The organism is Polyangium spumosum (genome assembly GCF_009649845.1).
In the GTDB taxonomy this organism is placed as follows: domain Bacteria; phylum Myxococcota_A; class Polyangia; order Polyangiales; family Polyangiaceae; genus Polyangium; species Polyangium spumosum.
In genome coordinates this window covers 791,054-846,876 of record NZ_WJIE01000001.1, presented here as the reverse complement: position 1 = coordinate 846,876, position 55,823 = coordinate 791,054, and the positions used below count along the sequence as shown (strand labels likewise).

Annotated in this window: 53 protein-coding genes (1 of these 53 cut by a window edge); 28 read left to right on the top strand and 25 right to left on the bottom strand. The window is 69.5% G+C overall.

The features are described from left to right. The 3 genes from GF068_RS03635 to GF068_RS03625 form a co-directional block, all read left to right on the top strand. Positions 1-146: the final stretch of an ArsR/SmtB family transcription factor gene (locus GF068_RS03635; protein WP_153817861.1), read on the top strand. 202 nt of this gene lie to the left of the window's left edge; 146 of the gene's 348 nt are visible here — the last part of the coding sequence; the start codon falls outside the window, past its left edge; the stop codon is at positions 144-146. Positions 147-211: 65 nt separating this feature from the next. Beyond that, positions 212-1,327: an ACR3 family arsenite efflux transporter gene (gene arsB / locus GF068_RS03630; protein ID WP_153817860.1), complete on the top strand. Its 1,116-nt coding sequence runs from the start codon at positions 212-214 to the stop codon at positions 1,325-1,327. A gap of 5 nt (positions 1,328-1,332) precedes the next feature. Continuing rightward, a complete protein-coding gene (locus GF068_RS03625; RefSeq protein WP_153817859.1) occupies positions 1,333-1,758 on the top strand; it encodes an arsenate reductase ArsC in 426 nt (141 codons plus the stop codon). Between the two features lie 15 nt (positions 1,759-1,773). Here the strand turns inward: GF068_RS03625 and GF068_RS03620 are convergent, their stop codons facing one another. Both GF068_RS03620 and GF068_RS03615 read right to left on the bottom strand, forming a co-directional pair. After that, a complete protein-coding gene (locus GF068_RS03620; protein WP_153817858.1) occupies positions 1,774-2,136 on the bottom strand; it encodes a response regulator in 363 nt (120 codons plus the stop codon). Between the two features lie 59 nt (positions 2,137-2,195). After that, complete coding sequence (locus GF068_RS03615) at positions 2,196-3,743, bottom strand: sensor histidine kinase (protein ID WP_153817857.1); 1,548 nt, start codon at positions 3,741-3,743, stop codon at positions 2,196-2,198. Positions 3,744-3,969: 226 nt separating this feature from the next. On the opposite strand from GF068_RS03615, the gene GF068_RS03610 reads away from it, so the two are divergent. Further along, entirely contained in the window at positions 3,970-4,551 is a 582-nt protein-coding gene (locus tag GF068_RS03610; protein WP_153817856.1) for a hypothetical protein, read from the top strand. Positions 4,552-4,979: 428 nt separating this feature from the next. Here the strand turns inward: GF068_RS03610 and GF068_RS03605 are convergent, their stop codons facing one another. The 4 genes from GF068_RS03605 to GF068_RS03590 all read right to left on the bottom strand — a co-directional run bounded on the left by GF068_RS03605 (position 4,980) and on the right by GF068_RS03590 (position 8,473). After that, positions 4,980-6,032, bottom strand: a complete 1,053-nt coding sequence (locus GF068_RS03605; protein WP_338046204.1) for an MBL fold metallo-hydrolase — start codon at positions 6,030-6,032, stop codon at positions 4,980-4,982. Continuing rightward, positions 6,029-6,718 carry a TVP38/TMEM64 family protein gene (locus tag GF068_RS03600; protein WP_338046203.1) on the bottom strand — a complete coding sequence of 230 codons (690 nt, stop codon included), beginning with the start codon at positions 6,716-6,718 and terminating at the stop codon, positions 6,029-6,031. Before GF068_RS03600 ends, GF068_RS03605 begins: the two co-directional genes overlap by 4 nt. A 31-nt stretch (positions 6,719-6,749) precedes the next feature. Then, a complete protein-coding gene (locus tag GF068_RS03595; protein ID WP_153817853.1) occupies positions 6,750-7,745 on the bottom strand; it encodes a hypothetical protein in 996 nt (331 codons plus the stop codon). 134 nt (positions 7,746-7,879) lie between these two features. Beyond that, positions 7,880-8,473, bottom strand: a complete 594-nt coding sequence (locus GF068_RS03590) for a hypothetical protein (RefSeq protein WP_153817852.1) — start codon at positions 8,471-8,473, stop codon at positions 7,880-7,882. A gap of 348 nt (positions 8,474-8,821) precedes the next feature. Here GF068_RS03590 and GF068_RS03585 point away from each other — a divergent pair, with 348 nt between their 5' ends. From GF068_RS03585 to GF068_RS03570, 4 genes are all read left to right on the top strand, one after another. Continuing rightward, positions 8,822-10,240 (top strand): tetratricopeptide repeat protein, encoded by a 1,419-nt coding sequence (locus GF068_RS03585; RefSeq protein ID WP_153817851.1) that lies wholly within the window; start codon positions 8,822-8,824, stop codon positions 10,238-10,240. Positions 10,241-10,383: 143 nt separating this feature from the next. Beyond that, entirely contained in the window at positions 10,384-11,043 is a 660-nt protein-coding gene (locus GF068_RS03580) for a hypothetical protein (protein WP_240806585.1), read from the top strand. A 14-nt stretch (positions 11,044-11,057) separates the two neighbouring features. Next, complete coding sequence (locus tag GF068_RS03575) at positions 11,058-12,329, top strand: c-type cytochrome (RefSeq protein WP_338046202.1); 1,272 nt, start codon at positions 11,058-11,060, stop codon at positions 12,327-12,329. A gap of 70 nt (positions 12,330-12,399) precedes the next feature. Next, on the top strand, positions 12,400-12,963 hold the full coding sequence (locus GF068_RS03570; protein ID WP_153817850.1) for a c-type cytochrome: 564 nt from the start codon (positions 12,400-12,402) through the stop codon (positions 12,961-12,963). A gap of 3 nt (positions 12,964-12,966) precedes the next feature. On the opposite strand, the gene GF068_RS03565 is transcribed toward GF068_RS03570, so the two are convergent. The 6 genes from GF068_RS03565 to GF068_RS03540 all read right to left on the bottom strand — a co-directional run bounded on the left by GF068_RS03565 (position 12,967) and on the right by GF068_RS03540 (position 21,061). Further along, the gene (locus GF068_RS03565; RefSeq protein ID WP_153817849.1) at positions 12,967-13,731 is read right to left on the bottom strand and encodes a hypothetical protein; all 765 of its coding nucleotides are present in this window, start codon (positions 13,729-13,731) and stop codon (positions 12,967-12,969) included. 8 nt (positions 13,732-13,739) lie between these two features. After that, the gene (locus tag GF068_RS03560) at positions 13,740-14,621 is read right to left on the bottom strand and encodes a phytanoyl-CoA dioxygenase family protein (RefSeq protein ID WP_153817848.1); all 882 of its coding nucleotides are present in this window, start codon (positions 14,619-14,621) and stop codon (positions 13,740-13,742) included. 68 nt (positions 14,622-14,689) lie between these two features. Further along, positions 14,690-15,751, bottom strand: coding sequence for an Ig-like domain-containing domain (locus GF068_RS03555; RefSeq protein WP_153817847.1), 1,062 nt, complete (start codon positions 15,749-15,751; stop codon positions 14,690-14,692). Positions 15,752-15,771: 20 nt separating this feature from the next. After that, the gene (locus GF068_RS03550; RefSeq protein WP_153817846.1) at positions 15,772-17,436 is read right to left on the bottom strand and encodes an alginate export family protein; all 1,665 of its coding nucleotides are present in this window, start codon (positions 17,434-17,436) and stop codon (positions 15,772-15,774) included. Between the two features lie 63 nt (positions 17,437-17,499). Next, on the bottom strand, positions 17,500-20,208 hold the full coding sequence (locus tag GF068_RS03545; RefSeq protein ID WP_153817845.1) for a bifunctional serine/threonine-protein kinase/ABC transporter substrate-binding protein: 2,709 nt from the start codon (positions 20,206-20,208) through the stop codon (positions 17,500-17,502). A 91-nt stretch (positions 20,209-20,299) separates the two neighbouring features. Beyond that, complete coding sequence (locus GF068_RS03540; RefSeq protein ID WP_153817844.1) at positions 20,300-21,061, bottom strand: glutathione S-transferase family protein; 762 nt, start codon at positions 21,059-21,061, stop codon at positions 20,300-20,302. Between the two features lie 114 nt (positions 21,062-21,175). On the opposite strand from GF068_RS03540, the gene GF068_RS03535 reads away from it, so the two are divergent. From GF068_RS03535 to GF068_RS03520, 4 genes are all read left to right on the top strand, one after another. After that, positions 21,176-22,729, top strand: a complete 1,554-nt coding sequence (locus tag GF068_RS03535) for a sugar ABC transporter ATP-binding protein (RefSeq protein ID WP_170319287.1) — start codon at positions 21,176-21,178, stop codon at positions 22,727-22,729. Beyond that, a complete protein-coding gene (locus GF068_RS03530) occupies positions 22,726-23,751 on the top strand; it encodes an ABC transporter permease subunit (protein WP_170319218.1) in 1,026 nt (341 codons plus the stop codon). Before GF068_RS03535 ends, GF068_RS03530 begins: the two co-directional genes overlap by 4 nt. A gap of 35 nt (positions 23,752-23,786) precedes the next feature. Then, complete coding sequence (locus GF068_RS03525) at positions 23,787-24,758, top strand: substrate-binding domain-containing protein (protein ID WP_153817841.1); 972 nt, start codon at positions 23,787-23,789, stop codon at positions 24,756-24,758. 95 nt (positions 24,759-24,853) lie between these two features. Beyond that, entirely contained in the window at positions 24,854-25,942 is a 1,089-nt protein-coding gene (locus GF068_RS03520; RefSeq protein ID WP_153817840.1) for a peroxidase, FMP-type, read from the top strand. A 321-nt stretch (positions 25,943-26,263) separates the two neighbouring features. On the opposite strand, the gene GF068_RS03515 is transcribed toward GF068_RS03520, so the two are convergent. Continuing rightward, positions 26,264-26,935, bottom strand: coding sequence for a hypothetical protein (locus GF068_RS03515; protein WP_153817839.1), 672 nt, complete (start codon positions 26,933-26,935; stop codon positions 26,264-26,266). On the opposite strand from GF068_RS03515, the gene GF068_RS03510 reads away from it, so the two are divergent. Together GF068_RS03510 and GF068_RS03505 are read left to right on the top strand one after the other, a co-directional pair. Continuing rightward, complete coding sequence (locus GF068_RS03510) at positions 26,913-27,479, top strand: hypothetical protein (protein WP_153817838.1); 567 nt, start codon at positions 26,913-26,915, stop codon at positions 27,477-27,479. The two genes, GF068_RS03515 and GF068_RS03510, sit on opposite strands and share 23 nt — an antisense overlap. Before the next feature lie 15 nt (positions 27,480-27,494). Next, positions 27,495-28,322: a siderophore-interacting protein gene (locus GF068_RS03505; RefSeq protein WP_153817837.1), complete on the top strand. Its 828-nt coding sequence runs from the start codon at positions 27,495-27,497 to the stop codon at positions 28,320-28,322. Between the two features lie 109 nt (positions 28,323-28,431). Here GF068_RS03505 and GF068_RS03500 read toward each other — a convergent pair whose 3' ends face one another. The 3 genes from GF068_RS03500 to GF068_RS03490 form a co-directional block, all read right to left on the bottom strand. After that, positions 28,432-29,070 (bottom strand): RloB family protein, encoded by a 639-nt coding sequence (locus tag GF068_RS03500; RefSeq protein WP_240806671.1) that lies wholly within the window; start codon positions 29,068-29,070, stop codon positions 28,432-28,434. A 23-nt stretch (positions 29,071-29,093) separates the two neighbouring features. After that, positions 29,094-30,413, bottom strand: coding sequence for an AAA family ATPase (locus GF068_RS03495; RefSeq protein WP_170319286.1), 1,320 nt, complete (start codon positions 30,411-30,413; stop codon positions 29,094-29,096). Positions 30,414-30,542: 129 nt separating this feature from the next. Continuing rightward, positions 30,543-31,283, bottom strand: a complete 741-nt coding sequence (locus GF068_RS03490) for a class I SAM-dependent methyltransferase (protein WP_170319285.1) — start codon at positions 31,281-31,283, stop codon at positions 30,543-30,545. Between the two features lie 175 nt (positions 31,284-31,458). Between GF068_RS03490 and GF068_RS03485 the strand changes: the two genes are divergently transcribed. Then, a complete protein-coding gene (locus tag GF068_RS03485) occupies positions 31,459-31,980 on the top strand; it encodes a hypothetical protein (protein ID WP_170319284.1) in 522 nt (173 codons plus the stop codon). Positions 31,981-32,142: 162 nt separating this feature from the next. Here GF068_RS03485 and GF068_RS03480 read toward each other — a convergent pair whose 3' ends face one another. Then, positions 32,143-33,021 (bottom strand): alpha/beta hydrolase, encoded by an 879-nt coding sequence (locus tag GF068_RS03480; protein ID WP_170319283.1) that lies wholly within the window; start codon positions 33,019-33,021, stop codon positions 32,143-32,145. Positions 33,022-33,121: 100 nt separating this feature from the next. On the opposite strand from GF068_RS03480, the gene GF068_RS43320 reads away from it, so the two are divergent. Beyond that, the gene (locus GF068_RS43320) at positions 33,122-33,382 is read left to right on the top strand and encodes a hypothetical protein (protein ID WP_170319282.1); all 261 of its coding nucleotides are present in this window, start codon (positions 33,122-33,124) and stop codon (positions 33,380-33,382) included. A gap of 21 nt (positions 33,383-33,403) precedes the next feature. Here the strand turns inward: GF068_RS43320 and GF068_RS03475 are convergent, their stop codons facing one another. Continuing rightward, positions 33,404-34,279 carry a PAS domain S-box protein gene (locus GF068_RS03475; RefSeq protein WP_338046200.1) on the bottom strand — a complete coding sequence of 292 codons (876 nt, stop codon included), beginning with the start codon at positions 34,277-34,279 and terminating at the stop codon, positions 33,404-33,406. 203 nt (positions 34,280-34,482) lie between these two features. Between GF068_RS03475 and GF068_RS03470 the strand changes: the two genes are divergently transcribed. The 9 genes from GF068_RS03470 (at position 34,483) to GF068_RS03430 (ending at position 45,572) form a co-directional block, all read left to right on the top strand. Next, entirely contained in the window at positions 34,483-36,018 is a 1,536-nt protein-coding gene (locus GF068_RS03470) for a phytoene desaturase family protein (protein ID WP_170319281.1), read from the top strand. Positions 36,019-36,095: 77 nt separating this feature from the next. Beyond that, positions 36,096-36,911 (top strand): PAS domain-containing protein, encoded by an 816-nt coding sequence (locus GF068_RS03465; protein ID WP_153817830.1) that lies wholly within the window; start codon positions 36,096-36,098, stop codon positions 36,909-36,911. Positions 36,912-36,997: 86 nt separating this feature from the next. Then, positions 36,998-38,245 carry a TolC family protein gene (locus tag GF068_RS03460; protein WP_153817829.1) on the top strand — a complete coding sequence of 416 codons (1,248 nt, stop codon included), beginning with the start codon at positions 36,998-37,000 and terminating at the stop codon, positions 38,243-38,245. Continuing rightward, the gene (locus GF068_RS03455) at positions 38,242-39,315 is read left to right on the top strand and encodes an efflux RND transporter periplasmic adaptor subunit (protein ID WP_153817828.1); all 1,074 of its coding nucleotides are present in this window, start codon (positions 38,242-38,244) and stop codon (positions 39,313-39,315) included. The genes GF068_RS03460 and GF068_RS03455 overlap by 4 nt, the downstream gene beginning before the upstream one ends. Then, on the top strand, positions 39,312-42,446 hold the full coding sequence (locus tag GF068_RS03450) for an efflux RND transporter permease subunit (RefSeq protein WP_153817827.1): 3,135 nt from the start codon (positions 39,312-39,314) through the stop codon (positions 42,444-42,446). The genes GF068_RS03455 and GF068_RS03450 overlap by 4 nt, the downstream gene beginning before the upstream one ends. Further along, positions 42,443-43,135 (top strand): response regulator transcription factor, encoded by a 693-nt coding sequence (locus GF068_RS03445; RefSeq protein ID WP_338046199.1) that lies wholly within the window; start codon positions 42,443-42,445, stop codon positions 43,133-43,135. The genes GF068_RS03450 and GF068_RS03445 overlap by 4 nt, the downstream gene beginning before the upstream one ends. Beyond that, on the top strand, positions 43,132-44,502 hold the full coding sequence (locus GF068_RS46855; protein ID WP_153817826.1) for an ATP-binding protein: 1,371 nt from the start codon (positions 43,132-43,134) through the stop codon (positions 44,500-44,502). Before GF068_RS03445 ends, GF068_RS46855 begins: the two co-directional genes overlap by 4 nt. Before the next feature lie 71 nt (positions 44,503-44,573). Then, positions 44,574-44,792 carry a heavy-metal-associated domain-containing protein gene (locus tag GF068_RS03435; protein ID WP_153817825.1) on the top strand — a complete coding sequence of 73 codons (219 nt, stop codon included), beginning with the start codon at positions 44,574-44,576 and terminating at the stop codon, positions 44,790-44,792. A gap of 147 nt (positions 44,793-44,939) precedes the next feature. Next, positions 44,940-45,572, top strand: a complete 633-nt coding sequence (locus tag GF068_RS03430; RefSeq protein WP_170319280.1) for a VTT domain-containing protein — start codon at positions 44,940-44,942, stop codon at positions 45,570-45,572. Here the strand turns inward: GF068_RS03430 and GF068_RS03425 are convergent, their stop codons facing one another. From GF068_RS03425 to GF068_RS03410, 4 genes are read right to left on the bottom strand one after another with little or no spacing between them, the layout of a single operon-like run. Beyond that, positions 45,573-45,995 carry a hypothetical protein gene (locus GF068_RS03425; protein ID WP_153817823.1) on the bottom strand — a complete coding sequence of 141 codons (423 nt, stop codon included), beginning with the start codon at positions 45,993-45,995 and terminating at the stop codon, positions 45,573-45,575. It abuts the gene before it with no gap. 30 nt (positions 45,996-46,025) lie between these two features. Continuing rightward, the gene (locus GF068_RS03420) at positions 46,026-47,336 is read right to left on the bottom strand and encodes a multicopper oxidase family protein (protein WP_153817822.1); all 1,311 of its coding nucleotides are present in this window, start codon (positions 47,334-47,336) and stop codon (positions 46,026-46,028) included. An 18-nt stretch (positions 47,337-47,354) separates the two neighbouring features. After that, entirely contained in the window at positions 47,355-48,797 is a 1,443-nt protein-coding gene (locus GF068_RS03415) for a TolC family protein (RefSeq protein ID WP_153817821.1), read from the bottom strand. A 16-nt stretch (positions 48,798-48,813) separates the two neighbouring features. Then, positions 48,814-49,164, bottom strand: a complete 351-nt coding sequence (locus tag GF068_RS03410) for a hypothetical protein (RefSeq protein ID WP_153817820.1) — start codon at positions 49,162-49,164, stop codon at positions 48,814-48,816. Positions 49,165-49,349: 185 nt separating this feature from the next. On the opposite strand from GF068_RS03410, the gene GF068_RS03405 reads away from it, so the two are divergent. Then, a complete protein-coding gene (locus tag GF068_RS03405) occupies positions 49,350-50,231 on the top strand; it encodes an alpha/beta fold hydrolase (RefSeq protein ID WP_153817819.1) in 882 nt (293 codons plus the stop codon). On the opposite strand, the gene GF068_RS03400 is transcribed toward GF068_RS03405, so the two are convergent. Further along, on the bottom strand, positions 50,232-52,832 hold the full coding sequence (locus GF068_RS03400) for an ATP-binding protein (protein ID WP_153817818.1): 2,601 nt from the start codon (positions 52,830-52,832) through the stop codon (positions 50,232-50,234). Between the two features lie 235 nt (positions 52,833-53,067). Between GF068_RS03400 and GF068_RS03395 the strand changes: the two genes are divergently transcribed. Further along, positions 53,068-53,499 carry a YeeE/YedE family protein gene (locus tag GF068_RS03395; protein WP_153817817.1) on the top strand — a complete coding sequence of 144 codons (432 nt, stop codon included), beginning with the start codon at positions 53,068-53,070 and terminating at the stop codon, positions 53,497-53,499. Next, entirely contained in the window at positions 53,496-53,969 is a 474-nt protein-coding gene (locus GF068_RS03390) for a DUF6691 family protein (protein ID WP_153817816.1), read from the top strand. The genes GF068_RS03395 and GF068_RS03390 overlap by 4 nt, the downstream gene beginning before the upstream one ends. Here the strand turns inward: GF068_RS03390 and GF068_RS03385 are convergent. Together GF068_RS03385 and GF068_RS03380 are read right to left on the bottom strand one after the other, a co-directional pair. Next, positions 53,959-54,735 (bottom strand): tetratricopeptide repeat protein, encoded by a 777-nt coding sequence (locus GF068_RS03385; RefSeq protein WP_153817815.1) that lies wholly within the window; start codon positions 54,733-54,735, stop codon positions 53,959-53,961. The two genes, GF068_RS03390 and GF068_RS03385, sit on opposite strands and share 11 nt — an antisense overlap. Positions 54,736-54,822: 87 nt before the next feature. Next, positions 54,823-55,683, bottom strand: coding sequence for a hypothetical protein (locus tag GF068_RS03380; protein WP_153817814.1), 861 nt, complete (start codon positions 55,681-55,683; stop codon positions 54,823-54,825). Positions 55,684-55,823: the final 140 nt, after the last annotated feature.

Here is a 55,823-nt window from a genome sequence, read left to right as displayed (position 1 = left end):
CGCTCGCGCAGTCGACCGTCTCGCAACACCTGAAGATCCTGAAGGAAGCCGGGCTCGTCCGTGGCGAGGTCGACGGGCCGCGTGTCTGTTACTGCATCGAACCCGCCGCCCTCCGGCGCCTCAAGGCGCTCGTGGGTGGGCTCTGAGTTTTTTTTGCCTTCTTCATCGATCATCGACGATGAACGAACGGAAGCAAGGACGAGCTGACGACATGCAATCCGCGAACGCCGGCATCGCCGGCAAGCTCTCGTTCCTCGATCGTTACCTGACGTTGTGGATCTTCCTCGCCATGGGCCTCGGCGTGGCCCTCGGCTACGCGGCGCCCGGCTTCACGGCGTTCTTGAATCGCCTCAGCGTGGGCACGACCTCGATCCCGATCGCCATCGGGCTCATCGTGATGATGTATCCCCCGCTCGCGAAGGTCCGCTACGAGCAGCTCGGGCAGGTATTTCGCAACAATCGCGTGCTCGCGCTCTCGCTCGTGCAGAACTGGATCATCGGCCCGGCCTTGATGTTCGGCCTCGCCGTGCTCTTCCTGCACGACAAACCCGAATACATGCTGGGGCTCATCCTCATCGGGCTCGCGCGCTGCATCGCGATGGTCATCGTCTGGAACGACCTCGCGAAGGGCGACACCGAATACTGCGCCGGGCTCGTCGCCTTCAACTCGATCTTCCAGGTGCTGTTTTTCTCGGTGTACGCGTATTTCTTCGCGACACTCCTGCCCTCCTGGCTCGGGCTCGAGGGCGCGGTCGTGAACATCACCATCCTCGAGATCGCGAAGAGCGTCGCCATTTACCTGGGCGTCCCGTTCGCGGCCGGGTTCCTCACGCGCCGGGTGCTCGTGTCTTCCAGGGGGGTCGACTGGTATCAGCAGCGCTTCGTCCCGCGCATCGGGCCGATCACGCTCGTCGCGTTGCTCTTCACCATCGTGGTGATGTTCTCCCTGAAGGGCGAGACCATCGTCGAGCTCCCGCTCGACGTGCTCCGGATCGCGGCGCCGCTCCTGATTTACTTCGTCGTGATGTTCTTCGTCTCGTTTTTCCTGAGCAAGCGCGTCGGCTCGAATTACAAGCAGGCCGCCACGTTGTCTTTCACCGCGTCGTCGAACAACTTCGAGCTCGCCATCGCGGTCGCCATCGCGACGTTCGGGATCCATAGCGGAGCGGCGTTCGCGGCCGTCATCGGTCCGCTCGTCGAGGTGCCCGTCCTGATCGGGCTCGTCCACGTCGCGCTCTGGCTGGGCAAGCGGTTTTTCCCGGGCGGGGTCGATGTCGTACCGGCGCCCTGCGCGCAGACCCCCACGGAATCGGAGGCCCACGGATGACGCCCATGTCCACCCCCAGGAGCATTCTGTTTCTCTGCGTCGCGAACTCGGCCCGCAGCCAGATGGCGGAAGGCCTCGCGCGCAAGCTCTTTGGTGATCACGTCCGGGTCCAGAGCGCCGGCAGCCGCCCGTCCCGCGTCAACCCCTTCGCCATCGAAGTGACGCGCGAGCTCGGCATCGACTTGACCACGCACGCCTCGAAATCGGTGGACACGATCGAGCCAGTGTCGGTCGATCTCGTCATCACGCTCTGCGCCGAGGAGGTTTGTCCCGTCTTTCTGGGCAAGGTCCCGCGGCTCCACTGGCCCATCCCCGATCCCGCGAGTGACGACCCGACGTTATCACGCGAGCAGATGATCGAGCGTTTCCGCGCGGCCCGCGGGCAGATCCAGGCTCGCCTGGAGGAGCTCGCGAGACGCCTCGACGGATGAGCCTCGATCGCGCTTTCAGGGCGCGCCGCAGGCGTTGCGCACCTCCTCCAGGATCACCGTCGGGCCGACGGGTTTGGGCAAGAGCCGTGTCCCGGGGGGAGGATCCACCGTCGAGGCGGCCGAGATCGCTATCACGGGGACCGGGGCGAACCGCGCGCTCTCACGGAGCCGGCGGATCAACTCGACGCCGTCCATCACCGGCATCAGGAGATCCACCAGCATGAGGCAGGGGAGCTTGCCCGCCTCGAGCTGCTCGAGCCGCGAGAGCGCGTCCGCTCCGTTTTTCGCGGTCACGACGTGGTACCCCTCTTCCTCCAGGAAATCCCGCATCGTCTCGCGAATATCCTCGTTATCGTCCACGACGAGAACCTGGCACATTACGAGACTATAGCCCCCTCGAGCTCTCGCGCTCTACGGTTTTGAGGTGCCCTGCGTCGTCAGGCGGGAGAGCGCGGCGCGCGCGGCAGCTCCACGGTGAACGTCGCGCCTGCGCCGAGCTCGCTCTGCACGCGGACGGTCCCGCCGAGCGCCGTGACGAGCTCTCGGCTGAGCCATAACCCGAGGCCGAGGCCGCCATAGTGCCGCTCGGAGGCCGCGCGCTCGAACCGCTCGAAGATGCGCCCCTGATCCGCCTCCGCGATGCCGATCCCCCGGTCCTTCACCCGGAGGATCACGACGTCCTCGCGCGCCTCCACCTCCACCGTGATCGGCTTGCCTTGACCGTATTTCAGGGCGTTCGTGAAAAGATTCGTGACGATCTGATCGAGCCGCAGACGATCCCAGCGCCCGACGGCGCCCTCCGCGATGTGGAGCTCGAGCTCGGCGCCTTCGCTCCTCGCCGCCTGCTTGTGCCGCTGGACGACCTCGCGGACGACCTCGCCGAGGTCCACGTCGGCGAGGGCGAGTTCGAACTTTCCGCCTGCGATGCGGGCGACGTCGAGCAATACGCTGACGAGCTCCTCGAGCCGCCGGGTTTGCCGCTCGAGGACGGCGGCGCGTTTCTCCAGCCGCTCCGGCGTCAAGCGGTCGAGGCGCCGCTCCCGGGCCGACTCGAGCAGCAGCTCGGCCTCGAAGCGCAGCGGGGTGAGCGGGGTCTTCAGCTCGTGGGCGGCGACGGCGAGGAAGACGTCGCGGCTCCGGACGGCCTCCTGCGACCGCGCGAGCAGCCGCTCGCGTTCTTCGGCGATGCGTCTCTCCTCTTCGACGTCCGTGCACGTGCCGAACCATTTCACGATGCGGCCGTGTTTGTCCCTGAGCGGCAGCCCGCGAACGAGGAACCAGCGGTAGACGCCGTCGTGGCGCCGCAGCCGGCCGTCGACCCCGTACGCGTCACCCGTCCGGAGGCTCTCTCTCCAGCCCGCGAGCACGCTCTCCACGTCGTCGGGATGCACGATCGTGTGCCATTCCGTCTCGAGGTCCACCTCCGGCCCGGCATACTCGATGAACCGTCGATTGAAATAGTCCGGCGTGCCGTCCGGGGACGTGGTCCAGACGAGGTGCGGGATCGTCTCCGCGAGCGTCTCGCGCGTGTTCTCGTAGAGGGCCGCGAGCTCGACGTTGAGCTGCTCGACGCGGACGCCGCGCTCGTGCGCCAGGCGCGCCGCGCCGGCGAGCGCGATGGCCTTCGGCACGAGCGGAAAGAGCAGCACGGCCGTGCCCACCGACGCGACGGCCGTGACGGCGCGGATGGATCCGTCGAGCCAGTAGACGGGCGTCCATATCACCCAGACGTCCATGAAGTGGGTGAACCCGCACGTGATGATGAAGACCCCGAAACAAAGGTACATCCATTGAAAAGGTATGTCCCGGATGCGGCGGACGATGTACGCGAGGGTGAGCGAGATCGAGAGGTAAGCCGCGCCGATCGCGAGGTTCGAGAGCACCTGGAGCCATACGAGGCCCGGCTCCCAGAAATAACAATGTCCGTGCGGCATGAAATCCGCGGAGAACAGGCGCTTCAGCGTCTCCCACAGCGTCGGCTTCATCGGCGTGCTCGGTAATCTTCCGTGCTGCCGGCGCCGGCGCCAGCCCGCGCGTGTCGCATCGATCGGCGCCGGTCACGCTCGACCCGAACATTGCGAGCAGCCCGCAGCGTGACGAGCTCTCGTCAGGTCTCGTCCCTCGGGCCACGCGCCAAGATTTCGCGGAGCGGGGTCGGGTCGGCGGCTTGACATCTGAACCGCCCACGAGGACCCTGCCCGTGAGGCGAACATGCAAGCCCGCGTCCTCTCCCTCTCCGCCCTGCTGGCGCTCCTCCTTGCGCCTGCGGCTGGGCTTGCCGAGGAGCCCACCGCGCCGCCTGCCGCCAAGGTGTTCCCATCCCCTGCGCCTCGCGAGGTCTGGTATGGCTGGCAGACGTTGACCATTGCGGGCGCGTCGCTCGGCGTGGGGACGTTTCCTGCGGCGTTGTTCGGCGTGCATCCTTATGTCTGGCCGCTCGGGCTCGGGGGCGTCGTTTTGGGTGGGCCCATCGTCCACTGGAAGCACGGGCGGGTCGGGCGGGGTTTTGCGGTGCTCGGGATGAACGTGGGCGGGGCGGCGCTGGGGATGGGCCTCTCCATGCCGGTCGGCTGCGTCTTCGAGAAATGTGACGGGATCTATTTCCAGTACCTCTGGGCCGGGAGCTACCTGGGTGCGCTCATCGGGGTGGCCATCGACGCGGCCTTCCTCTCGAAGTACGAGCCGCCCGAGCCGCGAGAGGCCGCGTTGCTGCCGCGCGGGTTCGAATCGATCACGCCGATGATCGACGTCCGGCCGGATCGGACGGTGCTCGGGGTGCGGGGGTTGTTCTGAGGTCGAGGGGAGGGCGGTGAAGAGAGGTCCGGCCACCTGAAGTCACGTTTGGGGCTTGCCCAAAGAGAGGTCCGGCCACCTGAAGTCACGTTTGGGGCTTGCCCAAAGAGAGGTCCGCCCGCCCGGACCCCCGTATGGGGAGCCCCCAAAGACAACTCCGGCCGCCCGGACCTCCGTTTGGGGAGCCCCCAAAGACAACTCCGGCCGACCGGACCCCCGTTTGGGGACCCCCCAAAGACAACTCCGGCCGGCCGGACCTCCGTTTGGGGAGCCCCCAAAGACCACCCCGGCTCGCCGGACCTCCATTTGGGGCGCCCCCAAAGACCACCCCAGCTCTCCGGACCCCTGTTTGGGGTGCCCCCAAAGCCAGCTCCCGTCGCTCCGACCTCTGTTTGGGCTATTTTCTGTGAGCAGTCCAACGAGACGAGTCACCCGACCCGTTCGCGAGCGCCGTCCACGGCGCGCCACCACGGCGTCGGCGCGTCGACGTGCTCGGGCTCGAAGACCGCTCCGATCTGCGGCGTGACGATACGCAGGCGCCGCTCGGTGGCCAGCGAGAGCAGCGTCTCGGCCGGATCGTCCCAGTCGTGCAGGGCGAGGTTGAACGTGCCCCAGTGGACGGGCAGGAGCGTGCCGCCCCCGAGCATCTCGAACGCGGCGAGCGCATTCTCGGGGCCGAGGTGAATGGCGCCCCACGCCGGGTGATATGCGCCGACCTCGAGCATCACCAGGTCGAAGGGGCCGTGCGTCCGGCCCACGTCCGCAAAAGCGGGGGTCAGCCCGGTGTCGCCGGAGAAAAAGACCTTGCGCCGCTCGGTCTCGACGACCCACGAGGCCCACAAGGTCCTGTTGCGGCTCGTGAGCCCGCGGCCCGAGAAGTGCTGCGCGGGGGTGGCCGTGAAACGAACGCCGCCGACCTCGATATGCTCGTGCCAGTCGAGCTCGGTGATACGCTCGGGGTCCACGCCGAGCTCTTCGAGGTGCGCGCCTACGCCGAGGGCGGTGACGATGGGGACACGCGTGCGGGCCAGCGCCGCGACGGTGGGGGCGCAGAGGTGGTCGAAATGGTCGTGCGAGAGGAGGACGGCGTCGAGCGGCGGCAGCTCGTCGAGCCCGGCCGGCACGGGGTGGAAGCGCTTCGGGCCGGCAAACGAGACGGGCGAGACACGCTCGCCGAACACCGGATCGGTGAGGACGCGGCGGCCGTCGAGCTCGAGGAGGACGGTGCTATGGCCGAGCCAGGTGACACGCAGGCCGGTCTCGCTCGGGCGGGCCCAGGCCTCGTGAGGGCGCGAGACGGGCAGGGGGCCCTTCGGCGTGCGCCGGCCGCCACGAAAAAAAAACTCGCCGAGCAATGGCAAGCTCGAGCCCTCGAGATCGGGGGTCGCGCCCGAGGGATTGACGAACCTGCCGTCCTTGAACTGCGCGGAGGCGCGCGCCCGCTCGAGGCGAAGCCCTTTTTGACGCCGAGGATCGTTCACGAGGGGAGAGCCTTCTGCATGGAGCGGCGGGTGAAGAACCAGAAGAGACCCAAAACGACGACCAGCACGGCGCCCACGCCGATCCATGCAGAGGGAGGCGCGTCGCGCATGGCGTCGAAGACCTTCTCGCCAAAATAGGAGGTCGCCAAAAGGGGCAGGAAGTACCCGGCCAGAGAGCCCCAGAAATGCGTCTGGAACCGCACGCGGGAGACGCCGAAGAACACGTGCAGCATCGGCGGCATCCAGAAGAGGAAGCGCAGCAGGAACACGGTGAAAAACGCCCGCTTCGCGAGGGCCTCGTCGTAGGCGCGGAAGCGCGCCGGCACGAGCTTCGCGACCCAATCACGCGCGACGAAACGCGCGAACGAGAAGCCCACCACGCTCGCCGCCATCGTGCCGGCCATGGAGAGCACGAACGCCACAGGCCACGGCCAGATGAGCGGCGCCGCGAGGACGAAGATCGTGCCCGGCACGCCGAAGGGCTGGAGCGCGGCGTACGCCGCCACGAACGCGACATACCCCCACGGCCCGAGCTCCACGAGCGCCTGCTTGATCCGCGCGGGCTCACCGAAGACCTCGAACAGGCCGAGGCGCTGCGCCACGAAGAGCCCGAGGGCCACCGCGGCGACGGCGGCGATCTTCGCGTGGCGGAGCGAGCGGCTTGCCGTGGGCTCGGGTGGTCGCACGTGTCGAGGTTGACGATGCAAGACGAGGCTGTCAACGACGGCGTTCGAGGATCGCGTCGACGGTCGCGATGTCGATTTCGGGATTGAAGCTCGCTCTCGTCACGCGATCGGGGGGCAGGATCAGGAAGTCGGGGTGGTCCCAGCGCGAGTTCTCGGTCCACGCGCCTTCACGTACCAGGAAGCGGTCCCCCACCCACACGCCGCGGAGGTCGTAGGTGTATTCGCGCGTCGTCGCCTCCGTACCGACGTGATCGTAGGATTCCACGTCCGGGGAGGCCACGAACACGACGGTGCGGACATGGACGACGTCGCGCGCCGATGCGTCACGCTCGATCTTCGTGATCGCCTTGTAGACGGGCACGTTCCAGACCTCGTATCCCGCGTCCTTGTCCATGATGAACGGGCGCTGCTTCTGGAAGAGCTCCCTGACGAGAACGCGGTGGAACACGTGCGGCAAGATGTCCTCGTATTCGTCGTCCCATGCGCCGTCGTTGCGATCGCCGACGGTCGGCGGGTCCTTCACGGCCTCGTAGGTCTTGAGGAGCAGCGCCTTGAGATCACCGACCGCGAAGTGCAGCGAACCGTGGGTGACCTCCCCTTTTGGCTCCGGCTCCAGGATCGAGGCGAGCGCCCACGCGTAACACAGGCCCGACCACGAACTGGCGTGCCTGCCGTACAGGTTTTCACGCTCGTAAGCTGCTGCCGTCGTCGTCTTCCGCAGGACCGTGCTGCTGTAGCGATCGTACTTCTGGAGGGGCGAGAGCTCCCCGTCTCGCTCGGCGAAGAGGAAATCGTCCCAGGTCGGAAACCACCAGGACGACCAGGGCTTGATCGTGGCTTCCCCGGAGCGCTCGCCTGCCATTACCTCGAGCCTCTGTGCGCCCTCATCCGCGTCGCGCAGGCCCATTTCCTCCGCGGAGACCTCCACGGCGTCATCCTCGCTCGGTGCGCCGTCCTCGCCGCACCCCGCGAGCGCCACCGCGCCGATACACACCAGGACCAGGAAGGTACGAACATTCGATGCCATCCGTAGAGCTCCTCTGCTTGCGGGCTGGTTTCGGCGTCCCTGGACTGCGAGAGCCGCGGGGGGAAGTGCCGGAGAGGCCGATTGCTCGTGGCCTCCCCGGCGCGGTCCGTCATCTGGAGTGGCGGTTCGGCCTCCTACTCCTGCTCCAGTCCAGCACCTTCCTTGGAGCTGACGATCAGACTGTCTCTCGTCGCGCAGACCTGGAGGGCAGCACCTGTCGCCTGCTCATCCACGACGACCCATGCTTGACGGGCGCCCTTCATCGTCTCCCTGCAGAGAGCGGCGGCGCTCTCGGCATACAAGACCTGCTCGCAGGATGGGGTCACCTCACGGCTGCTCCTCCGCGTGATCTGGACAAATGTCGTGCAGCCTTGATCCGTGGTTTCGTGCACGAACTGCCCCCCGGAGACATTGCCCTTCGTGGATGTCAGCTCGGCCCGGAGCGAGGCGTATCCTTCCAGCGAGATGTCGACGTCCTCCGCCATCCACGCAAGCGTCGTTTGCTCACACCTGATTTTGATGTTCTCCGGTGCGATCTGGAAGCCCATGTCGCCCGGGCGCGCGCAGGCCACCTTGAACTGCTCGAACGTCATCTCCTTGTACCACGAGGGGATGGCACTTCGAGGGCCCTTCTCCGCGGCGAGCGCGTCCGAGCCGGCCGCGTCCATGAAAGCGAGCGAGCCAAAAGCGGACACGGCCAGACCGATTGCAAAAATACGTTTCAACATGTGGATCCTCCTGTTTCCGTTGCAGAGAGCGCCTCCCATCGAGGTGCCCACACCCCACGTCGCATAGCAATCGCTTGGCCCACGACGCATACAGCTGAGCGTTACGCCGTCGCCTCCGCTCCTTCGGATAGGCCAGGGTTCTCCACCTCGAGCGCGTGCATGGACTGCTGAGCGCGCAGCACAGGCGCATCCACGGGCGCGCCACTCCGCCTCCGCCCCCACTTCCCTTCCGTCGTCCCCCGTCCACCTTCCCCGGGTGACGGACTCCGGGAGAGCACCCCCCCACGGCGCGACCGCTCCTGCTTGTCGCTTCCGCTCCCGTCCCCCCTCGTTTACCTTCCCCCCGCGATGGAGCCCCTCACCCCCGACGCCCTCCGCGAGGCCCTGTTCAACGCCGTCGATGAAGGCGACCTCGACCACCTCTCCGCCCTCTGCGAATCCCACGAGCAAGCCATCTGCGACGCCTTCCCCGGCTGGCGCACCGTCCCCGAGCCTTTTCGCGCCGGCCCTCGGCTCCGCTGGTACATCCAGGGCTTGACCTCCGTGGCCCAGCACATGGCCGCCCTGCGAGGCCGCCCCGAGCTCTTCGCCGCGCTCACCACCGTCCCCGACGACACCCAGGAGCTCCTGAAGCGCCTCGAACAGGCCCTCGCCGACGTCGACGCATTCGCCGCCCAGGGCCGCTACGAGGACGCCGAGCTCGCCGCGCGCGCCGCCCTCCTCGAAGGCAAGGGCCACAAGGGGGGCCACCAGGCCATGCTCACCGGCCGCCTCGGCGAGTGCCTCTTCCACACCGGCCGCGTCGAAGGCGCCCGCGCTCCCTTCGAGGAGACCCTCGCCCTCTGCGAGGAGTCCGGCGACGATCAGGGCTCCCTCGCCGCGCTCTTCTCCCTCTTCGAGGTCCACCGCTACCTCGGCGAAACCGCCGAGGCCGCCGCCCGCGCCGAGCGTATCGCCGACATCCTCGAGCGCCTCGGCGACGCCGACGAGGCCCGCGCCTTCCGCCGCCGCGCCGCGCGTGTCCGGGCCGGCGAGCCTCGTTGCCGCGTCGTCGCCATCGTCAACGACAGGCCCGTCGAGCTCGACGAGCTCGCAGGCCTCCAGGGCTCCGTCCAGTTCATCTACGAGCGCAACCGCCCCGAGCTGCGCGTCTCCTCCATCGCCACCGAGGAGGGCGAGCGCCTCGGCGCCGCGCGCGAGTTCGTCCGCGCCCTCGAGGCCTTCCGCCGCGGCGCCGCCGCCGATCGCCACAACCCTTCGCCCGTCTACCAGGCCGGCGTCACCTGCCTCTTCATGGGCCGCCCGGCCGAGGCCGCCGAGCTCTTCCGCAAGACCGAAGAGCTCGCCCCGGGCTGGTTCCGCTGCCGCGCCTACCGCTTCCTCGCCGAGCGGATCGCCGCCGGCGCCGTTGATCCCGAGGTCTTCGCCCTGCTCTCCGAGCTCGACCGACCCGACCTCGACCCGACCGAAAAGGCCCGCCGCGCCGAGCAGGCCCTCGCCAAGGCCGACCTCGGCCTGCTCCACCTCGCCCTCGGCGACGCCCTCGCCGCGCAGCGAAAAAACCTCGAAGCCCGCGCGGCCTACCGCCGTGGCCTCGACATCGCCGAGGAGCCCGACGTCCGCACGCAGCTCCTCGTCAAGCTCGGCAACCTCGTCGACGACCCTGCCGAGCGGGTCCGCCTCTACCGGGACGCCGTCGCCCTGGGCGGAAACCTCCTCTTCGCCGCCGTCGCCCGCCTCTCGCTCGCGTCTCTGCCTTCGGCCTGAAAGATCCTCGCCTCGGCGTGCGTTTTTCCTCCGCACCCCGCCGCCGGAACTTCTCGCAAAACTTTTTCGCGCGAAGGCTGTCACAGAAGAACCACCTGCTCCGATACCCGGCTGAACCGCTCGTCACGCCAGAGGAGGTTTTAATGCTCACCATCAAGGGTCTCGCCGTTCGTTTTGCCCTCGGTCTCGCTGCTCTCGCCGCCATCCCGGCCGTCTCGAACGACGCGCGAGCGTGTGGCGACGTCTTCATCCCCGAGATCGACCATCGCATCCAGGGCCTCGCGAACGCCGAGAAGACCATGCGGGATGGGAAGATCGTGGCCTCGGCGCAGTCGATCGTGCGCATGTTCCCCGAGATCCGGAACATCAACCCCGGCAAAAACGGCATGCTCCAGCGCGCCCAGCGCACGCTCGCCGTCGCCCTCGTGCGCGCCGACGGCGGCATCGACCTCGACCCGACCTGGCGCGGCAAGACGCCCGAGCAACGCGCCAAGAACGTGGCCTGGGCCGTCTCCGCGCTCGAGCGGCTCCGCGCCGACCGCAAGAACGATCCGTCCGTCGACACGGATCTCGGCGAGGCGCTCGCCAAGGTCTCCGGCCGGAAGGAAGAGGCGCGTGGTTTGCTCCAGGGCCTCGCCGACCGCGATCTGATGGCCACGCCGCAAGGGTACGCCGCCCTCGGCCGCCTCCAGCACGAGGCGGGCAACGAGGCCGCCCGCGACGCCGCCGTGAAGCGCTGCAGCACGATGGCGAAGGACAGCTCGATCTGCGATGTGCCCACGTCGCAGGGCGGCCAGAGCTGATCCTCCTCGAAAAGGTGTCCTCCGTGCCCCGCGCGCTCGTCCTCGTCAGTCTGGTCCTCCTCCTCCTCGGCTGTCGCAAGGACGAGCGCGCGGAGGCACCTCCTACCGCTCCCTCCGCGAGCGGGACGACCCTCGCCCAGGCAAATGGGCCTCCCGAGCCCCCGCCCGGCGACCCCGAAAAAGGAAAAACCCTCGTCGCCAAGTTCCAGTGCAACCGCTGCCACGAGGGCACCGGCCTGGAGAACCCCGCGCTCGATCAGGATTGCGTCCGCTGCCACCAGGAGATTCACGCCGGCACGTACAAGGCCTCGCCGACGACGCTGGCGAAGTGGCAAAAGACCATCGTCCACTTCCGCGAGACCCCGTCACTCGCCAACATCGGCGGCCGATTGCGCCGCGGATTCCTCGAACAGTTCCTGCTCGAGCCCCGCGACCTGCGCCCGCACCTCGACACCACGATGCCGCGCCTCGAGATCACGCCCGAGGAGGCGCGTGACGTCGCCGCGTGGCTGACGGCTTCGGCGGCGAAGGCCCCGGCCGTCTCGCTCGACGGCGCGAGTATCGAGAAGGGCAATACGCTCTTCGAGGCGAAGGGCTGCCGCCAGTGTCACGAATACACGGGCGCCCCGCGCGCCGCGCTCCCGGCCGGCGTGGCGGACCTCGAAGGAAAAGGCGAACGGATGGCCCGCGCGCTCGCCCCGGATCTGCGGTACGTCCGGGATCGGATGGCGCCCGGCGAGCTCGTCCGCTGGCTCGACGATCCGAAGGCGCAAAAGCCCGATACCCTCATGCCGAAGACGCCGCTCACGTCGGAGGAGCAGCGCGACCTCGCGGCTTTCCTGCTGCGCGTCGAGCTCGCGCCAAAAATCGCGAAGATCATCCCGCCGCGCCTGCCCGTGCTCGACCGGAAGGTGACGTACGAGGAGGTGAGCCGCCGCGTCTTCCGCGACACCTGCTGGCATTGCCACGCCGAGCCCGATTACGCGATCGGCGACGGCGGGCCGGGCAACACGGGCGGGTTCGGGTATCGGCCCCGGGGCCTGAACCTCGCCGAATACGAGGGCATCCAGGCCGGCTACATCGACGAGAAGGGCGAGCGCCGCAGCGTCTTCTCGCCGATGCCCGACGGCACCCCGCGCCTCGTCTATGCGATGCTCGCCCGCTACCGCGAGGAGGCCGGACAAACCGACCCGGCCCTCCGCGGGATGCCGCTCTCCTTGCCCCCGGTCACGCCGGAGGACATCCAGCTCGTGGAGACCTGGATCGCCCAGGGAAGGCCGCAGTGAGCGCGTAAAACGCGCACGTCCCCTGCGCGCACGGCCGGGCGGGCGCCCCGCTTGCATGGACGGTCGGCGCATGCACGGGCGACGTCTCCTCACCCTCGTACTTTCGTGCCTGATCTCCGCGTGCGCCGCCGAGGAGGCGGGAGAGCCCGGAGAGACGAGCACGCCGCTCGACGAGCGGGCCGAGATCGGGCTCCAGATCGCGCCCGTGCCGCTGAAGCTCGAGGGCGCGGATCGAGATGTCGTGGGGCTCGGGAGTTATCTCGTCAATGCGGCGTCCGCGTGCGTCGATTGCCATAGCTGCCCGACGTACGCGCCGGGCGAGAGCCCGTTCACCGGCGGGCGCGGCCGGCTCGACGCGGCGAATTACCTCGGCGGCGGCGTGCCGATGGGGCAAGGGATCGTCGCCCCGGGCCTCACGCCCGATACGAACGGCTTGCCCGGCGGGCTCACGCGTGAGCAATTCGTGGCGGCCATGCGCACGGGGAGGAGCCCGCACCAGCCCGATCACGTCCTCCGGGTCATGCCGTGGCCGCTCTATCGGCACCTGTCCGACCAGGATCTCGGCGCGATGTACGAATACCTGCGCGCCATCCCGCCCGCGCAGCCGGGCACGTGCACGCGACCGGGCGAATGAACGTCAGCCCGGCGCAGGCTCCGCGAGTTGCCTCGGGAACTGCTTCACCGTGAACACGTGCCGCGCCGCGGAGGCCGGATCCGCCGGCAATCGGCAGAAATAACGCATCGACGTCCGCAACGACCCGAACGTGCGCTCGAGATCCTCCCAGTGCGCCCCGCCCTCCACGTTCGAGCGCAGGGGCGGGGGCGCCGCCGGGCTCCTCCGGAATGCGCGCACGTATTCGAGCAGTCGCCCGTGGTATTCGGGCTCCTCCACGATCGCGGCGATCGCCTCCCTCCGCGGGTGCGTCCCCTGGAGCATCGCCTCGACCTGCCGCTCGAGCTCGACGAGCCCGTCCTCCCACATGCCGAGCAGCTCCAGATCGTACCGCGGGTTCGCGTGCACGACCTGCATCAAATGGCCGATCACGCCGTCCCGCGTGCTGAAGAAGCCGACGGGATCCGCGAGGGAGGCCGGCTCGTCGAGGAAACGCAGGACCTGGTGGAAGGTGTAATCGATGCCGATGGATCGGTAATATTCGGACGACGCGGGCGAGATCCAGAACCGCAACATGTCGAGGGAGCCCACGACGAGCTGGATCCGCCTCGGCGCCGCGTCGATGAGCCCCGCCCGCTCGAGGCGCGAGAGGCGCGCGTCGAGCTCGCGCCCATCACCGTACGCCAAGAGGATCTGCGCGAATCGCGTGATCTTCCCGGCCATCGCCGCGGGGCTGCCCGCCGCGCGCGCGAGCAATCGAAGGGGTGAATCCGTGCGCCGCGGCGTCACGTGTTCCCTCAGAACCGCGCGAAGCGCCGCAGCCGGAAGTACACCGGCATCGGGCTGTCCTCGTGCTTGAGGATCTCCGGCCCCTCCATCAGGGGCACGTACATCACGCGCCGCTGGCTCGCGTCACCCGTCACGCTCGCCTCCGCGACTCGGTGCCAGATGCGGCCGTCGTGGATCGTCAGATCACCCGCCTCGGCCTCGAGCGCGTATTCGCCCGGATCCGGGTCCGTATCCATGAAATGGATCTTGCGCGTCAGCATCGGCCAGAGGCCCTGGTTGTGGGAGAACGGGATCAGCCGCACGCCCCCCTTCGTCAGCGGCGAGTCGTCGAGGTAGAACCCGACGTTCAGGTAACGCCGCGGCATCTCGAAATAGAAGAGATCACGCAGGCTGTCCGTGTGCCAGCCGAGCCGCTTGTAGCTCGACCCCTCCTCGCGCCGGTAATGGTTGATGACGAGCCCGTCCCGCTCCCGCTCGCCGATCCGGTAACCCGGGCCCGCGATCTCCAGGATCGCCTTGAAGCGTGGATCCTGCAGGAACGTGTGCAGGCGCTCGCCGAACGTGGACGCGAAGCACATGCGCTGGATGAAGCCGCGGCCGTCCTTGCGCTTGCCGATGATGAGCGGGACGCCGTTGATCACCGTCCGCCCCTCGGCGACCAGGCGCGCGTCGATCGCCTCCACCTCCTCGACGAGCTTCTGCACCTCGGCCCGCGGCAGGAAGCCCTTGAAGCGGATGAACCCGAACGTGTCGAGGAACTCCGCCTGCTCCGGCGTCAGCCGCTCGCCGAGCTCGAAGCGCGGCATCTGGATGCAGCGGTTCATCGGCGGCACGGCCGCGCTCGTCGGTCTCCCCGGGGCCTCGGGCTTCTCGATGGTCGTCGTGGTCATGGTCTCGGCTCTTTACCAAATTTCCCGGCCGTTTACGCCCGCTCGCGTGTCACGAGTCGGTCAGGGAATCAGGGAGCGGCCGGCGGGTCGGGGATGTCCGCGGGCGCCTCGTCCGCCGACACGATCCGCCCGACGAGGTTCCCTTCGCCCTTGCCGCTCGGCGTCGTGCCGATGAGCACGTTGTCCGCCTCCAGCGTGCCCGTGCCGCGCAAGATACCGTTCGCATCGGGGGCGAACTCGGCCGTGAGCGTGACGTTTCGCAGCGTGACCGGCGGGACCTGCACGACCACGTCCGTGGGCGCGGTCGCGAACACCACCTTGCCGCCCGCCTGGTCCACGGCGCAGCCGTCGATCGTGAACGAGTAACCCGTGGGCGGGGTGCCGTTCGGCACGTAATCCGAATGCTCGTCCGGCGTGCCCGCGCGCTCGGAGGGCGGGACGCATTGCGGCGCGGGCAAGAGGCGGCAGACCTCGCTGCTCTTGCAGGGCGTCGGGCAGACCTGGGTCTTGTCGCGATCGGCGTTCGTGGCCTGCCCGCGCACGCGCCCCGTGGCGGGATCGACGTAGAACGCCGCCCAGAGCTGGACCTGCGTCTGCAGCGGCTTCTCGATGTCCGCGAGCAGGAAGTATTTCCCGGTCGGGAAGACGGTCGAAGGCGCGTCGCACTCGAGCTTGAACGTGTAGCCGAAGAGCAGGCGCTTTCGGACCTTCGTGACGTTGCCCGCGAGATCGGCGAGGCCGCCCTCGATCACGAGCGCGAGCTTCGGGCCCACGGGCAAGGGCGCGCTCGGCCGCATCACGAGCGTCGCGCCGTCGTCCACGAGCTCGGCCTCGCCGCCCTCGACGACGCCCTTCGTGAACGAGAAGAACTTCTCCGGCTCGCTCTCCTGATCGGCGTCCTCGTCGAAGAGGTTGCCCTCCACGTCGGTCTCGAAGCGGATGACCTTCACCTCGAGCGTCGCGGGATCGACGGGCTCGGAGAACGCGAGGACGAGCGGCGCCGTCGCGTCTTCGAGCGAGCCGTCCTCGGCGCCGACGATACGCGGCTGCGGGGGGCCATCGTAGAGCTCGCAGCCGGCGAGCGGCGCCGCGAGCGAGAGCAAGAGGAGCGAGAGGGGGAGACGTCGCATGTCCGTGGGCTCCGCGGGTCCTAGAAGAAAAACGTGGTGCGGCCCTGGAGGAGGACGCTGCGGACCGCGCCGTCGTCCTCGTCCCGCAAGGCGTCGCCGGGGAAGAGCACCGCGCCCTCGAGATCGAAGAGGAAGTGATCGAGGTAGCGGTAGGAGATGCGCCCGTCGAGCTCCGTGCCCCAGTAGTTGCCGGGTTTGCCGCCGGAGAAGTTCACGAGGTCGTCCTCGATCGTGTTGCCGTCGCGGGCGAGCAGGGAGTTGATCGGATCGACGGCGGGCGCCGCGGTGAACGCGAAGAGCACGCCGCCGCGCAACGTGAGGCCGCGGATCGGGCGGATGTCGAACTGCGGGAAGAGCGCGATCGCGTTCGTGAAGGCGCCGCGGTTGTAGACCGAGTCGGAGGGGAAGCTCGGCGCGCCGAGGCGGGTCAGGAGCTCGGTGCCCGCGGCCGCGATCCGCGCCGTCTGGAAGGCGAGGACGTGCTCGAAGAGCAAGAGGCCCACGTTCGCGTCCTCGGCGAAGAGGAACTGCGTGAGCGGCGTGCGGTTGTTCGGATCGGCGTCGCCCGAGGCGTAGTCGAACTCGAGGTAAGCCGTGAACTTGGGCTTGTCGTAGCGGACGACGGCGCGCGCGCCGCCCTGCAGGATCTGCTGATCGACGACGGGATCGTTCGTGATGTAGCTGTTCGCCACGGCGATCTCGCGCGTCGAGCCCACGTTCATCGCGCCCTCGGCGGTGACGTGGAAATCGCCGAAGCGGGCGTTCGCCTTCAGGCCGAAGCTGTTGATGCTGGAGCTGTTCGCGTCGTCCCAGCGGTGCACGTAGTAGCCGCCGAGGAAGACGTCGCGCGCCGGGCCGAGGCGCGGCGCGAGGTAACGCACGGCGACGTCGAACTGCTGCACGTCGTCCGCGAAGAGCTGCACGCTGTCGGTGACCCACCGATCGTAGGCGAGCGCGAGGATCAGGCCCCGGTTCTCGGAGGTGTCGCGCTCCTCCTTGGGCTTGAAGGCCTCGAGGGGCTTGGTCGCGAAGAGGACACGATCGACGAGGTTGCCCTGGCGGCTGAAGCCGAAGCGGTTCGGTCGGCCATCACCGTCCGCGGCCTGGATGCCGGTGCCGCTGTTCGCGGCCTGGCGGCCCACGCGCAAGAGGCCGATCGGGAGCACGACGTCGCCGTAGGCCTTGCGGAACCGGATCTGCTCCTGCGAGCAGAGCGTGTAGCCGTAATGGTCGGCGTTCAAAGGATCGGGCCCGCTCAGGCCCACGCAGGGCGCCGTGACGTTGGGGCTGCGGGCGTTGACGTTCGTCCCGAAGTTCGGCTTGGGGCCGCCGGCGAGCGTGCCGTTGTCACCCCAGAGCACGCCGTCGAGCATGTCGGCCGAGGCGTAGAGGCGCACCTTGTCGAGGTAGTCGACGCCGACGTCGAGGCGCAGGCGGTGCTCGATCCAGCTCACGCGCCGGTTCGACTCGCTGTTCAGCGCGACCGGGTTCACGTAGAGCAGGTTCGCGCGGTACTCGGCGCCGGCCCGGAAGCCGAACTTGTCGAGCGCGTAACGCGAGCCCTGGCCCTTCGTGTCCGGCTCGGACCACGCCTCGGTTTGCGCGTGTGCTTCTCCCACCCCCACGGAGAGCGAGAGGGCGAGGGCCAAAGGGACCGAGGCGAAGAGGGCGGCAAGCGTTCGCATGGCTCGGGAAGATCCGCACGGTATCCGTACAAGGCCCGCGCGCGCAACGCCTTGCTCGCGCCGTCACGGACAACGCATCGCGCCTTCGAGCTTGCCGGTCCTGGCGCGGTAGACGAGCCCCGCGTCGACCGCGACGCGTCGCTTCGGATCGAGGCAATACACCGCGAAATCGACGGTGGCGTCGCCGGTCTCCGCGTCGAAGTCGAGCGAGGTCTGCGCGCCCGCGAGGTCGATGTTCTTGCCCGCGCGCAGGGCCTTGATCGCGGGGTAGATGCCGCCCTGGCCGACCTCGATCGGCTCGCCGGGCGGGACGAGGCGACGCACGGCGCGCGCGAGGTTCCGGCCGGTGACGGGCTCGTCGCCGAGCGCGATGGCGGCGTACGCGACGGCGTAGAACGCGTCGTACGGGGCGCTCGTGGCGCCGTACGGCGTCACCTGCTCGGGGAAGATCTCGTTGTGGTGCACGACGAACTTCGCGAGCGCCGGGCTCACGGCGGCGTCGACGCTGAGCAGGCGGCGCGACGCGTCGGGGCGCTCTCCGATGAGCGCGAGGAAGCGGTCGGACGCGAGCGAGCCCGACATGACGTAATACGGCCGGAAGGGCAGGCGCTTCGGCCAGCGCTGCTCGAGCTCGACGAGGAAACGCGCGCCCGATCCCGCCTCGAAGACGACGTGCGGCGCGAACGCGCCGATCGCCTCGATCACGGGGCCGAACGAGCCCTCCGATTGCCCCGTGAGCCGATCCTCCACCACGAACTGGCGCAGATCGTCGCCGTTCTCGGCGGCGCTCTTGCCGTTCCAGCGCAGGACCGAGAGCAGCTTGTCCGCGTGGCTCACGCCCGACGCGTTGTCCACGCGCACGATGGCCACGCGCAGCCGCTCGCCCGGGCGCAGGAGGCCGGGGCGCTTGCGGATCTCCGGCTCGAGCACGCCCTCGAGGAACGCGGCCTTCGCGCCCGTCGACATCGTCGCGCTCGTGGTCACGCGCAGGACGAGGCGCGGATCTCCCGGCGCCTGGGCGATGTCCGTGAGCATCGAGGCGGTGTTCGAGGCGAACGCGAGTACGCCCTTCGGGAGGAAAAACGAGCTCGCGAGGTCGAGGACCTCCTTGCTGCGCGCGAAGCCGAGGACCGCGGGCACGCCGACGTCCTCGACGAGGTGCGACGCCGCGCGCTCGGCGTCCTCGGTGTCGTCGCAGAGCACGATCCCGAGCGGGCGCGGCTTTCCCCCTCCGCTCGTGGGCGGCAGCCCGCCGGTCAGGCTCGCGAAATCGCGCCGGGCGAGGTCCACGGCGCGCACGGCTTGTTGCCCGTACGACGAGCCTTTTTCCTCGTCGTGCGGGTACATCGCGCCGATCCAGATCGTGCTGTCGTTCGTGACGTCGCCCTTCTCGGCGAGCACGCTGCACTGATCGGTCTCGAGCGCGACGCAGGCGCCGCGGTCCTTGCGGCAGATGGCCTTGCCGCCCGCCTTGTCCGCGCAGTCCGCGTTCGTCGTGCACTCGCTCGTGTGTGTGGGAGGCGGCGCCATCTCGGTCGGCGCCGTGCGGCTCGATCGGGCCACGAAGAGCACGAGCAGCGTGGCGATCATGCCGAGGGCGGCCGACATCATGAGCAGCCCTCGTGCGCGGTTGGGATCCTCGGGCGGCTCGCGCGTGGGCGTCGACGACAGCGGCTCGCTGACCGTGTTCTGCGCCGCTCCCTCGATGGGCGCGGCCGCAGGCGCGAGCGAGGGCGGGCGCGGCGTGCCCTCGTTGGCAGGCGGCGCGTCGAGGACCGTCTCCACGAGGTCGGGCCGCGGCCGTGACGTGCGCGCCGACGCGGGCTGCAGCGAGATGCGGCTCGACGAAGGCATGGCGAGCGAGCTCAGCGAGCTCATGCTGCTGCGAGGCGCCATGAGGGAGAGGGCCTCGCCGTAGACCGCGGCGTGGGCCGAGCCGATCGCGTCGCGCATCTCGCGCGCGTCCTCGAACCTGTCGTGGCGCGAGTACGCGAGGGCCTCGTCGATGACGCGCGCGACCTCGCGCGGCACCTCGGGCGCGACGTCGCCGATGCGCGGGGCGGGCTTCGTCGCGGTGCTCGTGAGCAGCTCCGTCGCGCGGCTCGCGTCGTGGACGAGCCTGCCCGTGATGAGCGTGAACATCGTCGCGCCCACGGCCCAGAGGTCGGTGCGCGCGTCGATGGAGCCGCGGTCGCCGAGCGCCTGCTCGGGCGGCATGTACGCGGGCGTGCCCGCGACGCCGCCGGGGCCCTCCTCGTCGGCCACGCGCGCGATGCCGAAGTCGAGGATCTTCAGCGTGCCGTCGGACGTGAGGAACACGTTCTCGGGCTTGATGTCGCGGTGGACGATGCCCTTGTCGTGCGCGGCGGCGAGCGCGTCGCAGAGCGCGTGTCCGATGGCGAGCACGTCGCGGCAGGGGAGGTGTCCTCCCCCGCGCCTGCGCCGCTGATCGAGCGTCTCGCCTTCGAGCAGCTCCATCACGAGGAACGGGCAGCCGTCGTCGGAGACGTCGTCGTCGAGCACGCGCACGGCGCCGGGGTGCTCGATCGAGTTCGCGACGTAACCCTCGCGCACGAAGCGCTCGCGCTGCGTCACGCTCGCCGAGAGCTCGGGGTGGAGGATCTTGACGGCCACCCGGTGGCCGTTGCGATGCACGGCGAGGTAGACCGTGGCCATGCCGCCCACGCCGAGCACGCGCTCGATGCGGTATTTGTCCCGGAGCGTTCGGCCGACGCGGCGTTCGGCTTGCTCTCGGGCGGCGGAGGGGGGCATGGCGAAACGGAGGATACCCGATCAGGGAATTTCCGGAACGGGGGCTTCGCCGCAATGCGCTAAATATCGGTGAGGACAGACACGCGGGGGCTCAGGCTCGCGCCCGCCGCCAATCCCGGAACACCCGGGCCACGAACTTCCCTGCGGGTGTTTCTTGCCAGGCGCGCATCCGTGAGGTGGCCTCCGCGGGCAACGCGTCGAGCGAGCAGAGTGGTGCGCCGTACTCCGGCGGGGCCAGGACCACCGCGGCGAGGCTCGCGAAGGTGATGTCGGCCATGGTCAAGGCGTCGCCGACCAGGAAGGGGCGGCCGTCTTCGACCTTCTTGCCGATCTCCTCGAACATCCGCTCGATCTTGCCGAGGGATCGCTCGGCGCCGTCGGCCGTGATGCGCATGGCCTTGCGCATGCCGACGCGGACGACGGGGAAAAAGATCGGCAGCAGCCGCTTCTCGAGCGCCGGCGCGGGCTGCATGGCCGACAGGCGTTTCACGAGGTCGCTGTCCGGCAGCATGTAGAAGTAGACCCACCGCCGGGTGTGTGGCCCGAGGTCCTCGTCGAAGTGATCCTCGAGCGCCTCGATCTCGCGGCGCTCGACCTCGGTTTTCCCGTAGAGGTTCGCCTCGGGCGCGCGGCGGTCGGCCCACCTGGCGATGTCCGTCGAGTCGTTGATCGCGCCCTCGTCCGTGATGAGCGACGGCGCGCTGCGACGACCCCCCGCGCGGCGCACGGCGAGCGCGTGGAAGGCGGGCAGGTGGCCGGACTCGCGGTACGGGATGCCCGCGCGATCGAGCGTCCACCGAGCCTTCTCGCAGTAGTGGCTGAAGGTGATCGTGACGAGCAGAGGGGAAGACATGGCTCGTCATGTACCATGCGACGCTGGACGGATCGCTCGACTTTCCGTCTCCCGCCCTGGCGCCCTTCCACCCTTCCGTACCGGCCCCCCTCGCATTACCCTTCGCTCGCCCGCATGGCCGAGCCCGCTCCCTCCATCGCCCCGGTCGTCCGCATGGAGCACATCACCAAGCGGTTCGGCCGGGCGACCGTCCTCGACGGCGTCTCGCTGGAGCTCCGCGCCGGCGAGGTGCACGCGTTGCTCGGGGAAAATGGCGCGGGCAAGAGCACGCTGCTCAAGATCCTCGCCGGCGTGTACACGGACCACGGGGGCACGATTTTCATGGGCGGCGAGCCCGTCCGTCCCCGCTCGCCGGCGCACGCGCTTGCGCTCGGGATCGCCGTCATTCACCAGGAGCTCTCGCTCCTGCCGGCGCTCTCCATTGCGGAGAACCTCTTCGTCGAGCGGCCCCTCGGTCGATTTGGCCTCATCGATCGCGGCAAAGAGCGGGCTCGCGCGCGGGCGGTGCTCGCCGAGGTGGGCCTCGATCTCGACCCGGATCTGCTCGTCGAGCGCCTCTCGCTCCCCGAGCGCCAGCTCGTCGAGATCGCGCGGGCCCTCGGCCGCGGCGCGCGTGTGCTCATCATGGACGAGCCCACGAGCGCGCTCGCCGGCCCCGCGATTGAAAAGCTCTTCGAGCTGATTCGCGGATTGCAGGCGCGTGGCGTCGCCGTCGTGTACGTCTCGCATCGCATGGAGGAGATCGAGCGGATCGCCGACAGGCTCACTGTGCTGCGGGACGGCCGCGTCGTGGGTGCTGCGCGGGTGAGCGAGGTCCCGCTCGTGCAGGTCATCACGTGGATGCTCGGGCCTCGCGGCGCCGCGTCCGGAGCCGCGCCGGCCCCGCCATCGCCTTCCCCCCGCGCGGAGATCCTCGCGGTCGAGGCGCTCTCCGTCGATCCGGCCACCGGCGGCAGGCCGCTCGTCGACCGCGTCTCGTTTGCCGTATTCGCCGGGGAAATCGTGGGGCTCTTTGGGCTCTCCGGGGCGGGCGCGAGTGAGCTCCTGCTCGGGCTCTCCGGGGCGCTTGGTTCGGGCCGCGCGCGGGCCAAGGAAATCCGCCTGTCCGGCGTGCCCGTTCGAATGGGATCCCCGCGCGAGGCGAGGGCGCTCGGCGTCGCGTTCGTCCCTGCAGATCGCAAGACCATGGGCCTCGTCCCCGGCATGACCTCCGAGCACAATGGTACAATGGTAAAACTCCCGGCGCTCTCGCCGCTCGGGCTGCTCCGCCCCGGGCGCGAGCGGCGCGCGGCCCTCGCCATGGCGACCGACGTTGGGCTCCGGCCCGAGGCGCTCGCCATGGATGTGGCCACGCTCTCGGGCGGCAATCAGCAGAAGGTCGTGCTCGGCAAATGGCTGCTCGAAGGGCCCCGCGTGCTCCTTTGCGACGAGCCCACGCGTGGGGTCGACGTCGGCGCCAAGGCCGAGATCCACGCCCGGATCCGCGCGCTCGCCGCCTCCGGCGCGGCCGTCGTCGTCGCGGGCTCCGACGCGCGCGAGATCGCCGAGCTCGCAGATCGTGTCCTCGTGCTCCGACGAGGCCGGATCGTCGCCGAGATCGCGCGGCCCGAAGCGAGCCCGGCCGCGCTGCTCGCCCTCGCCATGGGCCACGACGAGGCGCACGCGTGATCAACAAAGAACAATCCCTCGAAGCCCCCGCGGCGCGTCCCTCCGGAAAAAATGCGCAATGGACGCGCTCCACCCTCGCGCGTGCCCTCTTCTCGCTCGCCCTCGTCCTCGCCCTCGGCGTCGTTTTCCCTGCCGAGGGCGCCTTCTTTCGCCTCGGCACCCACCAGGGCGCTTGGCGACAGGCCTCGGTCGTCGGCATCCTCGCGTGTGGCCTGCTCCCCGTCATCCTCGCGGGTGGGATCGACCTCTCCGTCGGCAGCGTCCTCGGCCTCTCGGCCGTCGTCGCGGCGAAACTCAGCATTCACGAAGGCGCCCCCGCCTGGCTCTCCGTCTTTTGCGTGCTCGCCATCGGCGCCACGTGTGGGGCCGCCTCGGGCGCGGTCGTCGCGTTTGCGCGTGTGCAGCCCTTCGTCGCCACGCTCGCGATGATGGTCTTCGCGCGGGGCCTCGCGAAGACGGCGAGCGGCGGAACCAAGGTCGCGACGGCCGTGCCCGGCCCCGACGGCGCGCTCCATTATGTCGACGTCCCGCCGCTCTTCCGCGCGCTCGACGCCCAGGTCTTCGGCGGCGACGTCGCCGCCGTCACGCTCGTCTTTCTGGCCATCGCCGTCGTCGTGGGTTTTTTTTGCGCCCGCCACAGGATCGGCCGGTACTGGTATGCCGTCGGAGGCAACGAGGAGGCTGCGCGATTGTCCGGCGTCCCGGTGCGCGCCACGAAGATCCTCGCTTACGTGATCTCCGGCCTCTGCGCGGCGGCTGCCGGCATCTGCCAGGCGGCGCAGGAGCAGCAGGGCGACCCCGAGGCGGGCGTCACGTACGAGCTCACGGCCATTGCGATGGTCGTCATCGGCGGCACGAGCCTCAAGGGCGGCCGCGGGGGGATGGGGCTCACGTTGCTCGGCATCTTGACCATTGGTTACCTCGACAAGATCCTCAGCATCAACGCCGTGCCGGAGGCGAGCCGGCTGATGCTCACGGGCGCCATCGTGATCGTCGCGGCGGTCGCCCAGAAGAACTCCTGAAGGGCGCCTGGAGGCTGCCCGGAGGTCGTCCCGACATGCTGCGAAATACGCTTGGATTCACGCGCCGCGGTTTTCTCCTCGGCCTGCTCGTCCTCGCTTGCGCCTGCAAGGGTGAATCGAAGGGCGGCGCGGCCGCGGGGGAGGGGGGCAAAGGCGGCAAGCTCGTGATCGGGATGTCGCAATGCAACCTCGGCGAGCCCTGGCGCGTGCAGATGAACGCCGACATCGCCGCCGCGGCGAAGGAGCACCCCGAGATCGAGCTGATCTTCAAGGACGCGCAGAACGACACCTTGAAGCAACGCGCGCACGTCGAGGAGCTCGTCGCGCAAAAGGTCGACGTCCTGCTCGTGAGCCCCAAGGAGGCCCAGCCGCTCACCGAGCCGGTGGGAAAGGCATTCGACGCGGGCATTCCGGTCATCGTGCTCGATCGGGCCGTGCTCGGGGAGCGGTATACGACGTTCATCGGGGCCGACAACAAGAAGATCGGGCGCGCCGCGGGGGAATGGGTGAAGAAGGTGCTCGGCGGCAAGGGCAAGGTCGTCGAGCTGAAGGGGCTCATGACCTCGACGCCGGGGCAGGATCGGAGCGCGGGGTTCCGGGAGGGGATCGCGGGCAGCGAGATCGAGATCGCGTTCGAGGCCGACATGAAATGGCTCGAGCCCGAGGCGCGCAAGGAGATGGATTCGGCGCTCGCGCGGCTGTCGAAGATCGATCTGGTGTACGCGCACAACGATCCGGGCGCGCACGGCGCATATCTCGCGGCGAGGGCGGCCGGGCGCGAGAAGGAGATGAAGTTCGTCGGGATCGACGCATTGCCCCACGAGGGGGTGAGTTACGTCGAGCAGGGGATCCTGGACGCGACGTTCCAGTATCCGACGGGCGGGCGGGAGGCGGTGGAGACGGCCCTGCGAATCCGGAAGGGCGAGGCGGTGCCGAAGCGGATCACGCTCGGGTCGCGGCGGTTCACGAAGGAGGATGGGAAGAAGGGCGGGGAGGTCATCGAATAAGTCGTTCCGATACCTCGGCCGACTTGACATGCGTCGCCTCGCTCACGTACCGTCGCTTACCGTCGCTGGTTCATGCGACGATAACGAGGTCAACCATGTCGATTCCCACGACCCCCCAGCCCCCTTATCCCACGTACACCGATGCGATCCTGCGCGAGCCGGCCAATTACGGCGTGCTCGCGCAGCTCGAAGGCACCTGGGTCAACAACAACCCGACCAAGAGCCCTGTCGGCTGGGGACTGCACACCACCTGCATGCCCTCCCCCGGCACCAACTCGGAGACCATCTTCGGCATCTTCCACTTCCTCTGCGACGACTACACGGAGGAGCTCACCTTCACCCTGGTGGACGGCGGCGTTCGCAACCGCGGCGGGACCAATGAGCAGTTCGTCGGCGCGGTCAAGTACAACCAGAGCATCCAGCGGGTCCGGGACGGGGTCGGGATCCACGAAGAAGACGGGATGTATCTGTGGCTGAATCAGATGTACAACCACCCGGCGGACGAACAATCCGTGCTGGAGGACAACGGCTACCCCGGCATCTCGATCGGCGCGGGCTCGAACGGCCCCAATTTCGTGCCGCCCTATTCCATCGCGCGGAGCGGCACGATCCCGCACGGCAACGCGATCCTGCTGACCGGGGGCTTCCAGGTCGTCAGTGACGGGAAACCCGAGTTTCCGAGTGGCCTCGCCGCGTGGCAGATCCCGTTTCTCTCGATGTCGTCGAGCATGGGCGTCTCCGAGAAGGATCCGATCGACCTCGACAAGCCGGCGCCGGACTGGGTGCATGACAAGACGCTGCCGGTGCGCGACCCCGACGGCAATCGCACCTACTTCCAGCGGATCCTGGCGGACAGCCATTACCCCTACTCGGCCCGCCCGGACCTGCGCCTGCGCGACGTGATCAAGGACCAGAACATCAAGGGGTATACCTTGATCGAGCTCTCCACCCAGCACGACGGCGGCCCGCAGGGCGGGATCTTGAATACCCCGTTCGTCCAGCGCTTCGCCCGCCCCGCCGACATGAAGCTGCGTATGTGGATCGAGACCGTGATCGAAGACGGGAAGGAGATCCTTCAACTGCAATACGAGCAGATCATCTTCTTCGAGTTCATGTTCGGCTCGAGCGGCAAGACCACCCGCTGGCCCCACATCCAGATCAACACCTTGCGCAAGAAGACCTGAGCCACGGGTAACCCCCACCTCCGCCTGGTCGGACGCGCCCGAACGCTCCTCCCGAGCCGCCCGACACGTGCCAGACGTGCACGAAGGCGCCTTCGGCGTCACCCGACGCGTGTAGAACGCGCGCGAAGGCTCGTTCGGCGCGATCCTGCACGTGTAGAGCGCGCGCGAAGGCTCGTTCGGACCCGCCCGACACGCGCCAGGCGCGCGCGAAGGCGGCTTCGGCCTCGTCTGACGCGTGTAGAACACGCGCGAAGGTCGGTTCGACGCCGCCCGACACGTGTCAGGCGCGCGCGAAGCGACCTTCGGACGCGTTCGACGCGTTCAGGTGTCGGTTTTCTTACTCTTCCGGGGCTTCCGGAACGGCTTGAAGAAGCGGTCGACCTTCTTCGGGTTCGACGCGTAGACGGCGGTGAGCTTACCTTCGAGTGTTTTGTAAGCCGTGCGCCAGGCGGCCATGAGGGCGGGCAGCGTTTTTTCGTTCAGGAAGGCGAGCTGCTTCTCGGAGATGGTGAGGTCCTCGCTGGCCGCGAGGACCTTGGCGCGGGAGGCCGAGAGCTTCGGCATCCAGGTCGTGACGAGGGGCCCGAGCTCCGGATCCGCCTGGTCCTCGACCATGGCTTCGAGCATTTGCTCGACGATCTCGGGCTCCTCCTTGCGGGGCTCGGCGGTCGTGACCTCGCGCAGGCCCTTGGGGAAATACCGGAGGTACTTCGGCGCCTCGCGATTCTTGTCCACGATCGTGAGCAGGCCGAGCTGGAAGCCCCCGATGTCGTCGTCGAGGTATTCGTCACACACGTCGAGAATGGCAGACTTCCTCTGCACCTGCTCCTCGAGGTCCTCCTGCTCGCGGAGCGCCTTCTTGAGATCGACGTGCGCCGCCTCCAGGTCCTTTTCGAGGCCCGCGGTCTTCGGATCGGCAGCGGCGCGCGAGATCGAATAGGCGCTCTTCGGCGGATAAGCTTTGGGCGAAGTGTCTTCGCCGGGCATTTCCATGGGGTATGTGCTCCTTGGAGAGGCGGCAGTCTTACCAAGGGCTCCAACGGATGGGCAAAAAAATGAGGAGCTTGCTCGTGTCGCCCCGGCGGGTTACTGGATCGACGTGAGCACGGCGGTTCTTTCCGAGTTGATGGAGGCCCTGCGTTGTCGTGGTGGGTGGTGGGCTTCGCCTCAGGACCCGGGAGCCGATCGCGCCACGGTCGAGGCCGCCTGGGGGGCGAGTGAAGATCCATTCGCGATGCTCCTCCTCCTCGCGGCCCTTCACCCGCAAAGGAACGAGCCCGTCTGCGATGCGCTCGTGGCGAGCATGTCGTTCTTCGCGCCCATGCGCGACGAAGCAGCGAAGCAAGCTCGCTGTCGTCCCGGGATGAACTACAACGGGCCCGATCGATTTCGCTTCCGGCATCTCGCGATGAAAATCCGCCAGTCCTTGTCCGAGCTTCACGCCGCGGAGCGGAAGCGCATCGAGCCGAAGCTCAGCGCAGCCATCCGGACCGTCGTCCAAGATCCCTATTGGTCCCCCTCGACCTCTCCTGCATGACTCCGAGCCTCTCCCATGAACCGTGAAGACACACCCTTCGACCTCGTTCGTCACCCCCTGAAGGTCCGCCGTTTGACCGTCGCCCGCGTCCGTGATCTCTCGCCGCGCATGCGCCGCATCACGCTCGGCGGCCCCGAGCTCGAGGGCTTCGTGTCCCTCGCGCCCGAGGACCACGTGAAGCTCTTGTTCCCCGCCGAGGGACAGTCCGAGCCCGTCTTGCCCGTCGTCGACGAGCGCGGCGAGATTCGACCGCCGCCGGGCGCGCGTCCGATCGCGCGTGATTACACCGTCCGGGCGCGGCACGTGGATACCATCGACGTCGATTTCTTGTTGCATGCGCATGGCGTCGCCTCTTCCTGGGCGGCGCGCGCGACGCCGGGGGACGTGCTCGGCCTCGCCGGGCCGCGTGGATCACGCCTGCTCCGATTGCAGCCGGCGTGGCAGCTCTTCGTCGGCGACGAGACGGCGCTGCCGGAGATGACACGTCGTATCGAGGAGACGCCGCCGGCCGTGCGCAATTTCGTGGTGGCGCTCGTGGAGGACACGAAGGATCAGGCCGCGTGGCCCGAGCTTGTCCGGGCGGGCGTGGAGACCCGCTGGGTCTATCGCGCGGACGCGGGCGGAGCCGGGGAGATAACGAAGCGGCTCGTGGATATCGTGCGCGCGGCCGAGCTACCCGAAACAGGGGAGGGTTTCGCCTGGCTCGCGGGCGAGGCCTCCGAGACCGCCGCGGTGATGCGCTTGCTCGTGCGCGAGCTCGGCTGGGCGCGCGGACGCGTGCACGCCTCGGGGCACTGGAAGCGCGGGGTCATCGCGCACGATCACCACGAGCCGCTCGGCTGACGTCGGCGCCCGGCGCTACCCGCGCTCGGCGATTGCGAGGAACGGATCCACTCACCGCATCTGCCAGCACGCCCTTGACGAGCCGCTCGCGACGCCAGTGAAATACCTTTCAGGGCGACGAGGGAGCGTGAACAGCGGGGGGTGGGAGGCGCTTCACGAGGCGATGTACGTGCGTGCCGACCTGGCTGGGCCATGGCGCCCCGTCATCCATCGCTGCACTACGGGCGACCGCCGTAGCGACCGTCTCGCGCGAAATTCGCGACGTGTCGATGCCCTTCTTGTTGTATTGTCCGAGTACACGCCGCAGCTCCTTTTCACACAGCGTGGCGGCTCGCGCATCCTCCGCGTGTGTAACGACCGCCGACGTGTCCTCGGTTTCGTGCAGGAGTAGCCAGAGCTCGAAGCACGGATTGCTACCGGCGATATCGAAGCCTTTTTGTCTGGCGCGCATCGCGAAATCAGAGAGCTCCTTGCTCCGATGGTGATCGACGTCGAAGACAGCCCAGAACTCGTCCTCGTCGAGGCACCGATCGAGCCCGCTGCGATACTCGGTCAGCCGTTCGAGCAGATGCGTGGGCGCGCCACGTCCCTCGTCGGTGGGGAGCACGATGATACGCACGCGCGATCGGTCGACGAGGTTGTTTTCCTGGAGCGCGTGGAGGTATTGAGCGGCAGCATGCGTATCTTCCGTCGCGACGACGTAGAGCTGCGCGCTGCGCGCCCCGATGGTGCGTTGAACGAGGCCCATGCGTCGGATCTTGTGGACCATCTTCAACTCCCCCTGCCGCCTTGAGAGATCAGTCGCGTGAGATTGCCGAAGAAGGGGATCGCTCCGAACCGCCCTTGCAGGTATCCATTTTCGAGATTTTTTCCGAGGTCCGCCAACTGCTCGGGATTGAAGTCCGCGAGCGAATAAAGTGTGCTGGCGCCACTGGGGTCTTTTTCGGTGAACCAGATGGAGTCGCGGCTCAAGAGGGACAGGTCGAGCAGGTTGGTGTCGTGTGTGGTGAAGATGAGCTGACTCGGCGTGGCGTCAGGGATCGCTCCCTGCGCAAGGAAACGTTCCAAGAACATACGCGTGAGGAGCGGGTGCAGGCTACGCTCCAGCTCGTCGATGACGTAACAGAAGCCGTCACGATAAATCGATGGGCCGAGATGAAGCAATCGCCTGGTACCGTCGGACTCTTCCTCCGCCGAGAAGAGAACCTGCTTCCCATCCCGATCGCGATGCGCGAACTTTATCTGTAGAAACGCGAGCACCACCGGGCCGGCGGTATGCGCCGATATCTCGTTGACCGTTTCACCACGAAGGGCGATCTGCATCGTGGTCATCGGATCGATGTCGTCCGGGTCGATGCGCTCGACGCGCAGCTCTTCGATGCCAGTGCCCGCCGCATACATCAGGGAACCCATGAACGTGCGAAAAGACTCGTCGACGTCGAGTCTGTGCCCCAGCTGTCTCGCCCGGGTCACTGGTGATATGACCATCAACTCGCGAACGCTCGAAATGAGCTGGCTGAATTCCGTCGCGTTGCGCTCGTTGGCTTCGCATAAAAAAAGCTGATTGGGTCGCGTACCCTCCGCGACGAAATTCAAGAATTGGCGTCTGTGATCACTGGAGCACAATGCGTCACCGATCTCGATGCTGGACGCGTCGGTCTCATCCGTGCTCCGCTCGAACAGTTTCGCCTCGGTGCCATCCGTGGCAACGAACAGCCACTCACTATGAACACGCCTTTCTGACACCTCGAAGCCGTACGAGTAACGTGATTTTCCTGCGCCAATCTCGAGCTCGAACCGTGAAGGAGCATTGCGACAAGCTTCGTCCAGCTTGAACGGCCTCACTCCAATCGGCTCCGCGCTCCGCGTACCCGTCAGGATCAGGCGCCTTGCGAACTCGATGGCCTTGACCAGGTTCGACTTCCCAGAAGCATTCGCTCCGTAGATCGCTGCACAGCGGAGAACTTCTCGCTCTTCTGGCCCGGCGAGCACCTGCCGAGCGTCGTGCTCGACACCTGGTGTCGCAAGCAAGCTCAGCGTCATCGGTTCTCGGAAGGACAGGAAGTTCTCGACGGCGAACTGCAGCAACATGGCGACACGGTTCCTCGTTGAAGTCTTCCCTACCACGACCATGTCTGCCAAGGCCACCCAGAAGCGCTCTTCCCTCTCGGACGTTTCATACGCCGGGCGTTCATCACGCCACGCCGTATCCCTCGAGCCCTACCCGCGCTCCGCGACCCCGATCAGCCCCGTATCGTCATTGGTCCCCGGTCCCTCTGGCAACACCTCCGCATCGAACCGCTCGCATTCGTCCAGGAACGCCTCCACCCGCCCCGCGTCCGCCAGCACGCCCTTCACGAAATCGTCCCCGCACAGATGCGCGAGCGAGCCGAGCCCCCCGGCGCGGAGCACCGTCATTCCGTGCGCCTCGAGCGTCTCCCGGAGCTCTGCGGCCAGGAACGTGCGTATCTCCGCCTCAATGGGACGACCACGCACCCTCCGCAAAAACGCCCACGCGCCGTGGGCCGCCGTCACGATCAGCGTTCGTCGCGCCACGCGACAGCTCTCGCCGAGCACGCGCGGCGCCTCCGCGCCGGACGCCGAGATCGGGCCGTCCATGTTCAGCACGAGGTCGAACGATCGATCCGCGAACATCGAGAGATCCACCGCGTTGGCCTCCACGAACCGGATGTTGCCCGCCCCGCCCGCCTTGCGGCGCGCGATGTCCAGCATGGCCGGCGAGAAATCGACGTGGACGACCTCGAACCCCCGCTGCGCGAGGGGGAGCGAGAAGGCGCCCGTACCGCCGCCGACGTCCAGGATCGTCCGCACGCCGTCGAGGCGCCGCTCGATTTCACGAATGCGCAGCGCTCGGTTGACCGAAGGCGAGCGCAGCCACGCCTCCTCCTTCTCCGCATGCGCGTCCCAGCTCCGCCTCGCCTCCTCGAAATCGAAACCCATCACCCGCCTCCTCTCGCGCTCCAGCATGCATGCGCCCTTCCTCCCGTCGAGCGGAGAGACCGAAGCAGCGGCGCGCTGGGGTCGGTCGAAGGCGTCGGGATATGTCCGCGGTGGCATGTGCCTTGCGAATGGGGAGCGCGTACGGCCCAATGGGTCGACATCCGAGGAGGAGTCAATGCACGTTTCCCCCCAGATCATGAAGTGGGTTTTGGCCGCGGCGATGCTCGCTCCGAGCGGCATCGCGTACGCGGAGGTGGCCGATCCGGTCGCTTGCGCGCTCGTCTCGCGCACCCCCGAGTCGCATACGTTCTACGGCAGCGGAGAGGAGCTCGCCAGGAAGGTGAGCGCGGCGAATCTGCCGATCCACGACCGGAGGCTTTACCTCTACACGGTCGAGACGGACAAGGGCGCCGAGCTCGTCTTCTTCGAGCGCGTGAAAGGAAAGGAGGAGCTCGAGGTGTCCCGGTGGAAAGGAGCGTCCCTCGGTGATCTGAAGGAGCAGCTCAACGCCGTGATGATGACCAACCAGGGCAAGTACTGTATCGGAAAGAAGTCGACCGATCTCATCAACACGAAGCTCGAGCTCCAGCCGGCCGGCGCACGCGCCATCCCGAGCTCCGCCGGGGATCTCGTCCGCGTCAGCGCCGAGGAGCAACGCGGCGACTTCGCGCGGGTCACGTTCTTTCTTCTCTGCTGACATCATGGCCTGAACGGCCATTCGATAGCCACCCACACCCCCGCCGAGCGGTCCCACGACCGCTCGGCTTTTTTGCATTTTGTCCACGAGCCGCGCCGCACGCGTGTTGCGTGATCACGCAAGAACACGGTCACGTGATCACGCAGGCGCGACGTTGCGTGATCACGCGAGCTTCGACCGGAGGAACTCCCCCGCGCGGGCCGTCGCCCCGATCGCCTCCGGCAGGAACGTCGGGAACGCCTGGAAGCCGTGGATCATGTGTTGCCACGCGTCGAGCACGGCCTCGCCGCCCGCGGCCTTCACCCGGTCGACGAGCCTGTGCGAATCGTCGAGCAGCACCTCGGCCGTGCCCACCTGCACGAAGAGGGGCGGCAATCCGCCGAGCTCCGCGAAGAGCGGCGAGCTCTTCGCCGGATCGTTACCCTGGAGGACGGCGCCGGCCATCAGGGCCAGGTTGCTCGGATCGACGAGGGGATCCTGCGCGCCGTTCGTCTTGCTGGACGGCCCGGAGAGGGTGAAATCGACCCACGGCGAGAGGAAGGCCGCGCAGGCAGGCAGCGGCAGGCCGGCGTCGCGCAGCGCGAGGAGCGTGGAGAGCGTGAGGCCGCCGCCCGCCGAATCGCCGGCGATTGCGACGCGGGAAGGCGCGACGCCCTGCGCGAGGAGCCACCGATACGCGGCCACGGCGTCCTCGCGGCAGGCCGGCCAGGCGTGCTCGGGCGCGAGGCGATAATCGACGGCGAGCGCGCGCGCGCCGGAGGCCTGCGCCAGCCGGAAGATCGTCTCGAGGTGTGTCTCGGGCGAGCCGATGATGTAACCGCCGCCGTGCAGGTACAGGAGCACGCGGCCCGGATCCACGCCCGGCGGCGTGATCCACGAGGCGGGCACGTCACACGCGGACGGCTCGAGGCGCGCCTCGGCAGGCGGGGGCGTGACACGCATCATCGACACGAACCAGGCGCGCATATCGGCGGGCGTGGTGCTCGTGGGGGCATTGGCTCGAAGATAGGTGATGAGCTCGGCGAGACCTTGGTTCGACATGCGGGTAGGAGACGCCCGCCCGCCGGGCTCGTCAAGCCGATGGCAGGTTCTCGCGCCGCTCGTTGCCTCGCCGCGGATCGGACGATATAGAACGCCCCGCATGGAAACGCCCTCGCCCTCGCCCCGCACCTCGCCGCCCACGCCCGCGCCTGGGCCGTCCGGCGGATCGACGGGGAAGATCCTCGTCGTCGTCATCGTGGTCGTGTCCACCGCGATCGCCGGGACCATCGTGGCGATGCGGCTCTCGGTCCGCGCGAAGATGAACGCCGCCGCCGCCTCCGCGAGCGCGTCGGCCTCCGCGAGCGCCCCGCCGTCCGCCGCCCCCGCGCCCCTGCCCTCGGCGAGCGGCGCGCCTCGCTGAGCGAGGCCGTCCTCGGTTTTTCTAGCGCTGGCGAGCCGTCCGGAGCCCGAGGGCGTGGGAGAGCGCCGCGGCGAGGGTGCCGAACGTGCGCAGGCTGCTCGTGTCGATTCCGAGCTCCACCATCGTCGTGGCGATGGCGGGCCGGATGCCGGAGACGAGGCATTCGCTGCCGAGGAGCCGCGCCGCGTGGACGAGGGAAAAGACGTGTGAGCCCGTCTCCGCGTCCATGGCGGCGACACCCGTGAGATCGAGGATCGTCACGCCGGCCGCCGATTGCACGATGGATTCGAGCAGCTTGCCCATCATCATGCCGGCGCGCCGGGCGTCGATTTGCCCGATGACGGGCAAGAGGAGGACGCCCTCGGCGACCTGCAGGATCGGCGCCGAGAGCGCGCGGACCGCCTCGTTTTGTTCATGGAGGGCCGCCTCGGCCTGGCGGCGCTCGCCCATCTCCTGCTCGAGCTGCTCGTACCTCGCCTCGAGCTCGCGCTGCGACGCCCGGAGCTCCTCTTCGAGCAGGTATCGATCGGTGACGTCCCGCGCCACGAAGTACACGCGTCCGTCGGTGGGCACGCTCGTCCAGTCGATCCACCGGTAGCTGCCGTCCTTGCACCGATATCGATTCTGGAAGTTCAGCACGACGGATCGCTCGGCCCTCGTGGTCATCTCGAGGGTCTTCGCCTGGTCGTCCGGATGCACGAAGGAGAGGAACGGAGACGCGCGGAGCTCCTCGCGCGTGTGGCCGAGGGTTTGCTCCCACGACGGCGAGAGCTCCTCGAGATAACCTTCTGCCGAGGCAATACCCAGGAGCGCGGGGGCCACCTCGAAGAGGCGTCGGTACGGATCCGCCCCGCCGCTCACGGACTCCGCCGGCCCTTCCAATCGTTTTTCTTTCACGAAGTCTCCCGCTCCCCCTTCGAATCCCCCAAACCTCGGATGCTAGGGCGCCGCTCGAAGCGCTGTCAAGGCGCGCGGGCGGATGCGGGCGAAGAGATATCGGCATGCCGGGAGAACATGGCTCCCGGGTAGTCTCCCCGCGTGCGCGTGATTCGTTTTCCTCGCCCCGGCCGGCGGGCGGGTGTACCCTTCCGCGCAGCATCATGTCCTCCACGCGTCGCGCGATCGTCATCGGCACCGGCACGGGCGGGCTCGCGTCCGCGGCGTTCCTCGCCAGGGACGGCTTCGACGTGCTCGCCCTCGACGCGAGCGCCGAGATCGGCGGCTACCTCGCGCCCTTCTCGCGGGACGGATTCGTCTTCGACCAGGGGCTGCACTACGTCGGCGCCTGCCGCCCCGGTCAGCTCGTCCACGAGCTGCTCGAGGCCCTCGGCGTCGACGCGGCCGAGCTCTTCCACGAGCTCGATCCGGACGCATTCGACCTCTACCGATTTCCCGACCTCGATATCCGGGTTTGCCGCCCCCTCGCCGCCTACCGCGAGCGCCTCACCGCGCTTTTTCCGGGCGAAACGAGGGGCTTGCGCCATTTCTTCGGGCTGCTCGACGGCGCGGCGCGGATGCACGAGGCGCTCGCCCGGAACATCCTCGGCCGGCCCGTCCTCTCCGATCTGGTCGCGCTCACGGGCGTGCCTGCGCTCTTGCAATGGAGCCAGCGGCCGTTGCGCGAGCTCATCGAGCAGAGCGTGACGGATCCGCGCCTGCGCGCGGTGCTCGGCGGCCAGTCCGGCGCGTGGGCCCTGCCGCCTTCGCGCGTGGTCGCGCTCGCGGCGCTGCTCTACATGGCCCATTTCAGCGACGGCGCGTTTTTCCCGCGCGGCGGCGGCGGGGGCCTGCGCGACGCGCTCGCGGGCGCGGCCGAGGCGAAGGGCGCGCGGTTCCGGACGCGGGCCCTCGTCGAGCATATCGAGGCCGAGCGCGGGCGCGTGACCGGCGTCGTGCTCGCGGGGGGCGAGCGGATCGAGGCCGACGTCGTGGTCTCGGCCATCGATCCCACGATCACGCTGGGCAGGCTGGTCTCCGCGGCCGAACTCCCGACCTCGCTCCGGCGCAAGGCGGCGGTGATCGAGCCGTCGATGGCGATGTTCCAGCTCGGGCTCGGCCTGCGCGGCGACGCGCGCGCGCGCGGGCTCTCGGCGCAGAACGTGTGGCTCTACCCGTCCTACGACGTCGAGGAGGGGTTCTCCGCGCGATTCACGGGGAAGCTCCCGGCGCGGCCGATGCTGTTCGTCTCGCCAACCTCGATCAAGGACCCGAGCGGCGCGCTCGCGCCGGAGGGCAGCTCGTCGCTGGTCGTGCTCACGTACGTGCCCCACGCCAAGTTCCGCAAATGGCAATCGCTGCCCGAGGCCGAGCGAGGGCCCGCCCACGCGGCGTATCGCGACGAGATCACGCGGTGGATGCTGGAGGAGCTCGATACGCGTTACCCCGGGCTCGTGGGCGACGTGGTCGTGAAGGCGTGCGGCACGCCGCTCACGGCCGCGGATCGGACGCGCAACGCGGCGGGCGCGCCGTTCGGCCCGGCGATGACGCTCTCGCAATGGGGACCCAAGGGGTTCCGCACGCGCACGCCCGTCACGGGCCTCTTCCTCGCGGGCTCGGGCGTATTCGGCGGCGGCGTGGCGCCGTGCCTGCTGTCGGGGCTCGCCGCGGCGATGATGGCCAAGCTCTCGCCGCGGTGACATGGATCATTGACGCGGCGGATCGTCGCGGGTATTCGTCCGTATGGGGGCATCAACCGTACGGGGGAGGCGATCCGATGGGAGAACGGGACGGGGATCTGGCGCGAGAGGTCGAGCGACTGCGTTCGCGGGTGGGTGAGCTCGAGGAGCAACTGCAGGCGTTCGTGAAGCACACGCCCACCGCGACGGCGCTCTTCGATACGAACGTACGTTACCTGGTGGCCAGCGAGGCCTGGCTCTCGGATCTCCGCGTCGAGGTCCGAGACGTCCTCGGTCGGAGCCATTACGACGTTTTCCCCGAGATCACCGAGCGGTGGAAGGAGATCCACCAGCGTTGCCTCGCCGGCGCGACCGAGTCGTCCGAGGAGGACCCATTCCCGCGCGCCGACGGGAGCGTCGATTGGTTGCGGTGGAAGGTCATGCCGTGGCGCACCGGCGCCGGTGAGATCGGCGGGCTCTTCATGTTCACGGAGGTCATCACCGAGCGCAAGCGCCTGAAGGACGCGCTCGAGGCGCAAGCCGCCGCGATCCGGGAGCTCTCGACGCCGATCGTGCCGATCCGCGACGACGTGCTGGTGATGCCGCTCGTCGGGGCGCTGACCCCGGAGCGGACGGTCCAGATCATGGAGAACCTGCTCGGTCGAATCGTGTCGGCGCAGGCGCGTGTCGCCATCATCGACGTCACGGGCGTGCCGCTCGTCGATAGCCACGCGGCGAATTCGCTGCTCCAGATCGCGAAGGCGGTGCAGCTCCTCGGCGCGGGCGTGGTCCTGACCGGGATCCGGCCCGAGGTCGCCCAGTCGCTCGTGAGCGAGGACGTCGACATGAAAGACATCGTCACGCGGCGCGATTTGCAGGGCGGCGTCGCCTGGGCGATGCGCGGACGGACCTGAGATCGGGCCGAGCCCGACCGACTTTCTGAGAATTCTCTCAGGACCACCTCAGGATCTCTCCCGGGGCCCGGCGCTAGGTTGGGCGCATGAGCTCCTGGCTCGCACTCCCGATCGTCGCCAATGTCGCGCTCGCGGGCTCGCCGCCGCCGAAGGTGGTCTCGTTCGACGAGGCCATCGGCCTTTCCGTCACCACGCCGGACGTGCGCGGCGCCGAGCGGGCGGTGGAGGCAAAACACGCGCTCGGCAGCCGTATCTCGTCGATGACGGAGAACCCGCAGCTCTACGTGCAGCCGGGGTTCCGCGTCCTGCCGACGCCGAACCAGGGGGTCGAGCTCCAGGCGAGCGTGACGCAATCGTGGAACCTCGCGGGGTTGTCCTCGGCCCGCAAGGCCGCGGCGCGGGTCGAGGAACAGGAGCTCTCGGCCGGGGCGCGCGCGCTCGCGCTCACGCAGCGGCTCGAGGCGGCGCGGGCGTGGATCGACCTCTGGGCCGCCGCGCGCGTGCTCGACGTGGCCACGCGCGAGGCCGCGCTCGCCGGGCAGTTCTCGCGGCTCGTGGAGAAGGCGGCCCAGGCCTCGGCGGCGACGAAGGCGGACACGGCCGACGCGCGCGCCTACCACGCCGAGGCGCGGCTCGGCGTCATCGGGGCCGAGGGCGAGGTGTTCGAGCGCGGGCTCACGCTCTCGCGGGCGCTCGCCGCGGGCCCGGATCCACTCGCCGCGCGTGGAGATCTGCCGGCGCCCACGTTGCCCGCGAGGCCGAGCCTGCGCGAGGCGGTGCGCCGCGCGGCGACGCTGCCGTCGGTGCAGCAGAAGGCGCTCGCCGCCCGGGTCGAGCGCGCGCGGGAGGCCGAGGAGAAGGCCGCGCGCGGGACGTCGCTCTCGCTCGGCGTGTTCGTGCAGCGCGATTCGCCCGGGGGATTCGTGGGGTTCGGCGCCGTCGGCCTCACGCTGCCGGCGTTCGATCGGGGCGAGCGCGAGCGCAGCGTGATGGCCGCGCGCGCGGCGCAGCTCGAGGGCGAGTCGAAGCGCGAAGCGGCGAACGCGGCCGCGGATCTCGCGATGGCGATCCACGAGGTGGAGCACACGCAGGACGTCGTGGACACGCTCGCCGGGGCGATCGTGCCGGCGCTGTCGGAGGGGCTCGCGGCGCGGGTGAAGATTTTCGAGGCGGGCGAGGGGACGATCCTCGAGGTGATCACGGCGCGGAGGAGCGTCGCGGCCGCGCAGAGCCGGCTCGAGCGGGCGCGCGCGGCGAACGCGTGGGCGCGGGTGAAGTTGTGGCTCTGGCTCTCGGCCCTCGAGGACGGGAAGAAGCAGGAGAAGGCGCGATGAGGGCGCGCGTGGCGTGGATGTTCGTGGCGGCGACGCTCGCCGCGTGCTCGCGCCCCGAGGAGGCGCCGCAGGCGGCGGCCCTCGACGTGGGCCCGAAGAGCGCAGAGACGCCGTGGGTGAAGGCGCGCGCGCCGGGCGGGTTGTCGTTGCTCGAAGCGCCGGCCGAGCTCGTGCCGCCCTCGGGGGCGCGGGGCGCGGTGATGCCGCCGTTCTCGGCGCGGATCACGAAGGTGCACGTCGAGCACGGCGCGGGCGTGGAGGAGGGCGCGGCGATCGCGACCGTGGTGATGCCGGAGCTCGCGCGCGCGGCGGGCGCGTACGTGGCGGCGGGCACGCGGCTCGCGGCGCAGGGCAAACGCAAGGCGCAGCTCGAGGCGCTCCGCAAGGAGGGGCTCACGAAGCTCGCGGAGATCGCCGAGGTCGAGGGCCTGCTGGCCGACGCGACCGCCGAGCAGCAGATCGCGCTCTCGACGCTGAAGATCGCCGGGCTCGGGCCGAAGGACGCCTCCGCGCTCGTGGCCTCGGGCGGGAAGGTGACGCTGAAGAGCCCGGTCGCCGGGGTGGTGACCGAGATCGACGCGGCGATCGGGGAGACACGCGAGCCGACGGGCGCGCCGATCGCGCGTATCGAGGGCGGCGGCGCGGCGCGGGTGGAGGCGCGGTTCTCGCAGCGGCCGCCGCCGGGCGCGAGGTTCGTCTTCGTGGGTCCGCTCGGACAAACCACGGCGCTCACGCTGCTGCGCGAGGCGCCGAGCACGAGCGGGCGCGACGGGACGGTGGCCGCGTGGTTCGAGCCCGCGGAGGTGATCGCCTTGCCGCATGGAACGCTGGGGAAGGTGCGCGTCACGCCGGATCCCGCGGGGAGCGCGGTGGCCATCCCCGCGGCGGCCGTGACGCTGAAGGACGGCGTGGCCGTGGTGTTCTCGCGAAAGACGGGGGCGCCGCTGCCCGTGAAGGTGCTCGCGAGCTCCGGGGCCGACGCGCTCGTCGAAGGGGATCTGCGCCCCGGGGACGAGGTGGCCGCGGACGCGTCGCGCGTGTTGCCCACGCCCGGAGGAGACGTCGATTGATCGAGGCTCTCGTCAGGCTGTCGATCCGCCGTCGTGTCGTCGTCGTGGCGTTGACGTTCGTCCTCGCGATCGTGGGGGCGTTGCTCGGCCGGAGGATCGAGCTCGACGCGCTGCCGGACATCACGAACAACCAGGTGCTCGTGTTGACGAGCGCGCCCGGTCGGACGCCCGAGGAGGTCGAGCGTCTGGTCACGCGGCCCATCGAGCTCGCGCTCGGCGGCCTGCCGGGGCTCGAGGAGCACCGGAGTTTGTCGCGCTACGGGATCTCGTCGGTGACGGTGGTCTTCGACGACGCGGTGGATCCCTACCTCGCGCGGCAGATGGTCTCGGAGCGTATCGGGGCCGTCGCGGGCTCGTTGCCGCCCGGCGTGGGCGCGCCCGAGCTCGGGCCGGTGACGGGCGGGCTCGGGGAGATTTTTCATTTCACGTTGAGCTCGCCGTCGCGATCACTCGCGGAGCTGCAGGAGCTCACGACGACCCGCGTGGCGCCGCTGCTGCGTTCGGTGCCGGGCGTCGTGGAGGTGAACGCCTGGGGCGGCGAGCGGCGCACGATCGAGGTCGTGGCCGATCCGGCGCGGCTCTCGCAGCGGCAGATCACGCTGGGCGCGCTGCGCGAGGCGCTCGAACGATCGACGGGCAGCGCGCCCGGGGCGAGCTTGCCGCTCGGGCGAGGGCAAGCGCTGCTGCGCGCCGTCTCGCGGCCGAAGGATCCCTCCGAGCTCGGGCACGCGATCGTGTCGCCGCTCGATCAGGAGGGGCGCGCCGTGCGTGTCTCCGACGTGGCGGAGCTACGCGTGGGCGCGTCGCCGAGGATCGGCGCGGCGACGGCCGACGGCCGCGGCGAGGTCGTTTACGTGATGGTGCAGATGCTCCGGGGCGACAACGCGCTCGACGTGATGGAACGGCTGCACGCGCGTTTGCCCGCGGTGCGCGCGGCGCTGCCGGAGGACGTCTCGGTCCGCGTCGTGTACGACCGGAGCCACCTCGTCGGGGCCACGCTGCGCACGGTGGGCAAGAGCTTGCTCGAAGGAGGCTTGCTCGTCTGCGTGGTGCTCTTCGCGATGCTCGGGAGCCTGCGCGCGGGGCTGCTCGTGGCCTCGGCGATCCCGCTCTCGATGCTCGGCGCGCTCTCGGGCATGGTGGCGCTCGGGATCCCGGGCAACCTGATGAGCCTCGGCGCCATCGATTTTGGCCTCGTCGTGGACGGGGCCGTGGTGATGGTCGAGCACGTCTTCCACGCCTCGCACCAGAAGGACGTGCCGGAGCGTGGTCCCGAGCGGATCTCGTGGGTGAGCCGCGTGTGCGCCGAGGTCGCGAGGCCGGTGTTTTTCTCGGTGCTGATCATCCTCATCGTGTACCTGCCCGTGCTCACGATGACGGGCGTCGACGGCAAGATGTTCCGGCCGATGGCGCTGACCGTGGTGTTCGCGCTCTCCACGTCGCTCCTCCTGTCGCTCACGTACGTGCCCGCGGCGATGAGCCTCGTGCTCCGCAAGAAGGACGTGCCGGCGCGGGATCCGTGGCTCGTGCGGGGGATCGACCGGATCTACGGGCCCACGCTTTCGTTCGTGGTCAAACGACCCCGGCTCGTGGTCGCGAGCGCGCTCTCGCTGTTCGCGCTGGGGTTCGTGCTCTTCGTGCGCGCGGGCAGCGAGCTCGCGCCGCAGCTCGACGAGGGCGACCTCGTGGTGCAGACGACGCGCGCCCCCGACATCAGCCTGGAGACCGCGGTGATCGAGGCGGGCAAGCTCGAAGCGGCCGTGCGTGCGGTGCCCGAGGTGCAGCAGGTCGTCTCGCGCGTGGGCAGCCCCGCGGTGGCGACGGACATCATGGGGCTCGAGCAAGCGGACGTGTTCATCACGCTCGCGCCGCGGGACACGTGGCGGCCGGGGCTCGAGCGCGAGGCGCTGATCGAGGAGATCCAGCGCGCGATCGACGCGGCCTCGCCGGGCGCGGATCCCTCGTTCACGCAGCCGATCCAGATGCGGTTCAACGAGCTGCTCGGCGGCGCGGTCTCGGACGTGGCGGTGAGCATCTACGGGGCGGATCTCACCACGCTGCGCGCGCTCGCGGAGAAGGTCGCGGCCGAGATCGAGGCCGAGCCGGGCGCGGCCGACGTGAAGGTGCTCGCGCCGCCGGACGTCTCGCTCATCGAGGTCGAGCCGAAGGCGCTCGAAGCGTCCCAGGTGGGCCTCGGCGTGGGCGAGGTGATGGACGCGGTGCAGGCGGTGAAGAACGGGATCGAGGTCGGCGAGACGTACGACGGTCCGCTGCGGATCCCGGTGGTGCTGCGGGTCGGGGGCGTCTCGGGCGCGTTCGACCTGCCGAGCCTGAGCTTGCCCACGCCGGCCGGCGGGCTCGTGCCGCTCGCGCGTGTCGCGAGGGTCGAGACCTTGCCGACGCCGGGCCTCGTGAGCCGCAAGGACGGCGAGCGTCGCATCGTGGTGGGCTTCAACGTGCGCGGCGCGGATCTCGGCGATCTCGTGGCGCGGGCGCGGGCGCGCGTGGAGCGCGCCGTCCCTGCGCCGCGCGGGTATCGGCTCGTCTGGGGCGGGCAATACGAGACGTTCCAGGAGGCGTCGCGGCGGCTGCTCCTGGTCGTGCCGGCCGCGGTGCTGCTCATCCTGGGCGTGCTCTTCGCGGCGTTCCGCAAGGTGAAGCCCACGCTCGTGATCTTCACGAACGTGCCGTTCGCCTGCGTGGGCGGGATGGTGGCGCTCACGATTCGCGACATGCCGGTGTCGATCTCCGCGGCCGTGGGGTTCATCGCGCTCTCGGGCGTGGCGGTGCTGAACGGCGTGGTCTTGCTCTCGCGCGTGCTCGCGAACGAGGCGGCGGGTTTGACCCCGGCGGAGGCGGCGGAGGACGCGGCGCGGTCGCGGGCGCGGCCGGTGCTCATGACGGCGCTCGTGGCGGCGCTCGGGTTCGTGCCGATGATGCTCGCGCGGGGCGTGGGCTCGGAGGTGCAGCGGCCGCTCGCGACCGTGGTCGTGGGCGGGCTCGTGACCTCGACGCTCTTGACGTTGCTCATCGTGCCGAGCTTGTACGGCTGGCTCGGCAAGGGCCGGCGCGGGACGAACGCCGCGCCTCCGCCGCCGGACGGCCCGTCCGGCGCTACGATGGCGTCGTGAAGCTCTTCGTGGTGGAGGACGAGGCCAAGATGGCGCGCCTGCTCGAGCGCGGCCTGCGCGAGGAGGGGCATCAGGTGGACCTCGCCGAGAGCGGCACCGAGGCGCTCGAGCAGGGCCTCGGGGTCGCCTACGACGTGATCATCCTGGACTGGTCGTTGCCCGGGATGGATGGCGTCTCGCTCCTGCGGCGGTGGCGGGAGCGCGGGCTCCGGACGCCGGTCCTGCTCCTGACGGCGCGCGGGACGGTGGGCGAGCGCGTGACGGGCCTGCGGGCCGGCGCGGACGATTACCTGGTCAAACCGTTCGATTTCGAGGAGCTCGTGGCGCGCCTCGAGGCCCTGCACCGGAGAGGCGCGGGGCACGAGGCGCTCACGCGGCTCGGGCCGATCACGCTCGACGCGCGGCGCCGGGTGATCGGGCGGGACGGGGCCGAGGAGAGCCTGACGGCGCGGGAGTTCGCGCTCCTGTCGGAGCTCGCGGGGCACGCGGGGGAGGCGCTCACGCGGACGGAGCTGCTCGGCACGGTGTGGGGGACGGGGTTCGACGGGGCGCCAAACGTGGTGGACGTGTACGTGGGGTATTTGCGGGGCAAGCTGCGCAGCGTCTCGGGGGACGCCGTGACGATCCAGGCCGTGCGGGGCGTGGGGTATCGGCTGGTCGTGGCGCGGCCGCCGCGGGGCGAAGCGTGAGGGTCCGGGCGCGGCTCGTCCTTTTTGGCGCGGCCTTGCCGTCGCTCGTGATGGTGCTCGCGGTGGTCGTGGCGGGCGTGGTGTTCCGCGGGAGCTTGCTCGGCGCGCTGGATCGAGCGCTGCTCGCGCAGGCGGCGGTGGAGAGCGTGAGCCTCTTCGACGGGCCGACGGGGGTGCCGCATTTGCACCTCGGCAAATCGCCGCTCGCCGACGACGTGCGCTCCTTCGTGCCGATGGCGGGGCTCTACGACGGGGCGGGCAAGCTCGTCTCGTATTTCCCGGAGAATGGCTGGATCCCCGATCCACCCGCGAAGGACGTCGGCGCGGAGGGGCCGCATCTCGCCACGCATCTGTCCTCGGACGGGCGGTGGGTGCGGTCGCTCGTGGTCGCGGTCCGCGCGCCCTGGGGCGAGCCGTACGTGCTGACGCTGGAGAGCTCGCTCGCGGAGATCGACGCGACGATGCGGCTCTACTGGCAAGCGACGCTGGGGCTCGTGGCGGCGGCGGCGGCGCTCCTGTTTTTCTTGCAATGGGCGCAGGCGGGCCGGATGAGCCGGCGCATCGGCGACATGACGGCGCAACTGCCGGAGCTCCGGGGCGGCGCGCTCTCGTGGAGCTTGCCGCCGGATCCGACGGGCGACGAGATCGCCGATCTGCGCGTCGCGCTGGCGGAGGCCATGGAGCGGCTGCGGGTGGCGCGGGACGCGCAGGAGCGGCTCATCGCGAATGCGGCGCACGAGCTCCGGACGCCGCTCGGATTGATGCGGACCGAGATGGACCTCGCCTTGCGCAAGGAGCGGAGCGCCGAGGAGCTCCGGGCGGCGCTCGCGGAGGCGCGCGGGGAGGTGACGCGCCTGTCGAACCTGGCCGCGCGGCTGCTCGACCTCGCGGCGCTCGGCAAGGTGACGTGGGAGGCGAAGGCGGGTGACCTCGCGGCGCTCGTGCGGGAGGCGGCGGAGGCGTGTGAAGCGGAGGCGGAGGCGCGGGGCGTGACGATCTCGCTCTCCTTGCCGGACGAGGCGCCGGCCGCGTTCGAGGCGCAGACGGCGCGGCAGGCGATCGACAACCTGCTGTCGAACGCAATGGCGCACGCGCCGCGGGGGACGATGATCGTGGTGGGGATCGAGGCGGCGGACGAGGTGTGGTGTATCTCGGTGGAGGACGCTGGCGAGGGGGTCCGCGCCGAGGAGGCCGAGCAGCTCTTCGAGCCATTTTTCCGGGGAGCGAAGGCGAAGCGAGGGCAGGGGGCGGGGCTCGGTCTGTCGATCGTGCGGGAAATCGCGCGGAGGCACGGGGGCAGGGTGTACCTCGGGGCCAAGCAAGGGCGAGGGGCGCGGTTCGTCCTGGAGATGCCTCGAACGGTGTAATGCAGCGCGGCGGCTCGCGTCTTCAGGGCTGTGAGCGGCGAAGAGGGCCGCCCGAACCAGGGAGAGACGCCATGAAAGAAACCTTGCTCCAGGTCGACGGGATGAGCTGCCCGTCCTGCATCCGCCACATCAACGACGCGCTCCGCGGGATCGACGGCGTCGAGGAGGTCGACGTGAAGCTCGGCGAGGGCACGGTCGTCGTGAAGCACGATCCGTCGAGCGCGCCGATGAGCGCCCTCGTCGCGGCGCTGCGCGACGCCGGTTACGAGGCGCGCCCGAACGCCGCCTGAAACGCTGCAATCGCCGATGTGCCCGCCCGGCGCTCGAGACGTCCGGGCGGGCTCGCGCTGGCGCCGCGGCCTCTACCCGGATCCCACCGTGAACCTCATGGTCGCCTGGGGACCATGATGGAGGAGCGCGAGACGAGTCGACGACGCTTGATCGGCGCCCTTCTCTTGCTGGGCGTGCTCGTCGGCCTGACCGCCTCGGGGGCGGCCCACGCGATGGTGACGGAGGCCATCGCCGTGCTCACGGGCATGCTCGCGCGCCACCCGATCGCGGCGATCGGGTTCTTCGTCCTGCTCGCGGCGGCCTCCGCGATGCTCACCTTTTTCTCGAGCACCGTCCTCATCCCCGTGGCCCTCCACGCCTGGGGCGCCCCGGCGACCTTCGTGCTCCTGTGGCTCGGATGGCTCGCCGGCGGCGTCATTGCGTATGGGGTCGGCCGCGGCGCTTTTGGCCCGCTGCTCGGGCGGGTCGTGCCGCGCCAGCGCATCGCCGCCTACGAGCGCCGGCTCTCGGCCGACACGCCGATCTGGGTCGTCCTTTTGCTCCAGCTCGCGCTCCCGTCCGAGCTCCCGGGGTATTTGCTCGGCACGCTCCGGTATCGCTTCGCTCGTTACCTGGTGGTGGTCGGCGTCGGGGAGCTGCCGTTCGCCCTCGGGAGCGTGTTCCTCGGCGAGAGTTTTTTGCGTGGTGATACGGTGACGCTCGTCGTGGTGGGGCTTACGGGGCTCGTCCTGATTGGTCTTGCAGCGTCGGTCTTGCGCCGTCGGCTCAAAGCGCCGTGATCAGCCGCAGGACCCTTCGCCGCAGCTCATCTGCGCGCCGTGTTTTTTCGCGGCCGTCGTGGTCGCGGCGGGGGCGGGGGCGGGCTCCTCGGCAGGCGGAGCCGCGGTCGCGGTCACGGGCGAAGGCGCGGGCGCTGCGGTGGCCACCTTCGCGGCGGGCGGCGCCGTGGTGGCGCGAGGCGCAGCGGCCGGCGGGGCCGCCGCGGTTGCCTTCGGCGGAGCTGCGGGGGGCGGGGCCGCCGCGCTCGTGGCGGGCTCCACGGCTGCGGGCATTGCCTTCGCCGGGGGCGGGCTCGCGGCGGGGACCTCGGCCACCGGCTTCACCTCCGCGCCGCCCGGCTCGGCCGGAGACGTTGCGCAACCCGCGATCATCACTCCGGCCCCGAGGGCGGCGAGCGTCTCGTAAATGCTCTTCGTGTTCATGGCAAAAGCTCCTTCCTCGATGGCGCAGGCTCAACCGAATCTCGCGTCCGGATCGATACCATCCGCCTTCATCGCCGCCGCGTCCGCGCGATCGGCCACGGTCCCCTTCGGGTGCTGGTACCAGCCCTTGGGATCCGCGGTATCGGGGTTGTCGCGGACCTTCAGGATCGTGAACATCCCGCCCATGTCGATCGAGCTGAACGGGCCGGCTCCGCCGCCCATGGGGATCGAGTTCTTCGGCACGGGCATGCCCATCTCGGCCATCTCGCCCATGCCGGTTTGTCCCATCGTCATGTAACCGGGCAGGAGGCTCTGCACCTTGGGGTCGATCTTCCGCGCGTCGGCGCCCACCATGACGGGCATCCCGTGGCCCATCTGGTTCATCACGTGGTGGGTCATGTGGCAATGGAAGGCCCAGTCGCCGAGCTCGTCGGGGACGAACTCGATGACCCGCGTGCTGCCGACGGGCACGAGCACGGTCGTATCCGGGCGACGCGCCGAGACCGGGATCTCGCCGCCGTCGGTCCACGTCGTCTCGAAGGTGAGCCCGTGGAAATGGATCGGGTGGTGATCCATCGCCGAGAGGTTGCCGAAACGGATCCGCACGCGCTCGCCGCGTCCCACGACGAGCGGCTCCGTGCCGGGGAACGCCTTCGAATTGAAGGTCAGCACGTTGAAATCGGTCATCTCGTTCGGATCCGGCCGCCGCGAGCCCGGCGTGATCTTCCACTCGTGTGTCATCAGCACGAAATCCCGATCCACCGGCGGGCCCTTCGGCCGCCTCGGGTGCACCACGATCATCCCCATCATCCCGAGCGCCATCTGCGTCATCTCGTCGAAATGGGGGTGATACATGTACGTCCCGGGGTGGCGGAAGGTGAACTCGTAAACGAACGTCTCCCCGGGCTTGATCGGGCGCTGGTTCAAGCCCGACACGCCGTCCATCCCGTTCGGCAGGATCACGCCGTGCCAGTGCACGGTCGTGGGCTCGGGCAGCTTGTTCGTCACGTAAAACCGCACGTGATCCCCCTCGACGACCTCGATCGTGGGCCCGATCGTCCTGCCGTTGTAGCCCCAGCAATCCCCCTCGAGCCCCGGCGCGAAGGTGTGCTTCACGGGCATGGCGACGAGGTGGCCGATCTTCAGGCCGCCCTTCTCCTTCAGGGGCAACGTCACGCCGTTCGGCGTGACGACCGCGGGCTGGCCGCCCGGGAAGACGGCGCGCTTCGGCGAGGGGCGCGAGGGCGCGGCGCCCGGTTTGGTTTCCTGGCCGAACACGTCTCCGGCGAGCAAGGCGCTGCCCGCGGCGACTCCGAACTGAACGAATTTACGGCGGTCCATGGGGTTTCTCACCTGCAATCAGTGGCCGGCCTCGGCGCTGCCGCCGCCGGAAGGGGTGTTCGAGGGCGCCGCGCCGGCGGGGCCGAGGGCGAGGCCGCGGTGGCGGCCGGCGAGGATCTGATCGAGGGCCGCGCGCGCATTCCAGTAATCGAGCAGCGTCTCGACGTAGGTGATGCCCGTCTGCGTGACCTGGCGCTGGCTCTCGAGGACCTGAAAGACGCTGACCTGCATGGCGTTGTATTGCAGCAGCGTCTCGGCGAGGGCCTTTTCGCGCGCCGGCAGGACGGCCTCGCGGTAATGACGAGCGCGCCGCCCCGCGGATTCGACGCGGTTCAGCGCCGATCGCACCGTCGCGCGTAGCGACGTGGCGGTCGCCAGGTACCGCTCGCGCTGGGCGCCGAACTCCGAACGGGCGCTCAGGACCGTGCCCTGGTTGCGATCGAAGATGGGCAAACCCACCGTCACGTGGCCGCCGATCTCCCACGCGAACCCGTCCCGCTCGCCGTGGAACCCGCCCGAGACGTGGGGCAGGGTGCCCTCGGTCTGCGCGAGCCCGGCGCGCTTCGAGGCGACACGCATACGCGCCTCGAGCTCCTGGAGCTCGAAGCTCGCCGCGACGGCGCGCTGCTCGACACGCTCGGGCGCGACCTCCTCGGCCGGCGGATCTGGCAGCGGCGCCTCGACCGTCCAGTCGGTCTGCTCGCCGGACAAACCCAAGGCGACGTTCAGGTCTTCCCGGGCGTCGAGCAGGCGGTTCTCCGCCTCGGCGACGTCGATCCGCGCCGACTCCACCGCCGCCCGCTGCGTGGCGAGGTCGACGTCGGGCAGGTTGCCCACGCGGTGCAGCTCCTCGGCGGCGGCATAACCGGCCTGGAACGCCTTCAGCGCGCGGACGCGCAGGTCGAGCTCCTGCCGCCGGGCCTGGACCGTGTAAAACGTGGTGCGGGCGCCGTACGCCGTATCGAGCACCCGGCCCGCCACGCGTAGCCGCTCGGCCGCGAGCTCCGCCTCGGCGACGCCCTTGCGGAGCGGCAGGATCAGGAGCCCGGTGAGGTTGTATTCGATCCCGATGTCGAGCTGGAGCGGCTGCGCGGGATCGTTCGGGCGCCGGACGCCGAAGTCGATCTCGGGGTTCGGCGGCAAGCCGGCCTGAACGAACCGACCGCGGGCGATACCGATCTCGTAAAAGGCCGCCCGCAGGTCGCGGTTCTGCGCGAGCGCGATACGCACGGCGCCGTCCGCGTCGAGCGGCTTCGACAGGAGCTTCGGCACCTCGGCCGCGGTCTTCTCCCAGTCTTTTTCGTCCTGCGGCACGGACGCCGCGAGATCGCGCCGGTTTCGCGCCGCGAAGATGTCGTTCACCTCGCCCACGTGCTGGGGTAGCGTCGCGCTCGCGCAGCCGGCGGACAGGCCCAGGACGAGCGTGAGCGCGGAGAACGAAAAAAAGGACCTCGTCGTCATGGCAGGTTCCACCGGGTCAATGGTTGTGGCCGCTGTGGCCGCTGTGGCCGCTGTGGCCGCTGTGGCCGTCGTGGTTTCCGTGGCCCGCGTGATTGCCATGATCGTGCCCGCCGTGCGGGTGCCCGCCGCCGCCCGGCGCCGCCTCCTGCGACTCCGGCAGCACGCAGGGTTTTCCCGGCGCGCAGACGCTCGCCTCGGTCGGACGCGAGGCCACGAGGACGGTCGCCACGGGGGGGCGGGGCGCCGGCGGCGCCGCGAGAGACGCGGGCGAATCGGGCTGGAAGGCCGAGGGCACCTCCGGCCCGCTGCAAGCGGACGCGAAGAGCAGGGCGAAGAGGCCCAAGCTGGACGGGATCGTGGACTTCAAGGTGGTTCCTCCGCGAGCGGATCGGCCGAGCCGCCGGGGCGCGGGCCCTCGGCTCGACCTCCTGCCCTGCCGACGCACGGGGGCGCAGGCCATTACAGTCGTCTGTGTGGGCTCGGTTCGCCACGGGGCCCGGTCGTGATCGATCGGCCCCGCGCGGCCGGCCGACATCGCGTAAAGTCCCCCGCATGAGTTCGCCCGCCTCCGAGCCCGAGATCCACCACCGCACCCTCGACGTCGGCGAGGTCCGCCTGCACATCGCCGAGGCCGGCAGCGGCCCGCTCGTCATCCTCCTGCACGGGTTCCCCGAGTTCTGGTATGCGTGGCGCCGTATCCTCCCGGCGCTCGCGCAGAAGGGGTTTCACGTCGTCGCCCCCGACATGCGGGGGTATGGCCGTTCCGACAAACCCGCCGGCGTTGATGCCTACGGCACCCGCCACCTCGCCGGGGACATCGCCGGGCTCGTGCGCGCGCTGGGCGAGCCGCGGGCCTCCGTCGTCGGGCACGACTGGGGCGCGGGCGTCGCGTGGTGCTTCGCCATGGCCCATCCGGAGCTCCTCGCGCGGCTCTGCGTGATCAATGGCCCGCACCCCGCGCGCCTCCTCCGGGACGGGATCCGCTCGCCGCGGCAGCTCGCGCGGAGCTGGTACATGTTCGCCTTCCAGCTCCCCGCGTTGCCCGAGCGCCTGCTCGGCCACGACGACTACGCCGGGATGCTCGAGGCGCTCCGGAAGGAGGTCCGCGGGCCGAACGTGCCGAGCGCCGAGGACCTCGAGCGTTATCGCGAGGCCTTCGCGGAGCCGGGCGCGCTCACGGCCATGATCAACTATTATCGCGCCGCCGTTCGCCGGAGAGACCAGGTCCGGACGCGCCGCATCGACGCCCCCACGCTCGTGCTCTGGGGCGACGAGGACCGTTACCTCGGCCGCGAGTTCGCCGATCCGGGCAGCGACCTCGTGCCGGACGTGCGTATCCAGCACGTCCCGGGCGCCACCCACTGGATCCACCACGAGCGCCCCGAGCTCGTGACCGCCGAGATCGCGGCGTTTCTCCAGAACGACGGCGCTTGATCAGGCCGCCTCGGTCGCCCTCGCCGACCCGAACGGCAACGTCACCGTGAACGTGGCGCCCTCGCCCGGCGCGCTGAGGACGGCGATCGTCCCGCCGAGCGCCTCCACGATGGCCCGGACGATGTGCAGGCCGAGCCCGAGCCCGCCATAACTCCGCTCCGGCACGGCCCGCTCGAAGCGCCCGAAGATACGCTCCTGGTCCTCGACCCGGATCCCGATGCCCTGGTCCTTCACGGTGAGGGTCGCGGTCCGCTCGTGCACCACGATCTCGATGCAGATGGGCTTTCCAGGGCCGTATTTCAGCGCGTTCGAGAGCAAGTTGTCCACCACCTGCTCGACGCGTAGCCTGTCCCAGAGGCCCTTCGCCGAGGCTGGCGCGTGGATCACGAGCGGCGAGCCCACCCGCGCGGCGTCGAGCGCGAACCGCTGGCACACGTCGCGCACGACCTCGACGAGGTCCACCTCCTCGTGCACCACCGAGAGCTTCCCCGCCTGGATCCGCGTCGCGTCGAGCAGGTCCGTCGTGAGATCCGTCAGGCGCCTCAATTGCCGCTTGGCCACGTCGACCACGCCCTTGACCGTCTGCACGTAAGGCGAATCGGGCTGCTTCGTGGTCGCGCGCTCCAGGGACTCGAGCCGGAGCAGCAGCGGGGTGAGGGGCGTCTTCAGCTCGTGGGAGGCGATCGAGAGGAAATCGTCGCGGGCGCGCACCGCGTCCCGCAAGAGGACGACGAGGCGCGCATTCTCGTAGAGCGGCCAGGTGATGTTCGCGACCTCCCGGCAGAGCTTCACCTCGTCGTCCGCCCATCGCCGCGGCGTCGCCGTGTAGGCCGAGAGGTACGCGACCCACGCGCCATTACGGAAGATGGGGGCCATGAGGATCGCCGCGACGCCGTATTTGCCATGAACGCGCTCGTAATCGTCCCGCATCCGCGGGTCCGTGGCCGTATCGTTCACGACGATCACGTGCCCCTCGTGGATCTCGGCGAGCGTCCGGCCCCAGACGTCGAGGGGAAAACGCCAGATGTCCCGGGGCGTCGTGCCATAAGCGTATCCCGGGACGTGCACGACCTCCTGGGCGGCCTGATCCACGAGCACGAGCCCCGCGCCGTCCACGCCGAGCCGCTCTCCGAGCCGCGACACCGCGCGCCCCGCGAGCGCCGCGGGATCGTCGAGGTGCAGGAGCTCGGCTTGCAGGGCGAGCAAGAACTCGCGGCGCTCCTCGAAGCGCTTTTTTTCGGTGATGTCGGTCGAGATGCCCGCCACCAGGCAGGGGCCTCCGTCGGGCGCGGGCAGAGGGAATTTGATGGAGAGGTACGTGTGGGGGCCGTCCGGCAAGAGGAGGATCTCTTCGGTCTCCAGCGGGGCGCCGCGTTCGCGTACGACCGCGTCGTTGGCGGCGAAGACGTCGGCCGTCTCGCGCGACAGGAAGTTGCGCTCGTGTTTGCCGAGCATCACCTCCCGGGGCCTGCCATAAGCGCGCTCGGCGTGCCGGCTGATGAGCAGCAGGCGGCCCTCCGCGTCCTTGATGTAAATGGCCGCGGGCGCGTGATCGACGATGGCCTGGAACTGCGCCTGGTTCTGCCGGAGCGCCTCGGCGAGCGCCTGGGCCCGGTCGCGCTCGGCGGTCGCTTGCGCCCGCGCGACCGAGAGGACGGCTCGCTCCACGCGCTCTTCCTCGATCCGCGCGACGACCGCCGCGGCGAGGAACGCGATCGCGTGCGACGCGACGACCGTGAGGAGCACGTAGACGGAGAAGGAAAACGGGAGGCTGTAGAGGCTCGCGGCGCTCCCGAGGCGCAAGGCGACGGCGAGCGCGAGCGGCAAGCACGTCGCCACGAGCAGGAGCTTGCGCAAGAGGACGCCGCTCGATCCGCCTCGCAGGAGCGCCGCCATGACGCCCCGCTCGGGCGTGAGGGTGATCGCGGAGAGCGCGAGCAGCAGCACCGCGACGGCGCTGGGGATGGCCATGCCGAGGATGCGGGTGACGCCGAAGAGCACGATGACGCCATAGAGGTGCCCCATGAGCGCCAGGAGCGAGAGCAACCCCCCGACGGTCGCGAGGGGCTGCGTCCACGCGCGTGCCCGCGGCGATGGCCGTGAAGCGGTGAGCAAGGCGCTCGCCGTGAAGCTCGCGACCAGCGCCGTGTACAGCGACATCCGGCCGGGGAAGGGGTCGGGCGTGTGGCGGTGGACCGCGTCCGGGAAGAGCAGGTCGTCGACGAGGTCGATCCCCATCGCGTATTCGGCGAGGATGACGAGGGTCAGGCCGAGCGACGCGGCGGCGAAGGCGCGGCCCGCGAAGGCCCGCCCGCCGCTTTGCTGCCGCGGATCCGGGCGCGCGCAGAGCACCGCGAGCCCCTGGAGGAGGAGCGTCACGGCGGACATGGGCATCATGGGGGGATAAGGCGTCTTCCAGCCGCACAAGCCCGGGATGTCGAGCGCCCAGCCGAGGAGCGTGCAGCCGGTGACGACCAGGACCGCGGCGCCGAAGAGCAGGGGCAGGCGCGCGACCGAGCGGGAAAGGGAGGCGGGGCGCGCCCGAGCCTCTGCGGAGCCATGCAGGTGAAGCTGTCGAGCTTGATCGGACTCCCACGCCATTTCGTACAATTTACAATATCAACGGCAAACGTCAGCGAGGTTCTGCGGATCGGGCCTTGCGCGTGTCGCCGGCAGGGCGCGCCCGTCCCCCGCCGCGGACGTTTCACGATGTTGCGCCCCCTGAAACACGCGCGTCGCAGCGGCGCTGCGTCGCGCGAAAGGATCGAGTCGTTTCGCGGGTGTACGCGGTGGCATGGCGCCTGCAACGAGGCGCCCTCGAGAGGAATCCAGCGTCATGCAAGGCTTCACGCCTCTGCCCGCCCTCCTGGGCGGCATGCTCATTGGTCTGTCTGCTTCGGTGCTCTTGCTCTGGAATGGTCGAATCGCCGGGATCAGCGGTATGGTCGCGGGGATCGTCCTGCCGGGGTCGAGCGAGCGCTCCGAGCGATTGCTCTTCCTGCTGGGGATGCTCGGCGGCGGCGGCGTGCTGCTCGCGCTGCGGCCGGAGAGCTTCCCGCCGGCGGGCAGCATCCCGATCTCGTTCGCGGTGGCCGCCGGGCTCCTCGTCGGGTTCGGGACCCGGCTCGGTAATGGTTGCACGAGCGGGCACGGCGTCTGCGGGCTCTCGCGCCTGTCGGCCCGCTCGCTCGTCGCGACGTTGACGTTCATGGCCACGGGCATCCTCACGGTCTTCTTGGCCCGCACGTTTGGGGGAGGTCTGCGATGAACCTCGGACATCAACGACGCGGCGCCGCGCTCCTCTCCGGGCTGCTCTTCGGCGCGGGGCTCGCGCTCTCGGGCATGACGTTGCCCGCGAAGGTGATCGGGTTCCTCGACATCACGGGCGACTGGGACCCGAGCCTGGCGTTCGTGATGATGGGCGCCATCCTCGTGCACTTCTTCGCGGTCCGGCTCGCCCGGAGGCGCCCCGAGCCCGTGCTCGGCGGGGGCTTTCAGCTCCCGAAGAAGAAGGACCTCGACACGCGCCTCGTCGTGGGCGCGGCGATCTTCGGGGTCGGCTGGGGCCTCGCGGGGATTTGCCCCGGGCCCGGCCTCGTGAACTTGCTCGCGGGGGACCTGGGCGCCGTGGCGTTCGTGGCGGCGATGGTCGTGGGAATGGGGGCGCAGCACCTGCTCGTCGAGGCGCGTGCGGGGAAGCCGGCGCCTTCGCCGGGCGGCGTGAAGGCTACTTCCTAGCGGCCTTCATCACCTCGCCGATCTTCTTGCCGAGCTCGTCGAGCTGCTTCTTGTAGTCGTCCATCTGCGCCTGGTGCTTGTCCGCGCGGGCCTTGGCGTCGTCCTCTTTGGCCTTGTCCTTGGCCTTGACCGCCTCCTCGGCCTCCTTCGCCGCGGCCTCCTTCTGCAGGCGCTCGTTCTCCATGAGCCGGCCGAGGGCGATGCGCTTGTTCGTGTAGGTGCCGGGGTCCTCGGGCTTGATCGTGATCACCTTGTCGTAGAGCTCGATCGCCTTCTTGAGCTCATCGGCGACGATCGGGGCCTTCATGTCGCGGGCGCCGCCCCGGCGCGCGGCGAACTCGGCGAGCCACGCGAGGGCCATGCTGTCGTTCGGGTTCAGCTTGATGGCCTCGTTGTAGCTCCGCTCGGCGTTCGCCGTGTCGTTCTTCTCCATGTAGACGCTGCCGAGGTTCGCGTAGACCTCGGCCTTCTTGGCCGCGTCGGGCTTGAAGTCGAGCGTCTTCAGGATGGCCTCCTCGGCCTTCGCGAGGTCGCCGGCTTGCTTGTGGCTGACGGCCTTCTTCTCCCAGACCTTCTCCTGCTTGGGATCGGCCTCGAGCGACTTGCCGTACTCCTCGGCCGCCTTGGCGAAATCACCCGCGGCGAGCGCCTCGTCGCCCGCCTTGAGGTGCGTGACGGCGGGGCCCTTCGGCTCCTCCTTGCAGGCCGGAGCCCCTGCGAGCGCGAGCGTGAAGGCGAACCACAGGACCTTGGTGCGAATCTTCATAGGTGACCCCTCGGGGCGAACGAATGCCCGAACACGTTCGCTACACCTCGCGCGAGCCGCCCACAAGAGGTTTTTCGAGGGGACCGCTCAGGTGATGCGCGCGAGCATTTCGACCCAACGCGTCGCCCGCACCTCGCCGCCCTCACGCGCCGCCACGAATTCCGTCCGCGCCCCTTCGCCGTCGCCCTGGAAGAGGCGCACCAGGCCCGAAACCCATCGCTCTTCCGCGGTCGTCGCGTCGGCGGCGCGTAACCAAGGAGGGCCCCACGCGGGCGTGTTCTCCCAGAACCCGGTCGCGGTGATCGCGGGATCTTTCTCCCAGACCTCGACGCGGGGCAGGTCCCTCCAGATCGCGTGGCAAAGGATCTGAAAGCCCATGAAAGGGAGAAAGTCCGACTTGCCGCGGAGCGCGAGGAGCTGCTTGCCGAATGCGGCGTCGAGCCCCCGCGCGCGCGCCGCGAGGATCTTCACCTCCGAGACGGCGAGGTTTTCGGGCAAGAACCCGTTCACGTACGCGAGCATGCGCGGATACTCCTCGCGGCTCATGACGAAGCGCGCGACGCCGACGAGCGGCATGAGCCGCGCCGGATGCGAGAGGGCCCGATCCACGCGACGCGCGACCTCGAGGAGCTGCTCGGCCATGGCGTACTGGACGAACTCGAGCACGTACCCGCCGTACCCCTGATCGAGGCAGATGCCAGCCTCGGGATACCGCGAGACGGCCGTGATCTCGCCCGCGGCGCCGGTCTCGGCGACGATCCCCTTGGCGAGCGTGATGCAGTCGAAGACATGGTTCTGCTCGACCTCGGGCATCCAGGCCCAGAACTCGGGCCGGACGTACGAGCTGCCCACACCCGAAGCCGCAGCGAGATCCGTCAGGTTGTTGTCCTGCTCGCCCGTGGCGTACTTGTAGGAAAAACCGTCGGTCCCGCAGATGTAACGGCCCATGAGGCGCTCCTCGTTCGAGGTGCAACGAATATCGAGGGGGGAAGGGGACGTCAAGGAGGGGGCGCGCGCGCGCCCCGGGGGGGGCGCGCGGGCGGCGCGAAGGGCGGCGGGGGGGCCGGAAGGGTAGGGGGGCGGGGCGT

Coding starts and splice junctions, on each gene's coding strand:
- GF068_RS03525 (WP_153817841.1), top strand. CDS start 23,787: ATGCTGCGAAATACGCTTGGATTCACGCGCCGCGGTTTTCTCCTCGGC.
- GF068_RS43320 (WP_170319282.1), top strand. CDS start 33,122: ATGGAAACGCCCTCGCCCTCGCCCCGCACCTCGCCGCCCACGCCCGCG.
- GF068_RS03505 (WP_153817837.1), top strand. CDS start 27,495: ATGAACCGTGAAGACACACCCTTCGACCTCGTTCGTCACCCCCTGAAG.
- GF068_RS03385 (WP_153817815.1), bottom strand. CDS start 54,735: ATGAAGATTCGCACCAAGGTCCTGTGGTTCGCCTTCACGCTCGCGCTC.
- GF068_RS03590 (WP_153817852.1), bottom strand. CDS start 8,473: ATGTTGAAACGTATTTTTGCAATCGGTCTGGCCGTGTCCGCTTTTGGC.
- GF068_RS03540 (WP_153817844.1), bottom strand. CDS start 21,061: ATGTCTTCCCCTCTGCTCGTCACGATCACCTTCAGCCACTACTGCGAG.
- GF068_RS03415 (WP_153817821.1), bottom strand. CDS start 48,797: ATGACGACGAGGTCCTTTTTTTCGTTCTCCGCGCTCACGCTCGTCCTG.
- GF068_RS03425 (WP_153817823.1), bottom strand. CDS start 45,995: ATGAACACGAAGAGCATTTACGAGACGCTCGCCGCCCTCGGGGCCGGA.
- GF068_RS03500 (WP_240806671.1), bottom strand. CDS start 29,070: ATGGGCCTCGTTCAACGCACCATCGGGGCGCGCAGCGCGCAGCTCTAC.
- GF068_RS03405 (WP_153817819.1), top strand. CDS start 49,350: ATGAGTTCGCCCGCCTCCGAGCCCGAGATCCACCACCGCACCCTCGAC.
- GF068_RS03380 (WP_153817814.1), bottom strand. CDS start 55,683: ATGGGCCGTTACATCTGCGGGACCGACGGTTTTTCCTACAAGTACGCC.
- GF068_RS03550 (WP_153817846.1), bottom strand. CDS start 17,436: ATGCGAACGCTTGCCGCCCTCTTCGCCTCGGTCCCTTTGGCCCTCGCC.
- arsB (WP_153817860.1), top strand. CDS start 212: ATGCAATCCGCGAACGCCGGCATCGCCGGCAAGCTCTCGTTCCTCGAT.
- GF068_RS03400 (WP_153817818.1), bottom strand. CDS start 52,832: ATGGCGTGGGAGTCCGATCAAGCTCGACAGCTTCACCTGCATGGCTCC.
- GF068_RS03515 (WP_153817839.1), bottom strand. CDS start 26,935: ATGGAAATGCCCGGCGAAGACACTTCGCCCAAAGCTTATCCGCCGAAG.
- GF068_RS03535 (WP_170319287.1), top strand. CDS start 21,176: ATGGCCGAGCCCGCTCCCTCCATCGCCCCGGTCGTCCGCATGGAGCAC.
- GF068_RS03465 (WP_153817830.1), top strand. CDS start 36,096: ATGGGAGAACGGGACGGGGATCTGGCGCGAGAGGTCGAGCGACTGCGT.
- GF068_RS03570 (WP_153817850.1), top strand. CDS start 12,400: ATGCACGGGCGACGTCTCCTCACCCTCGTACTTTCGTGCCTGATCTCC.
- GF068_RS03595 (WP_153817853.1), bottom strand. CDS start 7,745: ATGGCATCGAATGTTCGTACCTTCCTGGTCCTGGTGTGTATCGGCGCG.
- GF068_RS03490 (WP_170319285.1), bottom strand. CDS start 31,283: ATGGGTTTCGATTTCGAGGAGGCGAGGCGGAGCTGGGACGCGCATGCG.
- GF068_RS03620 (WP_153817858.1), bottom strand. CDS start 2,136: ATGTGCCAGGTTCTCGTCGTGGACGATAACGAGGATATTCGCGAGACG.
- GF068_RS03545 (WP_153817845.1), bottom strand. CDS start 20,208: ATGCCCCCCTCCGCCGCCCGAGAGCAAGCCGAACGCCGCGTCGGCCGA.
- GF068_RS03455 (WP_153817828.1), top strand. CDS start 38,242: ATGAGGGCGCGCGTGGCGTGGATGTTCGTGGCGGCGACGCTCGCCGCG.
- GF068_RS03420 (WP_153817822.1), bottom strand. CDS start 47,336: ATGGACCGCCGTAAATTCGTTCAGTTCGGAGTCGCCGCGGGCAGCGCC.
- GF068_RS03435 (WP_153817825.1), top strand. CDS start 44,574: ATGAAAGAAACCTTGCTCCAGGTCGACGGGATGAGCTGCCCGTCCTGC.
- GF068_RS03495 (WP_170319286.1), bottom strand. CDS start 30,413: ATGTTGCTGCAGTTCGCCGTCGAGAACTTCCTGTCCTTCCGAGAACCG.
- GF068_RS03390 (WP_153817816.1), top strand. CDS start 53,496: ATGAACCTCGGACATCAACGACGCGGCGCCGCGCTCCTCTCCGGGCTG.
- GF068_RS03580 (WP_240806585.1), top strand. CDS start 10,384: ATGCTCACCATCAAGGGTCTCGCCGTTCGTTTTGCCCTCGGTCTCGCT.
- GF068_RS03480 (WP_170319283.1), bottom strand. CDS start 33,021: ATGTCGAACCAAGGTCTCGCCGAGCTCATCACCTATCTTCGAGCCAAT.
- GF068_RS03520 (WP_153817840.1), top strand. CDS start 24,854: ATGTCGATTCCCACGACCCCCCAGCCCCCTTATCCCACGTACACCGAT.
- GF068_RS03485 (WP_170319284.1), top strand. CDS start 31,459: ATGCACGTTTCCCCCCAGATCATGAAGTGGGTTTTGGCCGCGGCGATG.
- GF068_RS03555 (WP_153817847.1), bottom strand. CDS start 15,751: ATGCGACGTCTCCCCCTCTCGCTCCTCTTGCTCTCGCTCGCGGCGCCG.
- GF068_RS03610 (WP_153817856.1), top strand. CDS start 3,970: ATGCAAGCCCGCGTCCTCTCCCTCTCCGCCCTGCTGGCGCTCCTCCTT.
- GF068_RS03470 (WP_170319281.1), top strand. CDS start 34,483: ATGTCCTCCACGCGTCGCGCGATCGTCATCGGCACCGGCACGGGCGGG.
- GF068_RS03395 (WP_153817817.1), top strand. CDS start 53,068: ATGCAAGGCTTCACGCCTCTGCCCGCCCTCCTGGGCGGCATGCTCATT.
- GF068_RS03585 (WP_153817851.1), top strand. CDS start 8,822: ATGGAGCCCCTCACCCCCGACGCCCTCCGCGAGGCCCTGTTCAACGCC.
- GF068_RS03615 (WP_153817857.1), bottom strand. CDS start 3,743: ATGAAGCCGACGCTGTGGGAGACGCTGAAGCGCCTGTTCTCCGCGGAT.
- GF068_RS03625 (WP_153817859.1), top strand. CDS start 1,333: ATGTCCACCCCCAGGAGCATTCTGTTTCTCTGCGTCGCGAACTCGGCC.
- GF068_RS03460 (WP_153817829.1), top strand. CDS start 36,998: ATGAGCTCCTGGCTCGCACTCCCGATCGTCGCCAATGTCGCGCTCGCG.
- GF068_RS03560 (WP_153817848.1), bottom strand. CDS start 14,621: ATGACCACGACGACCATCGAGAAGCCCGAGGCCCCGGGGAGACCGACG.